Source organism: Pseudidiomarina tainanensis (genome assembly GCF_900115255.1).
GTDB classification, from domain to species: Bacteria; Pseudomonadota; Gammaproteobacteria; order Enterobacterales; family Alteromonadaceae; genus Pseudidiomarina; species Pseudidiomarina tainanensis.
Window position 1 is genome coordinate 230,687 of the sequence record NZ_FOYU01000002.1, and the last position, 57,671, is coordinate 288,357.

The following is a 57,671-nucleotide window of genomic DNA, read 5'->3' on the forward strand; positions in this document are numbered from 1 at the left end:
CGCGACAAGTTCGCGCGGGTTAAACGGTTTTGGCAAATAGTCATCGGCGCCAAGCTCAAGGCCCTGTACCCGATCATCATCGTCGCCACGCGCGGTGAGCATCAACACAGGTGTGCTGCGCAACTGCTGACGCAAACGTTGAAGTAACTGGAAGCCATCGATACCTGGCAACATCACATCCAGTAGAATCAAATCAAAAGAGCCGCTTAACGCGCGTTGCAAACCAATTTCGCCGTCTGGGGCGAGTGTTAATTGGTAACCCTCCTTGGTGAGGATTTGCTCTAACATACTGCTTAATTCTGCATCATCATCTACAAGTAATAACTTAGTCATGGGATGTCGTCCTGCGTATTTGTCTACAGCTTATAATCGGTGTTCTTAATTATGTAAAGATTCGGCGTCGCTTGATACCGTGTTTACAGAACTTTTACCGGTGCTGTTATTTGATTTCGTTGAGTTTGCGCGCAACTGTATTGCGGCCCCAACCCAACAATTCGGCGGCTCGTTGCTTGTGCCCTTCCGTGTGTTCTAAGGCAACATCAAGCGCTAACCGTTCAATACTAGGTAGCAGGTCATCTAAGATATGAGTTTCACCTGCTGCACACCGAGTTTCTAACTCGCTACGCAACAGTGTATACCATTGGGCGGAATTTTCCTGTGACATTTTGCCGCTTTCAGGAAATAAATCTTCAGGTAAATCAGTTACATCGATAGTTTGCCCCGGTGCCATCACCGTCAGCCAGCGGCAGGTATTTTCTAGTTGTCGGACGTTTCCGGGCCACGGCGCTTTTTGCAGAACTTGCTCAGCAGCGAGCGTTAAACGCTTGGGTGTGCCGCCGAGTTCTTTGGCGGCATTTTGCAAGAAGTGTTGGGCTAATTGCGGGATATCTTCGCGGCGCTCAGCAAGGCTTGGTAGTTGCAAGCGAATCACATTCAAGCGATGAAACAAATCTTCGCGAAACGCCCCTTCACTCACGCGTTGTTCAAGGTGTTGGTGGGTTGCAGCAATAATCCGAACATCCACTTTCACCGGTTGGTAACTGCCGACCGGATAAAACTGTCCTTCTGCCAATACGCGGAGTAAGCGCGTTTGCACCGCCAGTGGCATGTCGCCGATTTCATCGAGAAACAAGGTGCCGCCGTGCGCTTGTTCAAAACGGCCTTGGCGTTTTTGCGTGGCGCCGGTAAAAGCGCCTTTTTCGTGTCCGAACAATTCCGACTCGATAAGATCAGCCGGAATCGCGGCCATATTTAAGGCAATAAATGGTTTGTTCGCGCGCGGGCTATGTTGGTGCAACGCGCGGGCGACGAGCTCTTTCCCGCTGCCGGAAGCACCGGTTATGAGCACGGTCACACTCGAATGGGACAAACGACCAATCGCACGGAATACATCCTGCATAGCGGGTGCGTTACCAATGATTTCGCGCACTTCGGTAGTGGTATCAACGTCATCTGCGGGCGTTTGTTCGGACGTTTCTCGGGTTAATGCGCGGCTGACGGTATGTACCACTTCGTCTAGATCAAACGGTTTAGCCAAATACTCAAAGGCACCGCCTTGAAAGGCGCTAACCGCTGAATCAAGGTCTGAGTGGGCTGTCATCACAATCACCGCCACTTGCGGAAACTCGGTGGATACTTTGCGCAATACTTGCAGGCCATCAGCGCCTGGCATGCGGATATCGGTCAGCAATACTTTCGGCACGTCCTGCTGTAACGCGTCGTACAAACTTTGGGCATCGGCGAAACTTTGCGTCGCTAAACCAGCGCGCGCCAGAGCACGTTCCAGTACCCAGCGAATCGAGCTATCGTCATCTAATATCCATATCTCACTCACGGCCGCTACCTTTTTGACTGGTTGGGTTGTGTTTGTCGGCTACCGGCGCCTCAACGCGGGTTTCGATATACGGTAAATACACGCTAAATTCGGTGTGCCCCGGCTCCGAACTGACTTCAATTTTGCCGGCGTGTTGGTGCACGAGATTTTGCGCAATCGACAGACCAAGCCCTGTGCCGCCAGCACGCCCGCTTACCATGGGGTAAAACAGAGTATCGCGCAGTGCGGGTGAAATGCCCGGGCCGTTGTCTTGTACCACCACCACAGCGCATTGCCGATAACGGGTACCGTGTATGGTTTGTTGATGCACAATGCGGGTGCGCAAACTAATTGTCGGCGCTGGGGTCTGGCTTTCCTGCAACGCATCACAAGCATTCATAACTAGATTAAGGAACACTTGCTCGAGTTGTTCCGCGGCCATAGTTAAATCGGGTAGGCTGGGGTCATAGTCTTTCACCCACCGAATACTTTGGCCAACGCCGAGCCGCGCAATTTGCACCACGTGCTCTAACAATTCGTGAATATTGGCCGGCTCGCGCGACTGAATTTGATTTGAGCCCAGCATGCGGTCCACTAACGTGGTTAAACGATCGGCCTGACGAATAATTAAATCGGTGTATTCACGTAACTCAGGATCATCAAGCTCGCCGGCAAGCAATTGCGCTGCACCACGTAAGCCGCCCAGCGGGTTTTTAATTTCATGCGCAAGGCCGCGCACCATACTTTGCGCAGCTTGCAGCTGTTGTTGCTGACGCGTTTCTTGATTGATGCGGCGTATTTGATCAATTTGCCGCAACTCAAGCAAAATCGTCAGGCGACCGTCGGGTTGCCGTAACGGCTGGGCGATAAACTCAATGGTGATGCGCTGACCGTCATGGAGCACTAGCGACACGTCGCTGTCGGAAACAGACTGTTCATCTTGTAACGCCTGTTGCACCACAGCAGGCTCAAGACTGCTGAAATGAAATAAGCTGAAAAAGGGCTGTTGCTGAAAGCGCCGCAAACTGCCATCTAAAATAGCTTCGGCAGCAGCATTCATATATTCAATATGAAGGTGCTCATCCAGTAAGATAACCGCTGTGAGCAATTGATTTAACTGCGGTTGCACCACCGTGGTGCAATCGCTAACAGGCGTGCTGTCACGCTCAAGCTCCGCCGCCACTTTGACCTGCACCGGATATCGCCACGCGCAACACATACACCACCAAGGTGTCTGAGCGAGCGACTGCCTGACCATTTGCGTCAACAATTTGCAGATGAATACGACGCTCACCGCGCGCGACATCCATGAGTGTTGCCTGATTACTATCGGCACCTGTCCACGACTTCACGCCATCAACGAATAGCTCATACTGATAGCCTTCTGGCAGACGTTCTGGCTCCGATTGCCAAAGCACGTCGAACTGCCCGTTGTTCGCACGAATCGGTGCCTGATATTCAGGCGAGGTAATGGTAACTGAGAATTCAGTTGGCACGGCATCGGCTGATGCTTGTGCTGGTTGCGATTGCGAAGCTTGTGGCTGCTCGGTTGGAGCAGCCACTGTTGGTTTCGCGAACTCGGTCACTGGCGCCGCTTCCACCTCAACTTTCTCAGCACCTTGAACGGGCTGGTCGGTATAGGTCACGGTACCATCTGCATTACGTTTTTTGTAAACCTGCGCCGTTGTTGGATCAACGTGCAGCGCCAAGCCAATCAAAAACGTTAACAGAATGGCTGCAAGTGCCAGTGGTTTCATCGTTCACGCGCTCCTTAACGCTATTTCGTTACACGCTGTAGTAAAGGTCAAACTCGATTGGGTGCGTGGTCATTTTCAGTTTCATCACTTCGTGGTGACGTAACTTAATGTACGCATCAATCATGTCGTCAGTGAATACGCCGCCGGCAGTTAAGAATTCGCGATCTTTATCCAACGCTTCCAACGCCATTTCTAATGAATGACATACGGTTGGAATTTCTTTCGCTTCTTCTGCTGGCAAGTCGTACAAGTCTTTATCCATCGCATCGCCAGGGTGGATCTTGTTTTTGATACCGTCAAGACCAGCCATCAACAATGCTGCAAAGCACAAGTAAGGGTTTGCCGCTGGGTCAGGGAAACGTACTTCGATACGACGTGCTTTTGCGCTCGCTACAACCGGAATACGAATTGACGCAGAACGGTTACGTGCTGAGTAAGCCAACATTACTGGTGCTTCGAAACCTGGGACCAAACGCTTGTACGAGTTGGTGGTTGGGTTACAGAAAGCGTTCAAGGCACGTGCGTGCTTGATAATACCGCCAATGTAATACAACGCCATTTCGCTCAAACCGCCGTACTGGTCGCCCGCGAACAAGTTCTTGCCATCTTTGCTGATTGACATGTGAACGTGCATACCAGAACCGTTATCGCCAACTAATGGCTTCGGCATAAAGGTTGCCGTCATACCATATGAGTGTGCCACGTTGTGCACCACATACTTGTAGATTTGAATTTCGTCAGCTTTTTTCACCAAGGTGTTGAAGCGAGTTGCCACTTCGTTCTGACCAGCAGTTGCCACTTCATGGTGGTGCGCTTCAACCACTAAGCCCATGTCTTCCATCACGGTGCTCATAGTGCTACGAATGTCGTGCGCTGAATCAACTGGTGGTACTGGGAAGTAACCGCCTTTCACACCCGGACGGTGCGCCAAGTTACCGTCTTTGTATTCTTTACCTGAGTTCCACTTCGCTTCTTCTGCTTCAATTTTGTAGAAGCTACCGCTCATATCGGTGTGGAAACGCACGTCGTTGAACAAGAAGAATTCTGGCTCTGGACCAAACAATGCGGTGTCACCAATGCCCATGCTTTGCAGATATTCTTCCGCACGACGCGCAATTGAACGTGGGTCACGGTCATAACCTTGCATGGTGTCTGGTTCTAAGATGTCACACACCACGTTCATGGTCACTTCGTCAGTGAACGGGTCTAGTACAATTGAGTTGCAATCAGGCATTAACACCATGTCCGATTCGTTGATGCCTTTCCAGCCACCAATTGACGAACCGTCAAACATTTTGCCTTCTTCAAAGAACTCTTCGTTAATTTGCGAAACCGGGATGGTCACATGCTGTTCTTTACCTTTGGTATCGGTAAAGCGTAAATCCACGAATTTGACATCGTGTTCTTCAATGTAAGCCATAACGTCTTGTGGTGTTGTCATGTGATCCTCCGCGATCGTGCATGTACTAGTTTCAAAATGAGTATAGCAAGCTTTGTTGTTCTTGCTTGCGCCTTTGCACCAAATTAAAGCAAAAACGATGCCAAGATTGGATTTGACTCATTTTTCAATAGGTTACGGTTGTTTATGTACGGTTGTGGTGCTGGCTAATGGCTAATTATGCACCATTGTAGTGCAAATTAATGCACCACGGAAGTGCAAAAGATTAAAAGCGTTGTTCGTTATTGGTTATTCGTTATTCGTTATTCAGAAAGACCAAAGACAAAGCATAGAAAGTGCAAAGCAAAGAGAATGAGAAAGAGATAGTGTCGATAGTAGACACATTATCAGATACTTTTGACTCGACACAATTCCATAGCCTACCTCGTATTCGAAGTACTATTGATATAGGTGTATCCCTTTTTATTTTTTGTGTTCAGTTGCAGCTTTTCTGCTTCAAAAACACCCCTCTTATTTGTAACAGTAAAGCTGCAACTGAACGCTATTTTTTATAAGAGATTACATCCATCCAATATCGAGCCCAATTCCATAGGCTCTCGGCAATGTTTTGTTTGGGGTTTGGGGTTTGGGGTTTGGGGTTTGGGGTTTGGGGTTTGGGGTTTGGGGTTTGGGGTTTGGGGTTTGGGGTTTGGGGTTTGGGGTTAGCGAACAGGGCGAAGCCCGGACGAACAGCGTAGCGTACGAAGCACGAACTACGCTGTTCGTAACGAGTAACGATTAACGCTCTTTAGCCATTCGGCGGCGGAGGAGCGATGCGTACAACAGCGGGATAACCACCAACGTCAACGCCGTTGACACTGCGATGCCGAAGATCAAACTCACCGCAAGACCGTTGAAGATGGGGTCATCGAGGATGAAGAACGCGCCCATCATGGCAGCGATTGCGGTCAGTGTGATTGGTTTGGCGCGCACCACGGCGGCTTCAATCACGGCGGTGTTGAGATCTTTGCCAGCGGCGACTTCCTCGCGGATGAAATCAACTAGCAAGATTGAGTTCCGCACAATGATACCGGCCAAGGCAATCATGCCAATCATGGAGGTGGCGGTAAATTGCGCACCCAACAGAGCATGGCCTGGCATAATGCCAATCAACGTCAGTGGGATTGGCGCCATGATTACCAACGGCGTCATGTAGCTACCAAAGTGGCCGACAACAAGAACGTAAATCAGCAACAAACCAACCGCGTAGGCTAAGCCCATGTCGCGGAATGTTTCGTAGGTGATTTGCCATTCGCCATCCCATTTCAGAGCGGTTTCGTTCCAAATGTCCGGCTGTGCAATAAAGGTTTGCGGTAAGTCGATATCGCCAGCAGCGTCGAATAAGCCATACAGCGGGCTATCTAAATCGCCTGCCATATCTGCCGTCACGTACACGACAGGACGCAAATCTTTGTGGTATGCCGGCTGGGCGTAAGGACGTTGCTCGCGCTCGATTAATTCCGCGATGGGAATGGCATGGCCGCTGGTTTGACTGGTCACGGTTAAGCTTTCAAGTTGAACGAGCTGGCCTTGCCAATCAGCTGGCAAGCGCAATTTCACCGGGACTGGCTGGGTTTGCCCGTCGATCGCCAAATAGGTGACGTTCATGCCGCCCAATGCCGTTTGTAATACTTGCACCACTTGCCCAGCGCTGACGCCAAGCTGGGCGGCGCGTTCACGGTTCACTTCCCAAACTTCTTCGGTGGCTTCGCCCACTAAGGTACTGTCGATATCCACCACGCCCTCAGTGGTGCGCAGTTGCGCCAACACGTCGCGGGCGCCGAGTTCACGCGCAGCCGCAGATGGGCCGTATATTTCAGCCACAATAGGCGCCAACACCGGAGGGCCTGGCGGCACTTCAACAATCTTCAGCGAGGCACCAACGGCTTCCGCAATTGGTGTCAGCATGGGGCGAATGGCGAGGGCGATTTCATGACTGGCGCGGTCGCGCTCGCCATGCTCAGCCAACGTGACTTGAATATCGCCCATATTGGCTGCTTCGCGTAGATAATATTGCCGCACGAGGCCATTGAAGCCAATAGGCGATGCGGTGCCGGCATATATTTGCGTGGCGACAACTTCTTCTACATCATCGAGCTTCTGGGCAAGTTGCATCAATACCGCGTTGGTGTCTTCTAAGCTACTGCCCTCTGGCATATCGAGCACCAGTTTGATTTCGCTCTTGTTATCAAACGGCAACATTTTCATCACCACTGCTTGCACCACAGCAAGGCCCATCATCAGCACAATCAACGCAATCAAGCCAAACCCCATAAAATAGCGACGTTTCCGATGCGTGAGCAACGGTTGCATGATGCGTTCGAAGAATGAATGCAACTTACTGCTGTGCGCTTCATCGTCATGATGTTCGTCTTTAAGCAGGTGGCGCGCCAACCAAGGCGTAACCGTTAGCGCAATAATCAATGATAACAACATGCCCAACGAAGCATTAATCGGGATAGGGCTCATGTACGGGCCCATGAGTCCGCTAACAAACGCCATCGGTAGAAGAGCTGCGATGACCGTGAAGGTCGCTAAAATAGTCGGCCCGCCAACCTCATCAACAGCCGACGGAATCGCGGTTTTTAGTGATTTGCCAAGGCCTAAGTGGCGATGAATGTTTTCCACTACCACAATCGCATCATCCACCAAAATACCAATCGAGAAAATCAATGCGAATAAGGACACACGGTTTAAGGTAAAGCCCCAAGCCCATGACGCAAACAAGGTCATGGCAAGGGTTAATACCACAGCACTACCAACCACCACGGCTTCGCGTTTACCGAGCGTCAACAAGACTAATGCGACAACTGAAATGGTCGCAAAAATCAGTTTCTGAATCAGCTTTGAGGCTTTCGCATCGGCCGTTTGTCCATAGTTACGCGTCACATCAATCGTCAACTCTGGCGGCAACCATTGCTGCTTTAAAGTGTCGAGGCGTGCAAGTACTTCCTGCGCCACCACCACGGCATTCTCGCCAGCCTTTTTGGTCACCGTTAAGGTCACCGCTGGTTGCGCATCACCACCTGATGGGCGTGACCACACGTAGCGCGATGGCACCACAGCAGCGCTGTTGATCTCGGCGACTTGCTCAAATCGCACCGGCTTACCGTCAACGTTGGCAACAATCAGATGCCGCAACGTATGCACGCTATCAATGAAGCTGCTCGCCTGCACTGGAATTTGTTGCCCTTGTGCCAGTCGGTAACCGGCTTGAGCACTTTGGTTCTGTCCGGCCAACGCTTGGCTCACTGCATTGAAATCCAGACCAATGCGGCTCAACGCCGTGTTATCGAGGGTGACATTAATTTGTTCTGGTTCGGCGCCAATGACATTCACTTCACGTACGCCACTCACGTTTTGTAGTGGCTCAACTAATGTGTCGGCGACCGACTTTAAATCCAATCCATCAGCAGTAATCGTTAAGCCAAGAATCGGTACGTCATCGATACCACGGGCTTTTACCAATGGTTGCGAGAAATTCGGATGACGCACTTGCCAGCTGGCTAAGCTATCGAACAGCTCCACCAATGCTTTGTCGCGGGGCACGCCCACTTCAAATTGCACCGTCACCAAGGCTTGGCCGGGCTGTGACACCGAATAAATGTGTTCAATGCCCTGCATGCGCGCAAAATGTTGTTCCAGTGGCGTTGCCAGTTGGTCTTCGACCTGACTGACTGCTGCACCCGGAAAAGCGACCATGACATCAGCCATGGTCACGTCAATTTGCGGTTCTTCTTCACGTGGCGTAATTAGCGCCGCCATGATGCCTAAAACCAAGCCAAAAATTGCTAACAGTGGTGTGAGCTGTGAGCGTTCACCCCATGCCGCAAATTTACCTGCGATACCAAGGGGTTTATTACTCATAGCTAATTACCTCGCCAGCTTTTAAGCCGCTGACCACCTCAACTTGGCCGTTTTGACTTAAACCTAAACGCACAGCGCGCCAGCTTTTGTCTTGCATGCGCACCATGGTGAGTTCGCCTTGGTGATAAATCGCTGCAGTTGGAACTTGTACACCTTGGTGCTCACCAACTTTCACTACCACCGGTTGCCACTGGCCTGGCATTAAACCACTTTCTTGCGGCAACACAAGACGCATCCGCACGGTGCTTGATAGGCTATGAACGGTTGGAAATACTTGTTGAGAAGTTGGCTCTAAGCCATTCACACGGGCCCACTGGTAGGTGTTTGCCGCCTGGGCATAACGGGCTGGTAGATCCACATGCAAGCGCAATTCGCTGGGGTCAAAGCCGGAGAGCAATGGGGTACCCGGTTGCACCAATTCACCTGGCTCGACGAGACGTTCACTGACAATGCCACCATACGGCGCTTTCACTTCGGTATAACTCAACTGTTCTTGTGCGCGTTCAACAGCGGCTCGCGCTGAGCGTAGTTGCGCTTTGGCGTTATCTAAACGCGCTTTGGCACGGTCGCGCTCCGCAACAGGCACCAAATCGCGTTCCACTAAACTGGTGATGCGGTCAAATTCCTGCTGCTCGGCAACCAATGTCGCCTGTGCCGCCGCGACTTGCGCTTGGGCTTGGGTGAGCATTTGGTATTGTTCAACCGAGGTGATCGTTAAAATCGTTGCGCCAGCTGGAACGTTGTCGCCCACATCAACCAAAACTTTTTCAACCCGGCCAGATACTTGAGCCGATACCGTTGCACTGTTGGTTGATTCGACAAGCCCTTGCAAACGCAGGTACTCAGCAATAGTGGTTGGCTGAATTTGGTACTCAGCCGCACTAGCTGAGGTCGCCGCACTGGCGGTACTGACAACAAACAGGGCGGCTGCCCACGCACGCAATGACATAATCATCTCCTTGCCGAATTTTGCTCAGTTGAATTTCGTAATTCACTAAAGTATAGAGCAAAAATCGGCAAGTGTGGATGATTTATTTCGCATTCTTCTAAAATACGAAATTAAATACCGAAATCATCATAACGCACCTGCTCAGGTGGCACTCCAATTTCGGTAAGCATCACGCGGGTTGCCGCCAACATGGCTGGTGGTCCGCACACATAAACATCTAAATATTGCGTGTCTTGCGTTTGCAGCCATGTTTTCGCAATGTCATGAACATAGCCACTCAACCCACGCCAATTGGCATCGTGCTCTGAAATAACGGGGTGATATTGCAAACGCTGCTGTTCTTGTAGTGCCGTGAACTCATCGACGTAGCATAGCTCCGATTGATTTCGAGCTCCGTAAAAGAACTGAATTGGCGCCTGTATTTCGGCCTTTTCTAATGCTTCTTGAATGAGCGCACGTAATGGCGCAATACCTGCTCCGCCGCCAATAAACACTTGTTGACGTTCACCTCGAGCGGCGGTATTGAGCAGAAAGTCACCCATTGGACCTACCGCATTTATGGTTTCACCAATTTGCATTCCACACAGATACGTTGAACCGACGCCCGGCTGGCATGACGTATCTGGAGCAGGCATTTTACGAACGGTAAAGGTGAGTTCAGGTTGCCCTGGCGCCGTTGCGAACGAATAGTTGCGATGCAAAATAACGGTACCTCGGCTGGCTTCACACGGAATTAGGAACTGCATAAACTGACCCGCATGATAGTTAAATGTCGAGGCATTTTCCGGCAGAAACGTTAATTCATGAATGCTCGGGGTCAATACTCGGTTATGTACCAGTTTGAGTGTCAGTGTACGCGTATCTGTTTGTAAAAGATCGGCGTTGTTGTCTTTGCATACTCTGTGCTGGCAACTTAAACGTAACCCCTCACGAAGTTCAGATTCAGATAACATCACTCTGTCACTTTCGGTCGCAGATGGTGCTGTTCCCTTAAAGCGCACTTTGCAAAGTCCGCATGTTCCGCCGCCACCGCAGGCACTCGCTATCGGCTTCTGCTGTGCTTGAAAGAACTCTAGGTAGGTCTGTTTGCGGCGAGGGTTCATGTCACCGCGTACCACATTACGCCCGAGCAAAATGAGTCCTGATAAGGTAAACCATAGTGTCAGCACACCCGCACTGACAATCAGTAAATGGTTAAAGTTACGCTCACCGCTATAGTCCATGAAGTGCAGTTTGAACGCCCAATCAGCCCATAACCACGGTGTGTTTCGATGCTCAACCACAGCACCGGATGCGGCATCGATGTAAATTCGGGTATTCAAATCATCGCGAATGTCGACACGATAGCCAGGCTTAAGCCAGCCGTTTACTTCATTGCTACCGGCTGTTAGCCATGTGATTTCGGCAATGTCACCGGGGCCTGAATAACTTGCCAGAGCCAAGTTCGCTGCCATCGTTTCAGTTGTTGACCAAGGCTTTCCGGTCGATGCATCAAGATAACTGACACCTTCAGCATGCTCGACAACGTATTGTGGCGTGCCAGCCACTGTTCGTAACTGAACATCGCGAATACCAGCAAATTGATTTGATAACTGCGGCCAGTCAAGCGCCTGCGATGATTGCATTGGCGTATGATTGTGAGTCATTTTGTAATAATGGTGGCCCGACATTGCATGATGGCCTGCTATCGAGAAGTAAAAGCCACTGATTATCCACAAGAGAACTTGAATGATGATAATTAAACTGGTCCAGCGGTGTAGCCACTGCAAAAAGCGCATCATAGCGACCCCCCGGTATTAATTTTTGGATCTGGTTTCGTTTTACGAAGGGTATAGACCAACAGCACTGCGCCAGTAATTAGGAAAATGAAATTGGCAATAATAAAGCCTCGTAGCAACCAACTTTCAATATCAACGCGCTCTTCATAATCCATAATGTGCAACATCCACATAATGTCGAAGCCACGCCAGAATGTATGCCGTTTCGTGACGAGTTCGCCCGTTATTGGTGAAAAGTAAAGGCTGGTGCTTCCAAAATCATCAAAATCCACTCGCCATACGGGCAAGTGCGCGGGGTTTAATTCTGTTGGCGGGTTGTCAGCTAACCAATCAATACGACTTGCCGGCTGCTCACCTAAAGCATATTTCTTTTCTGCAATGGCCTTTATTGCAGCTTGATCAAGACGAATCGATTCTAGGCTTTTGGCATCAATGAGCTCAACATTGCCATGATGACTGACGTGATAAACTGGGTGCCATTGATTATTGAGCCACAACGAGGTTAATTTGATGTCGGATGCCTCAGGATATTTTCCCAATACGTGACTAAACGAGGCGACAGATTGCGTATCCTGAATAACGGCATCATGTTGTTTAACCAAATGATCACCGTGAATAAATGGCAATTTGAAAAATACCATGTAGGCACCACTGATACTCCAAACCACCATTTGCAAACCAACGATTAGTGCCAGCCATCGGTGCCACACGCGCCAACGACTACTGGCAATTGTTACCGCCATAAAACTCTCCAAAAAGTTTTAAAGAAGCGAGAGGATCTTTCGACCCCCTCGCAATTCAACGTCCAGGGTTAGAACGTGTAACGCATTTTAATAAATAACTGACGCCCTAGAAGGTTATACGTCATGGTATCGGTGTTGGCATCCGTCCAGCTTTGAATAAATGGCGGTTGTTTATCAAACACGTTGTTAATACCACCAACTAAGCTCATGTTTGAGTTCACATAATAGGTGCCCTGCACATTATGGTAGAACACGCTTGGCGCATGATCTCCAATGTCACCTGGCGCCGCATTGATATCGTCAGCACCACCAATGTATTGAACGCTCCAGTGCGCCTGCCAGTCATCGCGATCAACTGTAACCGATGCATTTGAACGCCAGTTCGTGTAGCTACCGCTGCCTCCAGTGATTTTTCCGGCATAGGCGATTGGTGTACCACCGGCGAACGGCGTCACAGTATATTCATCGAGGTAACTGACTGTCCAATTCATCGTGGTTGCAAAACCAGATAAGTCAGTTTTATAGAATACAGCTGCATCGACACCCGACACTTCTTCTGTTGCCGCATTAGTTGGCTGTGCCGACAGGAAGTTGATCTCTCCCGTTAAACTATCTCGGGTAAACTGGCTGTCATTACAGAACGGATGCGACAGGTTTTCAGAGTTGTAACAAACCGATAATTTCGTTGATCCAGGAATACGCTGAATCGCGTTTTCGATGTCAATTTTGTAGTAATCAACCGTAAATTGAAGATTATCTGCAAATGGTGCATCCCAGACCACACCAGCTGTAAATGTTTTCGCATCTTCTGGCTCAAGATTAGGGTTACCGCCAACAGTCGTCAGAATTGTTGAACCAAGTTGCGTATAACCTGCCGGTACACCATCCGCTTGGCAGTTTGCCGCGACTGTTGGATTTTTGCCTGGCTGATCCCAACCATCACAAGGATCGGTTGTGGTTAAATTTCCTTCGGCTACGCCACCAAATAATTCAGGAATATTCGGTACACGGAACGCCGTTGAATTGGTTGCTCGAAGTTTGAGAGCATCATTAACCTGCCAATGTAAACTGGCTTTATAGTTGCCGTCGCTGCCAAACGTATCATAGTCGCTGTAACGATAGGCGAGTTCTAAATTTACGCTTTGTGCAAACGGAACATCGTTCAGTAGTGGCAAGGCTGTTTCTACGTATACTTCATCAACACTATAGCTACCGCTAATAGGGTCTGCTTGGTTGGTATTCATCACACCAGCTACAACTGCCGAATCTGGATTCCGCCAGCCTTTTTCTTCGCGATGCTCAACCCCGAACGCAACCGGAACATAACCTGAAGGCAGTTCAAATAAATCGCCGGTTATATTTGCTGTGATTGAACGCTGCTCGTTACCGCCTTCGGAGTCAATCCGGAACATAATGTAGTCAATCGCATCTTGACTGAAGCCACCGAAACCAAGCAAATCCACGCATGGCACACCAGATTGTCCACATTGTTCTGGGTCAATTGCTCGACCTAAACGTTCCATATTGGCAATATTGGTCGCGCCATCAATACCTGATGTACGCCCGAAGTTGTAAGCGACTTCCCAGTTCCAGTTGGCATCAATCATACCGTTCAAGCCACCAACGAAACGCCAGGTATTGACGTCTTGGAAGAAATCTCGAGTTCCGGCTTCAAGCAAACGTCGGCTATCAAGGCGAATCGTCTCTCCTGTCGGGTTATCTGGATGATCAACGGCATATTCAATACCGCCCACAGTTCCCGAAGTGGCAATTTGATCTGACCGACGATTGTTATAAAGAACTTCAACGAATGCATAAGTGTCACCAACCAATCGATAGTCTGCAAACGTTGAGAAATTCCAATTAGTAATTGGGTTAACTGAGTTTAGCTGTGAGAAGAAATCAAAGTTATGCTTGGCCGGATCATATGGTTCGTAGAAATCGCTATCACCGCCGGGTTCTTGATTAAAGTTAATTCGACTACCCGCATCTGCTCCTGTAAGGATTGTTGCACGACCACCGATGGTACTTGAGCTGCCGAAGCATCCTAGCTCGCCCGGTGCTACCTCAGCTAATGCACAACCTGCTTGATCTTGCATATTATAAGCGTCGTTTGATCGATATCCGACGGTACCAACAATTCGAGCTCGGTCATTACTTGCGCCAAATACCGTGTTGATAGCACGTTCTTGAGCGTCGCCACTATCCGTTGCACCAAAGCGTGCTTCGATAGAAAAACCTTCATAACTCTTGCGGGTAATAATATTCACAACACCGGCAACAGCGTCAGCGCCGTAAATTGCTGATGCACCATCTTTAAGCACTTCGATGCGTTCAATCATCTCAACCGGAATCATATTCAGGTCAACGCTGCTATTGGCACCAGTACCGCCGTTAACCACGCGGCGGCCATTGAGAAGCACGAGTGTACGGTTAATACCTAAACCACGCAGGTTAACTTGCGCTGTGCCCCAGCCATTGCTGGTCCAGTAGGCATTGCTTTGTCCACCAGCAGCGCCGGCGGAAGCCGACATCCGTTGTAAAATAACTTCTAACGAATTCACACCGGAATTTTCAAGATCTTCTGCGGTAAAAACTTGGATAGGTGCGGCACTCTCGGCTTCAGTACGCTGCAACCGTGAACCAGTGACGGTAACACGTTCAACTTTTTCCTCGTCAATTTGAGCCTGTTTTTGCGTATCTTGAGCCATTGTTTGTGCGGGTAATAACAACGCCGTCAGTGCGGTCGCTACGCCCGATAAAGCGAATTTAGTCATGACATCCCCCTGAATATTTTTTCATTTTTATATATCTTGCTGGTTATTTGGCAACTCGACCGCCCAACTGAGTTGTCTATACATCTACAACATAGCGAGTTTTAAAGCTCTGTAAAGTTAAAAGTTAAACAAGTTGTCCAATTTTAAGGCTTATACGTCGGTTGTATAGTCAACTTAACTTGCTCTTCATTACAGTTTAACTTCTTATTTTTTGCGAAAATACCGCAGAAATGAAAGGGTATGAAAAAAAAGTTGTCGACCCCCCTTTCAGGGGTTTGTGAATATAAAATCATATATATGAATAGTTATTCACGTTAACGTTAGCGTTAATGTGTATTTCACCAACCGAAAATCGTAACGTTGTTATTGTTATGTCAACCACTCTTTGCGAAAATCCAGCATCGTACTCAACATTGTGAGCCTCATGTTCTTATTAATTCTGTTTGCGTTTGTTGCAATTGGTGTCTCATTTATATGCTCAATTCTTGAAGCCGCCTTGCTATCGATTACTCCAAGCTACGTGGCTCAGTTAAAAGAAAAGCGCCCAAAACTACACGCTAAACTACAAAACTTAAAAACCAATATTGACCGTCCGCTGGCCGCTATTTTGACGCTCAACACAGTAGCGCACACGGCAGGTGCAGCTGGCGTTGGTGCACAAGTTGGCGTCGTATTTGGTGATGGTTACTTAGCGGTCGCTTCAGCGGTCATGACCGTTCTTATATTGGTACTTTCTGAGATTTTGCCGAAAACGATTGGTGCAAAATTCTGGCGCCAGTTGGCTCCCTTGCTGCCGGGTATTTTGAACTTTTTGATTATGATTTTGCGTCCGTTCATTTGGCTGTCCGACCAAATCACCAAACGCATTGGCGGCGAAGAGCACGTGGATGTTCGTTCTGAAATTAAAGCATTGGCCATATTAGGCTATGAGCAAAAACTGATTGATGCCGATGAACGACGCGTGATTGGCAATATGCTTGATTTGCATACTATTCGGGTTCGCGACGTGATGACACCGCGTACCGTATGTGAGTCAGTGCGCCCAGATGAAACAATCAGCGATTTTTTATACCGAGCAAAAACGATGCCTTATTCGCGTTTCCCAGTGATTGATGCCGATGAAGTGCCGCATGGCATTATTTTGCGCAACGAAGCGTTAGAAGCGGATACTGACAAAACGATTAATCAATTAGCGCGCGACGTTGATATTGTTGCGGAGTCGGTTAACGTTGAGCAGGTTATGCGCATGTTGTTAGACAAGCGCCAGCACATGGCGTTGGTATTTGATGAACATGGCACTTGGATGGGTGTGGTGACGCTTGAAGATATTATTGAAACCATTCTCGGCCAGCCAATTATGGATGAAACTGACACAATTCCGAGTCTGCGCCGTTATGCTCAGCAACGCTGGGACAAGCGTTTAAAGCAATCTGACGCCGACAATGGCGACGCTGCCAACGAAAAACACTAGCTTGTATAAGCACGCAAGCGTATAATACGCCGCTATTTTAACCAATGGCGGCTCATACCGTCTCCTCGTGTTTTTACAGGCTTTATCAATGACAATTCAAGCGACTGAACTTTCCAAGCTGCGTAATATTGCAATTATTGCGCACGTTGACCATGGCAAAACAACCTTGGTTGATAAACTTCTCCAGCAATCGGGCACTTTAGAGAGCCGCGGCGGTGCAGAAGAACGTGTCATGGACTCCAACGATCTTGAGAAAGAACGTGGCATCACCATTTTGGCGAAGAACACCGCGGTAAACTACAAAGACTACCGCATCAACATTCTCGACACGCCAGGACACGCCGATTTCGGTGGTGAAGTAGAGCGCGTATTGTCAATGGCCGACTCAGTATTGTTGGTTGTTGACGCCGTTGACGGCCCAATGCCACAAACCCGTTTCGTAACGCAAAAAGCGTTCGCGCACGGCTTGAAGCCGATTGTTGTTATCAACAAGATTGACCGCCCAGGCGCACGTCCTGATTGGGTTATGGACCAAGTATTCGACTTGTTCGATAACTTAGGCGCAACCGACGAACAGTTAGATTTTCCAGTGGTTTACGCTTCGGCATTGAACGGCTGGGCAACTTTGAATTACAACGAGCAAACCGACAACATGACGGCGTTGTTCGAAACAATTCTCGAGAAAGTATCGCCACCTGATGCTGACCGCGATGGCGCCTTGCAAATGCAAATTTCACAGCTTGATTACTCAAGCTACGTGGGCATTATCGGTATCGGCCGTATCAAGCGTGGTACCTTGAAACTGAACCAGCAGGTTACGATTGTTGGTGCTGACGGCACCAAGCGTAACGGCAAAGTGGGCCAAATTTTTGGTTACTTGGGCCTTGACCGTATCGAAACGGACCAAGCAAGCGCTGGCGATATCGTCGCGGTAACCGGTTTAGGCGAATTGAAGATTTCTGACACCGTGTGCGCGGCAGGTACCGTTGAAGCGTTGCCAGCACTGACTGTTGATGAGCCAACGGTAACGATGACCTTCCAAGTGAACACCTCACCGTTTGCCGGTAAAGAAGGTAAATTCGTTACTTCACGTCAAATTCTTGAGCGTTTACAGCAAGAATTGAAACACAACGTTGCATTGCGAGTTGAAGAAACCGACAACCCTGACCGCTTCCGCGTTTCTGGTCGTGGTGAATTGCACTTAGGCGTATTGATTGAAAACATGCGTCGTGAAGGTTTCGAACTTGCGGTATCACGCCCTGAAGTTATCATGCGTGAAGTGAACGGCGTGAAAGAAGAGCCGTTCGAAAACTTAACCGTAGACATTGAAGAGCAGCATCAAGGTTCAGTGATGGAAAAACTTGGCTTGCGTAAAGCTGAGATGACCAACATGACTCCAGATGGTAAAGGCCGTATCCGTATCGACTTTATCGTACCAAGCCGTGGCTTGATTGGTTTCCAAACTGAATTCATGACATTGTCATCTGGTACTGGCTTGATGTATCACAGCTTTGACCACTACGGCCCATTCAAAGGCGGTAACATTGGTCAACGCATCAACGGCGTATTGATTTCAAACGCCCAAGGTAAAGCTTTGGCCTACGCTTTGTTTAACTTGCAAGAGCGCGGCCGTTTGATGATTGGTCACGCTGAAGAAGTTTACGAAGGCATGGTGATTGGTATTCATAGCCGTTCAAACGACCTGACGGTCAACTGTTTGAAAGGTAAGCAGCTGACCAACATTCGTGCCGCCGGTACTGACGATGCGTTGTTGTTGACCCCGCCAATTCGTATGTCGCTTGAGCAAGCACTTGAGTTTATCGATGACGATGAATTGGTAGAAATCACACCAAAATCAATTCGTATTCGTAAGCGTATGCTCACTGAAAACGAACGTAAGCGCGCGAGCCGTAGCAAAGACGACTAAGCACTGTTTGGTTTTTACAGCAAAAAGGGCGCCTCAAGAGGCGCCCTTTTTATTAGTCGCCGCTTTTATTCTTCTTCTCACGACGTTTTTCTTTGAGTGTTTTTTGTGGCTTCTTTTTCGCCTTTTCTTTACTCATTGCTCGCTCCTTTACGATTGAGTGCCATTAATCGCCAGCGACTGTCGCTAGCCCCTGAAACAACCGAAAACTCTGCGCCTAACGGCAATGCAAGTAGTGCCAACCCTATCGGAGACAGGTATGAAACAAGGCCCTGATTCGGGTTGGCACGACTTGGCTCGACAAGCTGAACAGTGAATACCTCGCCAGCACACCCATGCTGGAAAAGTTGTCGAATCGTCACTTCTGATCCGATTTCGACACACGGGTGAATACGCGATTGTGGTTGTTGCAGCTGCTCAAGGCGATGCAACAAATCATTGAGCAATAACGGGTGCTGCAGTACACGATGCTGCTGGCACTGAAACAGGTGGTGATTAATACACGAGGTTGAGTTGCAATAACTCATAACACGCGCAAGCACGGCATTTTCTCCTACCGAACTGAAACACGAAAAATTAGGTTTTGGGAATAACTACGGGCGCCGACTGCGGTTGCGCAATCGGCTTAAATTGGAAAGGTAAGTGCGGTACTTTGAATTGAAAAATCGGCTTTAAACATGGTGTCCTCTCTAAGCGGAACAGACCATAGCCCTTTCCGCTGAGAAAGGCAAGCTTCTAAATCATTTCAGGGTGCGGCAGTACAAAATAGAACACTGAGAAAAAGTGCAATACGCTGCCAGCGAGCACAAATACATGCCAAATGGCATGGTGAAAACGCAACGATTTCCACACGTAGAAAATTACACCGAAGGTATAGGCAAGGCCGCCGGCTAGTAATAGCCACAAGCCGCCGGCTTCAACGGTTTCAAGCATTGGTTTGATAACAACCAATGCCATCCAACCAAGGCCTAGGTACAGGCTTAAAGACAGCCATTTCTTGCGTTCTTTCATAGCCACTTCCATGATGACGCCGATAAACGCAATGCTCCATACCACGGCTAACAATGTCCAGCCCCACGCTCCGCGCAGGTTTACCAGTGCGAATGGCGTGTAGGTGCCGGCAATTAATACGTAAATAGCCGCGTGGTCCATCTGCTGAAAGAGAGCTTTTAAGCGCGGCCAAGGAAACGCATGATAAAGCGTCGAGGCAAGATAAAGTAGAATTAAACTGGCGCCATATATACTCGCGCTGACGACGTGGAAGGTGTCACCGTATGACACCGCCCAAACGAGCATGAACACCAGCCCAACGATGGCTGCAATTGCGCCCACGCCATGCGTTAAGGCATGGGCTATTTCTTCAGCCACACTATAGGCTTTATGTTTACTCACTGTCAGCGCCTCTAAATTTATTCACCACGTTCTGGTGTATAGTGGCCTTTGCTGATGTTTTCAATGGCCTTCATAAAATTTTCAAATTGGCGCTCGTGTTCATAATCCAAGTGATATTTATTATGAAACTCTAAACGCATATTCACGCCTTGGCCCTCAAGGAACACGGTATAGCCATCAAAATCGGTATACGCGGTAATACCCTCGAGAGTTTTACGGCCTTCGTCATCCGGTTTGCCATATTCAATAATGGTCTCAAACGCGTCGAGTACGAGGCGTTGGTCAATATCATTTTTCATGGTCAACCTCCAACAAATTTAAGTGTCATGAACAGCATAGCATCGTTTTATTAGCAGTTTCGTGATCTTTTTACATACATACATGCATGTTTATTTAATATCGATTATAATGTCACCAGGTTTACGCAAAGAGGTGCAATGTGGTTCGACGTACAAAAGAAGATGCTTTAACGACACGCTCAGCGCTGTTAGACGCTGCCGAGCGTTTATTTAGCGAGCGCGGCGTCTCAAATACATCGATGAACCAAGTAGCAGAAGCTGCCGGGGTAACCCGTGGTGCTATCTACCATCACTTTCAAAATAAGCTCGACTTGATTGATGCTCTGATGGAGCGCGTGCGTCTTCCAGTAGACGAAATGCGTGATGAACTGGCGCAAACCTACCAAGGCGACCCAGTCTCGCATCTGCGAGCGCGTTGCTTGCATATTGTCGGACAAGTCCATGACGATCCGCATACCCAAGCGCTGGTTAATATTCTTCTGCATAAGTGTGAATATGTGGACGATGCGTTACCGATTCACTTACGCCATTTAGGCGGTCGTAATGCGTGTATTGCCGAGTGTGTACTTCTGGCGGATAAAGGCAAAGAGCAAGGCTTAATCGATGAGAAATATGATTCCAAATCGGTCGTGCTCGGATTGTTTAGTCTGGTTGATGGGATTATGTATAACTGGCTACTTGATCAATCTTATTTCGATTTGATGCAAGCAGCCAATCAGGCCATTGATACGTATTTGGCTGGCTTAAAACCACGCGGCGCTTAATACGCCGACCGTTAATCGCCCTGTTTCAAAAAGCCTTTGATTTGCTCTGCATCGAAGCTCGCAATCGTGTCGTCGCTTGCCTGCGCACAGCTTAAAAACATGGGGGCAACATAGCTTTTAATCGCCGCCATAATCACCATTAAATGCGTCATAGCACGCATTGCACCGATGCGTCCAGGTGAGGCACCTGCCAATAGGACGTTCTTGCCGACCCACGGGTTCTGTTCCAATCGGGTTGTCCAGTCGATCGCATTTTTTAATAACGGTGGAACGGAGCTATTGTACTCGGGTGTGACGATGACAATTTTTGTTGCTTCAGAAATGGCTGTGGCTAACTTTTGTATATTCGACGGCACGCCATTTTCATCTTCGTAGTCGCCATTATAAATTGGTGCATCAAGCTCTGCTGCTGGATACACGTAGCAGGCACGTCCATCACGTTCGGCAACTTCGGCAATCCGTTTTTGTAATTTGCCGTTCAGTGACGCCTGACGACTGCTACCCGCTAAAATCAATAAGCTCATTACGATCCCTCCTTCATGGCTTCAATAAATGCGTTCGATTCTTGTATCGCGGTTTCCATTTCGCGAATCAGTACATCAACATCGCTGCGTAAGCTTCGATATTCCCCACGAATCGCATCCACCGCTTTGGCGTTGAGGTTATGCTTCAAATACAGCACGTTATCTTGCAGTTTCTCGAGCACCGGTTCCATGGTATCGGCTGCGCGTTCCATACTTTGCAGTAAACTGGTGTAACGTCGCTCAGTTTCACGAAGTGACCGCTCACTCTCACGACGCATAGCGTCATTACTATACATACCCAGTTCTTCTTGCCACTCATCAAAAAGCGCTTGCGCGACATCATCAATCGCTTCAATACGATCATAAACCCGCTCGGCGGCAGCTTTACTGCTTTCGTAATCGTCGTTTAGCGCGTTGTAGCGTGCTTCGAGTTCGCCACCATCAAACTTTAGTAATTCATCGAGGCGTTGTAGCGCAGATTTGAATTCTTCTTGGGCATCGGTTTGCGCATCACGTGCGTCATCCACTCGGTCGACTAAAATATCACGTTTGTGAATCCCGACTTTTTCCATGGCCCCGTAGTAGGCACTTTGGCAACCGGCCAAAACCACAACGGCGACGACAATTCCTATCCAATTCATCAAGTAACGCATAACCACTCCTTAGCTGGCTGTTGTGCGGTCAGTATAGCTTAATACGGTAACGGCGAACCATCCCAATGCCAAAAACCGCCTGAATCTTCAGCAGTTAATTGGTTTATAACCGCCGCAATACGCTCTGCTGATTGTGCTGGGGTATACAACTTATCGGCCGGCAACCGTTGTTGAAACGGCGCCGACAGTGCTGTGTCAGTAGTGCCTGGGTGAATCGCTGCAAGGCACAATTGTTTGTGCGTTCGCTTCAATTCAACCGACGCGGTTTTCAGCAACATATTTAACGCCGCTTTACTGCTTCGGTAGCTATACCAACCGCCTAAATAGTTATCGGTAATACTACCGACCTTGGCACTGAGTTGTGCCCACACGCAAGCCTGTTTTTTCGGCAAAATCGGCAATAGTTGTTGTAACAATAAGATCGGTAGCGCGGCATTGACATAAAACGTTTGCTGCAGTTGTTGCCAGTTCACATCAGCAAGACGTTTTTCCGGCATAAAATCATCAGTATGCAAAATGCCTAACGTGCTGATCACAATATCGGGCTGCTTCAGTTGTGGCAAAATGCGTTGCAAACTGGTTTCGGTGTAATCGGTCACTTGAATCCAATGCCCCGGTAAATGAGGCGGTTGCTGGCGGCTCAACGCTTGCACGGTTGCGCCTTGATCATGGTAATACTGCACCAGTGCGCGACCCACACCACCACCTGCACCGATAATTAATACCTGCATAAACATACTCCTCATCGAACCATGCAATCACCTGCCTGATTGGCGATTGGCCAAGAACAAGGTATGTTATTTACGTGATCCGCACGGTTTGGGATTATAGTGATGCCAAAAGTTGCAGAAAAAGAGAGTCGAATGAGCGAGACAACACCTGAGCAAACCGCATTAGAACAGTGGCAAGAACGCGGCCGCAAGGCATGGCGGTTCTTGAAATATTTTAGTAAGCGCTGTCTGGATGATCGCGTGACCATTGTTGCGGGACATTTAACCTTTGTCAGCATGCTGGCACTGGTGCCGTTATTAGTGGTGATGTTCTCGGTGTTCTCTGCATTTCCAATGTTCGAACAACTTAAAGAAGAATTGGAAAAATTATTATTTGCCAATTTATTGCCGACATCCGGCGAAGTGATCAGCGAATATTTAAATCAGTTTGTCAGCAACGTGTCGAAAATGACCACGGTTGGCGTCATCTTTGTGATTGTGGTGGCGGTGAACTTGATCAGTACCATTGACGCCACGATGAACCGCATTTGGCGTAATCATAAACGTCGACGCATGGTCGTCGCACTCGCTGTGTACTGGATGATTTTAACCCTCGGCCCCATTCTAATGGGCTCGGGTATGGCCGTCACATCCTATGTAATTTCGTTGACCGCCGCCGCTGAGGTTTACGTGTCGGGTGTGCGCACCACCTTATTAAGCTTGGTACCCATTGTGACATCGTTAGTCGCTTTCATGCTGTTGTACATCATGATGCCAAACCGTATAGTGCGCGCCCGACATGCATTTTGGGGCGCCTTGTTGGCAGCAATTTTGTTTGAGCTCAGTAAGAGCGGATTCGCTGCCTATATCACGGCATTTCCGAGTTATCAGGCGATTTATGGCGCGCTGGCCGCGATACCTATCTTACTACTGTGGATATTTGTGTCGTGGAATATCGTGCTGGTGGGGGCGGAACTCACCGCCAGTATTGAAGAGTTCTTTCAACCACCAAAAACCGATTCTGAAAATGAACCCGAAGGAAGTGAATGAAAGCATTAATTCAACGCGTCAGTGAGGCTTCGGTCACCGTCGCTGGTGAGCGTATTGGCGCCATTGAAAAAGGCCTGTTAGTGTTGCTTGGCATTGATAAAGACGACACCCATGATGATGTCGCCAAACTCGCGAGCAAAGTTGCCGGTTATCGCGTATTTGCCGATGCCGACGACAAAATGAATTTGAGTGTGCAAGATATTAACGGCGGCGTGTTGGTCGTCTCTCAATTTACCTTAGCCGCCGATACGCAATCGGGACGGCGTCCAAGCTTTTCGTCGGCAGCACCACCCAATCAGGCCGAACCGCTTTATTTGGCCTTTGTCGATGCGCTCAACCGAGCTGGCGTGGCAACGGCGACGGGTGAATTTGGCGCCGACATGAAGGTGGCTCTAGTGAACGACGGCCCCGTAACTTTCATGCTGCACTCTAACAACAAGGGTTAATTATGTACCATGTGATTGCACCGGAAACACCGGAACAATTTGATTCATACTATGACTTGCGTTGGCGAGTGCTGCGCGAACCGTTTCAACGGCCACGTGGCTCAGAACAAGATGAATACGATCAGGTTGGCTATCATCGCATGGTGGTTAATAGCGCGGGGCAAGCGGTTGCGGTCGGGCGCCTTCATTTTAATAGCCCAGACGAAGGACAAATTCGCTTTATGGCGTCAGCGCCGGAACACCGTGGCGAAGGTCATGGTGTTGCGATTGTTTATGAGCTCGAGAAAGTGGCACGCGCTGAAGGCGCCAAGCATATTGTGATTAACTCACGAGATAACACGTTAGGTTTTTACATTAAATGTGGATACGAAGTGGTTGAAGAAGGCGATACGGTGAAGAACCCGCAAGCGGAGCATCAGCTGCGGAAAACCTTAACCGAGTTCAACCGCATTATTTATCGCCCCGATTGGTGCCAAGAACTCGAAACCACGTGGCATAGCGAAATTCCGATTTCCGAAACCATGGGAATTCGGATAACTCAATACACTGGGCGCGAATTTGAAACAACGGCGACCTTGTCGCGCAATATAAACGTGCATGGCACTATGTTTGCCGGCAGTATTTATTCGCTCGCAACCTTGACGTGCTGGGGGTTATTGCATTTACAATTGCGCGAACGACAGCTGCATGGTGCAGTGGTGTTAGCGGATGGCCAAATTCACTACCACAAACCAGTCAGCCGAGAGCCTCGCGCCATTGCCCGCTTATCGGCTATGACCGGTGATTTATCAGCGCTAACGTTAGGTAAAAACGCCCGGGCTACGCTAAAGTCACAAGTATTTGATGGCGATAAACCCGTCGCTGAGTTTACTGGTCAGTTTGTCGTGCTAGCCAATAACGAAAAATAAGAAGGACGTTAACATGAGTGATAATTTATCCGCCCAGCAGTTGTTACGTATTCGGAGTAAGCTTGAAACGGTTGTGAATGAGCAGCCAGGAACCCGTCAGGCGCAAAGCGCTGATGCTGCTTTACAGCGTATGCGCAGTGGCGAATACGGTTACTGTGTTGAATGTGGCGAAGAGATTTCTGCGGCGCGTTTGGCCGCTAAGCCTGACGTCGCATTATGTGTCGACTGCCAGGCTTTAAAAGACGAAGAAGAGGACGCTTAAGCGTCCTCAAGTACAGCCCCTTCTTGCACTAAATTGTGCAACTTCCCGTTTTCTATCAATGTCGCAATAGCGGCAATATCCGGCGCAAAGTAACGGTCTTGGTCGTAAAAACCAACTTGCGCACGTACCCGTGCATGCGCTTCTTCAATTGCCGGTGCTGCTTTTAACGGACGTCGGAAATCTAAACCTTGAGCCGCTTCTAACAATTCAATGGCAACGATGTCGCGAATATTACGCGCGATATCGGTTAACCGACGTGCCGCAAAGGTTGCCATGGATACGTGATCTTCTTGGTTTGCTGATGTTGGCAAGCTATCTACTGATGCTGGATGCGCGAGCGTCTTGTTTTCTGACGCTAATGCCGCAGCGGTTACCTGCGCCAGCATAAAACCTGAGTTCACGCCGCCGTCGTTGACCAAAAATGGTGGTAAGTTACTCAAGTGATGGTCGATTAACAGAGCGCTACGGCGCTCAGACAACGCACCAATTTCGCTCGCCGCAATCGCCAGAATATCGGCTGCCATCGCTACCGGCTCAGCATGGAAGTTGCCGCCAGAAATAATGTCACCGTTATCGCTAAATACCAGCGGGTTATCAGTCACACCATTGGCTTCACGCACTAAGATTTGACTCGCATGTTGCAACTGATCAAACACGGCGCCCATCACTTGCGGCTGACAACGCAACGAGTACGGATCTTGTACCTTTTCACAGTCCACATGCGCTGCAGCAACTTCAGAGCTATCACCCAATAACTGACGGAAACTTTGCGCCACCGCAATTTGCCCCGGCTGACCGCGTACTGCGTGAATACGCGCATCAAAAGGTGAGCGAGAGCCCATTGCCGCTTCCACGGCCATAGCACCAGTGACCAACGCAGCGTTGAACACTCGTTCAATTTGGAATAAACCATGCAGCGCCAGCGCGGTTGATGCCTGGGTGCCGTTGAGTAACGCCAAACCTTCTTTTGGTGCGAGGGCGCTCAGTGGCTTCAAACCAGCTTTCGCCATTCCCTCAACCGCAGGGTAAATTTTGCCGTCCACGCGCACTTGGCCTTCACCGAGTAACGGTAATACGAGGTGCGCTAATGGCGCTAAGTCACCTGATGCGCCCACTGAGCCTTTGCTAGGAACACATGGGTACACTTCATTATTGAGTAACTCAATCAACGCATCAATGACCTCTTGGCGAACGCCCGAGAAGCCGCGGCTGAGAGAGTTAATTTTCAGCAACAACATCAAACGCACCACGGTGTCATCCATGAGTTCCTGAGTGCCGGCGGCGTGTGATAGCACAATGCGGCGCTGCAAGTCTTCCAGTTTTTCTGGTGGAATACGAGTGTTGGCCAGCAAACCAAAACCGGTATTGATGCCGTAAACAACCTTACCCTTGGCTAGCACATCAGCAACGGTTTGATGCGAACGTGCAATCACTGCTGAGGCATCAGCATGCAACGCCAGTTGCTGTGGCTCCTGCCACCATTGACGCAACTGCGAAAGACTTAACGTGCCAGGTTGCAACTCAAATACATCACTCATTTATTTGCCCTCCAGCATTGGTAAATCTAACCCTTGTTCGCGTGCACAGTCTTTTGCAATGTCGTAGCCAGCGTCGGCATGGCGCATCACGCCCGTACCCGGATCATTCCACAGCACGCGACTTAAACGTTGGTCCGCAGCGTCAGTACCGTCAGCAACAATGACCACGCCTGAGTGTTGTGAGTAACCCATGCCAACACCACCACCGTGATGCAGGCTGACCCAGGTAGCCCCGCCAGCGGTGTTTAATAGAGCGTTTAGTAATGGCCAATCGGAAACCGCATCAGAACCATCAAGCATGCTTTCGGTTTCGCGGTTCGGGCTCGCGACTGAACCTGAATCAAGGTGGTCACGACCGATGACAATCGGCGCTTTTAGTTCGCCGTTTTTCACCATCTCGTTGAAAGCACGGGCAATACGCGCGCGGTCTTTCAAACCAATCCAGCAAATACGTGCTGGTAAGCCTTGGAAGCTAATACGCTCGCGCGCCATGTCCAACCAATTATGCAGATGCGGGTCATCTGGAATTAGCTCTTTCACTTTGGCATCGGTTTTGTAGATATCTTCTGGATCACCTGATAGCGCGACCCAACGGAATGGGCCAATGCCTTGGCAGAATAACGGCCGAATATACGCAGGGACGAAACCAGGGAAATCAAATGCGTGATCAACACCGACGTCTTTGGCCATTTGACGAATGTTGTTGCCGTAATCTAGGGTGGCTGCGCCACGTTTTTGTAGCGTCAACATGGCGCGTACTTGCACTGCCATCGACTGCTTCGCCGCGGCAACCGTACCAGTCGGATCGCTTTCTTGGCGTTCTAAGTACTGCTCGAGCGTCCATCCTTGCGGCAAATAGCCATGCAACGGATCATGCGCTGAGGTTTGGTCAGTCACCACATCTGGGGTGATATTACGCTCAACTAACTCCGCGTAAACATCGGCTGCGTTGCCCAGCAAGCCAACCGAAATCGCACGACCTTCTGCGCGTGCTGTATCAATCAGTTTCAGAGCTTCGTCTAATGAGGTGGCTTTATGGTCGACATAACGAGTGCGTAAGCGAAAATCGATGCGCGTTTCATCCACGTCAACAGCCAACATGCTATAGCCCGCCATGGTTGCTGCCAACGGCTGCGCACCACCCATGCCACCAAGGCCACCCGTCAGTATCCAACGGCCTTTGGTGTTGCCATCAAAATGCTGACGCGCTACTGAAACGAATGTTTCGTAGGTACCTTGCACAATGCCTTGCGAGCCGATGTAAATCCACGAACCGGCCGTCATTTGGCCGTACATCATTAAGCCCTTTTTATCGAGCTCGTTGAAGTGTTCCCAGTTAGCCCACTCAGGTACTAAGTTTGAGTTGGCAATCAACACCCGTGGCGCATCTTCATGCGTTGGGAATACGCCCACAGGTTTGCCGGATTGTACCAATAAGGTTTCGGTTGGTTTTAAGCGCTCGAGAACTTCCACAATTTTGTCGAATGCCTCCCAGCTACGTGCAGCACGGCCAATACCGCCATACACCACTAATGCTTGCGGGTGTTCAGCAACCTCATCGTCGAGGTTATTCATGAGCATCCGTTTGGCAGCTTCAATCTGCCAGTTTGCCGTGGTGAGCTCAGCACCACGATCAGCGCGAATCTTGCGGCTTTTATCTAAGCGGGTAAAACTCATCTGTTGATCCTTTCTTTGAACTGCGTTTAAGCTTTAAACGTTAAATGGCCACCCAGCACAAAGCGAGAGCCTGGGTGCGTCAATACTGCATAAGTCACCACACCGGCATCGCTCCATGTGCGACGAACAATACGTAAACATGGCTCTGGTTTGGCTAACTCAAGCCATTCGCAAACATGTGTGCTCGGGGTCACCGCTTCAATTTGGTGACTTGCTTCGGTCAGTGGTGCCACGGCACTTAAATATTCATGCGGTGTAATTTGGCGAAAATCTTGCTTTAAATAATCGGTCGCAACGGCAGGGTTCACATAGCGTTCTTCAACTTGTACTGGCAAACCGTTTTCTAAATGGGTAATCACCGAATAGAACACCGGTGTTTCCGGTTCAACCTGAAGTTGCTCAGCTACCTGCAAACTCGCTGGTACTTGCCTGAGAACGTGCACATGTGCCTCATAATCATGCTGGCGAGCACGAATTTCATCGGCAATGTTGCGAATGGCCATAAACGAGGTTTGCGATTTTAGCGGCGCAACATAGGTGCCCGAGCCTTTCGAGCGAATCACCAATCCTTCGTCCGCCAATTCCTGCAAAGCGCGGCGTGCGGTCATCCGACTGACTTTAAATTGAATCGCCAGCGCATTTTCAGAACTCACTGGGTGGTTTTCCGGCCACTCGCCCGACGCTATTTTGCTGTAAATATGCTGTTTGATTTTGGAAAATTTCACGAGCGTTCTACCTATGTGATTATCGCATTGGCTACCATGGGCAGCGGCTGTGATGAAATCATTCAGACTCATGCTAGAGTGTGATAGAGTGTAGCCATCTTTAATTGTATATACAAGTTGTCAGCGGGAGAATTTTTATGACAGCAACCATGCAGCGCCTCGAAAATGTCCGCCTTGCCACCATGACTGGTGAGGGCTACGGACTTATAGATGACGGCGTGATTGTGTTCGATCACGAGCAGATTCATTTCGCTGGCAAGCGCAACGAAGCGCCTGACGTGACCGCTGAAATTATTGATGGCCAGGGTGGCTTAGTCACGCCCGGGTTGATTGACTGTCATACCCATTTAGTCTGGGCCGGTTCGCGCGCTGATGAGTTTGCCAAGCGCCTGCACGGTGTCAGCTATGCCGAGATTGCCGGCCAAGGTGGAGGCATCGCAGCGACGGTTCGAGCAACACGCGCCGCTTCAGAACACGATCTGGTTAAGGTGACGACACCTCGCTTACAAGCGCTATTGCGCGAAGGCGTGACGACGATTGAAATCAAGTCAGGCTATGGCTTGAGCCTTGAAGATGAGCGCAAGCAACTGCGGGCAGCGCGTCAACTTGCTGAATTAATGCCGGTATCCGTACAAACCACATTGCTGGCGGCCCATGCGGTGCCGCCGGAATACAAAGACCAAGCTGATGCGTACATTGATACGGTAGTTGAATCTATTATCCCAACTTTGGCAGCCGAAGGCTTAGCCGATGCAGTCGACGCATTTTGTGAATCCGTTGGTTTTACTCCGGCGCAAACCGAACGCGTCTTTCAAGCGGCGCAAGCGGCTGGCATTCCGGTGAAGCTACATGCTGAACAGCTGAGTAATCAACACGGCAGTGCGCTGGCGGCGCGCTATCAAGCACTCTCCTGTGACCATCTGGAATATTTAGATGAAGCTGGTGTACAAGCAATGGCTCAAGCTGGCACCGTTGCCGTATTGCTTCCAGGTGCATTCTATTTTCTACGAGAAACCAAACAACCGCCATTACAGTTACTACGCGACTACAACGTACCGATTGCCGTGTCGACCGACGCCAATCCAGGCACCTCGCCTATTCTGAGTCTTCAGCTGATGCTACAAATGGCGGCGACATTATTCCGCATGACACCAGAAGAATGTTTGCGTGGGGTGACCGTCAACGCAGCGCAAGCGCTCGGCTTACGTGATCGCGGGCAATTAGTTGCTGGTATGCGGGCTGATTTGTGTTTGTGGAACGTCGAGGATCCGGCGGCGCTAACGTATCAGTTTGGTACCAACCCATTAAGCGCCTGTTGGTATCAAGGTTCGCGGCGTTGAAAGCCGTGCAGGTAAGCCAGTACTAACTCACTCAAGAGTTGCGCACAGGCCATGTCGCCGGCTTCGCGTCCAGCGGGGTGCAAGCTCGGCGCCGCTTCGGCTAAATGCAGATAGCGCGTACGCGGTAAGCTGGCTAAGGTTTCCACCAAACTATATCCATGTGCGACACTCAAGCCGTTGAAGTTAATCGCGCTAGCGGGCACAACCTGTAGGGCGTCCACATCAATCTCGATGCCTAATGGCACATGCCAGGCTTCCGCTTGCGCGGCAATGGCGCTTAGCTCGTTCGACCAATCGTGCGTGTAGAGCTCATGCACACTGCGATAGGTAAATTCTGCATCGGCGAGTTGTTTCAAGCTCTCCGCGTTGTTCTTACCTTCATGCAGGCCAACCACATGATAATGTTTCAGTGCGCCTTCCATATAGGCATAGCTAAAACCATTGCCGCTGTGGCGCCCTTCACGCGCTCGGAAATCGGCATGCGGGTCAAGGTTGACGGCACCAACACTCTCACCCGAAGCCTGCTGCAACGAGGTCAACAATGGGTAGGCATTATTGTGACCGCCACCAACAAGTATGACATCAAAACCCGCTTCAAATAGTGGCACTAGCACTTGTTGAACGCGCTGATCGAGGCGCTCACAGAGTTCACGTAACTGCGCTAATTCGCCGGCATCCGTGTTGCGTAACGCATCCGCTTGTTGCTGTAAGTCGTCACATTGCACTTGCCCAACAAGCAACAACTCGTGGTCGGCGATCATCGGGTTGGATTGTAACGCTAACAAGCCTTTTAGCGCCGCTACGTAGGCATGTTCTGCGCCACCGCGGCCGAGATTCGCGCGCGGACCTATTGACTCAGGCACGCCAACAATGGCAATACGTTGCCCGCGCTCCCACGCTTGCTGCAAGGCATCATGATAAGCATCAATCGTATCGATTTCGGGTAAACAATGTAGGGTTTGACCGAGACGAATCTCGCCGCTACGTGGGGTAAACCACGCAGCGGGGTCAATAGAAGTTAAGAACATAATAACTTATTCAATGTCGAGTGGTTCTGGTGCAATAATGATGCCGGTGCTATCGGCGTATAAATGGTCTTCTGGTAAGAAAGTCACGCCACCGAAATTCACTGCAACGTCAACTTCGCCGATGCCATCGTTCGCAGCACCAACCGGAATAGAAGCCACCGCCATAATGCCCATATCAAGCTCATCTAGGGCATCCACGTCGCGAACAGCACCATAACAAATGATGCCTTCCCAATCGTTCTCAAACGCTAAGTCTGCCACAGCGATGTCGACTAGCGCACGACGCGTTGAGCCACCACCATCAATCAGCAATACTTTGCCGGTTCCAGGTTGCTGAACTACGTCTTCGATAATGCCTTTGTCTTCGAAGCACTTCACGGTGACCAACTGGCCGCCAAACGAAACCCGACCGCCGTAATGAATGAACATGGGTTCAACCACATCGACAAGATCTGGGTATAAATCGCAAAGTTCTGACGTGTTGTATTCCATTGCCGTACCCCGTTCACTGTGACTTAACGTCTTGAATGTTAAAGCACAGTATAGCCGCTTCTGCCCAAGTGCAAAAGCGGCGCGGGTCAAGCAATTATAAAATAAAGCGGCTGAGGTCTTCGTCCTGTGCCAGCTCACCAAGATAACGGTCAACATAGGCCGCATTGATTTCAATGCGTTGACCATGTAAGTCACTGGCTTTAAACGAGATTTCTTCCATTAAACGTTCTAAAACGGTGTGTAAACGGCGCGCACCAATGTTTTCGGTGGTTTCGTTCACTTGGAATGCCGTTTCAGCAATGCGCTGAATACCGTCTTTGGTAAACTCAACTTCAACACCTTCGGTAGCCATCAGCGCTTTATACTGCGTGGTCAACGATGCATTTGGCTCCGTCAAAATACGGACAAAGTCAGAGCTCGTTAACGCCTGTAGTTCAACGCGAATTGGTAAGCGACCTTGTAATTCTGGAATCAAATCTGATGGTTTCGACATTTGAAACGCACCGGAGGCGATAAATAGAATATGGTCGGTTTTCACCATGCCATGCTTGGTCGACACCGTGGTACCCTCGACTAATGGCAACAAGTCACGTTGCACACCTTCACGCGAAACATCAGGGCCAGATACATCACCGCGCTTACAAATCTTGTCAATTTCATCTAAGAAAACAATGCCGTTTTGCTCAACGGAGTGTAACGCTTGTTCTTTAATATCTTCCGGATTCAGCATTTTCGCGGCTTCTTCTTCAATAAGCTGCTTAAACGCATCCTTAATTTTCATTTTCTTCGGTTTTGCTTTGCCACTGCCAATGTTCTGGAACATGCTTTGCAACTGCGAAGTCATTTCTTCCATGCCTGGCGGCGCCATAATCTCAACGCCCATTTGCGGTGCGCTGATCTCAATTTCAATTTCTTTATCGTCCAACTGACCTTCGCGCAATTTTTTACGGAAAGTTTGACGCGTACTCGACTGCTCGCGCGGTTCCTCTTCTTCGTCAGCCCAGCCGGTTTTCTTAGCCGGAGGCAATAACGCGTCGAGAATCCGCTCTTCGGCGGCGTCTTCAGCACGATGACGCACTTTTTGCATCATTTGCTCACGCGTTTGCTTCACTGCTGTATCGGTGAGATCGCGAATAATCGACTCGATTTCTTTACCAACATAACCAACTTCGGTGAACTTCGTTGCTTCCACCTTGATAAATGGAGCATTCGCCAGCTTTGCTAAGCGGCGCGCAATTTCAGTTTTACCCACACCCGTTGGACCAATCATTAAAATGTTTTTCGGCGTGACTTCTTGACGTAATTCGTCGTCCAATTGCATCCGTCGCCAGCGGTTACGCAAGGCGACTGCGACTGCTTTTTTCGCATCGTCTTGGCCGACAATGTGACGGTTCAATTCATCAACAATCTCGCGTGGGGTCATCTCAGACATTGCTTACCGACTCCTGTTCTTCAATGGTTTGGAAACTGTTGGTGTAGACACAAATGTCGCCTGCAATCGTCAGAGCTTTCTCAACAATCTCACGTGCGCTTAATTCGGTATTTTCCAGTAATGCGGTTGCTGCAGCTTGTGCGTAGGGGCCACCTGAACCAATCGCGATCAGGTCGTTTTCCGGCTGCACTACGTCACCGTTACCGGTAATAATTAAAGAAGTGTGCTTATCCGCTACCGCCAATAAGGCTTCAAGGCGACGTAAGGCGCGGTCCGTACGCCAATCTTTGGCGAGCTCCACGGCCGCACGCATCAAGTTGCCTTGATGGGCTTCAAGTTTCTTTTCGAAGCGTTCAAATAAGGTGAAGGCATCGGCAGTACCGCCGGCAAAGCCTGCCAGCACTTGGTTATTGTACAAACGGCGCACTTTGCGTGCGTTGCCTTTCATTACGGTGTTGCCAAGCGATACTTGGCCATCGCCACCAATGACAACTTTGTCACCGCGACGGACAGATACGATAGTAGTCACAAATACGTCCTCTTAGTTGCTATGAACCAGTTATGAGGTCGTATTTGTGATTTTCAATAGGTGGGGATTAATTCCAGTTCCAAATTTGGCAACCGCGGATATTTGCGCGTTGCAATTTGTGGCGATCGGTCTCGGCAGCACGACGGCCTTCGTAAGGGCCAAGAATCACGCGGTGCCATACGCCATTGCTACCGTCGGTGGTGCGAATTTGTGCTTCTAAGCCAATCATTGCAATCATCGCACGCATTTCTTCGGCGTCGCTGATATTACGGAACGAGCCACATTGCATGAGTTTCGGTGGCCCCACTTCACGCTCAGGCACATCGACAATCACTTCTTGGTTTTCCAACTCTTCGATATATTGCCAACGCTCTTCCGGCTTTTCTGGCAACGGTTCGGCAACCGGTTGTGGTTGTGCTTGCGGCACTTCTACCGGGGTTGTTTGCGCAGGTGCCTGCTCTGATTTACCGGCAATGCTTACCAATAGCCACACAAAAGCAGCCACCAAGGCGACCGCGAGCAATACCACCCACCATGAGACCGCAGGCTTTCTCGCGGCCTTTTTATTGGGCTTTTTTGGCGGGGTGCGTTTGGCCGGACGCTTACGGTTTGCGTAATCCATAATTACATCTTCTCAAGCGTCGGAATGCCGAGCAATTCTAAGCCTTGGCGCAGTGTTTTAGCGGTCAATGCAGCCAGCTTTAAGCGGCTTTGACGTACGCTGTCATCTTCGGTTTGCAGAATTGGACAGGCTTCATAGAAACTTGAGAATGCGCCAGCCACATCGTAGAGGTAACCACATAAAAAGTGCGGCATCGCTTTATCGGCAACGCTATGAACTACTTCATTAAAGCGAACGAGTGTATTCGCAAGATTCATTTCACGTTCGTCTTCAAGAACAAACGGCGCATCAATCTGGTCAGGGTTCACACCGGCTTTACTAAACACGCTGTTCACGCGTGTGTAGGCATACAACAAATACGGTGCGGTGTTGCCCTCAAAGCTCAACATGGTGTCCCAATCGAAGATGTAGTCGCTGGTACGGTTTTTCGATAAATCAGCGTATTTGACTGAGCTGATTCCCACGACTTTTGCCACATGTGCCTGCTCTTCTTCGGTGAGTGCGCCATTTTTCTGTTGAACTAACTCAAGTGCACGCTTTTCAGCTTCATCGAGCAAATCAGCCAGCTTGGTAACACCACCATCGCGACTCTTATATGGGCGTCCGTCTTTGCCCATTACCGTACCAAAGCCGTAGTGGTCCATCTGCAAATCTTCACGAGCAAAACCAGCTTTACGAGCTAAGGTGAAAATTTGTTGGAAGTGCAAACCTTGGCGTTGGTCAACGAAATACATCAAATGATCGCCTTTGAGCACATTTTGACGATAGCGCACGGCAGCTAAATCGGTGGTGGCATATAAGTAACCACCGCCAGATTTTTGTACAATAACTGGCAGCGACTCACCATCTTTGTTTTTGAATTCATCAAGGAATACGCACTGTGCGCCTTGGTCTTCAACCAACAACCCTTGTTCGCGTAAATCTGCGACTACCTGCGCCAAGTCATCGTTATAGGCACTTTCTGCCATCACATCGGCGCGCGTGAGTTTCACGCCCAAGCGGTCGTAAACTTCCTGACAATGGCTCAGTGACACATCAATAAACTGTTGCCACAACTGACGACACTTCGGCTCACCCGACTGCAACGCAACGACTAATTCACGCGCACGCTTGGCGAATTCTTCACTTTCGTCAAAGCGCTTTTTCGCTGCTTTGTAGAAGGTTTCTAGATTGCTTAGCTCCATACCGAGCTCTTCGTTATCGAGCTCTTCCATGTGCGCCAGCAACATACCAAACTGCGTGCCCCAGTCACCCACATGGTTTTGACGAATTACTTTATGGCCAAGCAACTCTTCAACGCGGGCAACTGCATCACCAATAATGGCAGAGCGTAAGTGGCCCACGTGCATTTCTTTAGCGAGGTTTGGTGACGAATAGTCAATCACCACGGTTTGCGCTTTTGCCGCCGGCTCAATACCCACTTGGCTATCGCGATAAGCGCGCTCAAGCTGATCCAATAACTGTTGCTGGCTAATCGTGAAGTTAATAAAACCTGGGCCAGCAATGTCGCTCTTGGCGAGCAGCTGATTCTCTGGAATCGCAGTAATAATCGCTTCTGCTAACGCACGCGGGTTCATCTGAGCTGGCTTCGCCAACATCATCGCTAGATTGGTTGCGAAATCCCCATGACTTTTGTCGCGCGGACGGTCCAACTGAATACGTGGCTGTACGTCGGCCGGCAAAGTGCCTTGTTGTTGTAGGGTCGCCACGGCGGCGCCAAGGAGGGATTCCAACTGTTCTTTCATGAATAAAAAACCTTAATGCGTAAAAGCGTGATTCGTTTTTCGTCCGCTCTGCTGTTCGTCCGCTGCGCTGTTCGAATAACGAACAGTGGGCGTAGCGAACGGACCAACAGCGCAGCGGACGAACAGCAGAGCGATCGAACTTCTTATTTTATCTGCTTTTGCGTGCTAACTGAAGTCTTGTGGATCGATGTCGAGCGACCAACGCACTTTTCGTAACTGCGGCAATTTTTCTAATTGCGGTAAAACATAGCGTAATAGCTGTGCTCGCATGCCGCGCTGCTGCGTTTGAATCAATAATTGATAGCGATAGCGGCCGGCGCGACGCTCCATCACGGCTGGGATTGGGCCCAGTACAATCACGTCGTCGCGCTGTGGAAACAATGCGGCAATAGCTTCAAGCGCGGCTATGACCGCCTCGGCATTGTTGGCTTCAGCGCGGAACAATGCGTGCTGACTAAAAGGCGGTAAATACGTCAGTTGGCGTTCGCGTAACGCTGTTTGGGCAAAATGCCCATAACCGTTATTAATTAAATCTTGGATTAACTCGTGTTCAGGGTGATGCGTTTGCAGAACCACCGTGCCGGGTTTGCTCGCGCGCCCGGCACGCCCTGCTACCTGAGTAAACATCTGGCCAAGACGTTCAGCGGCACGAAAATCTGCGCTGTATAATGCGCCATCAACATCCAATAAAGCAGCCAGAGTAACGTCTGGGAAGTGGTGTCCTTTGGCAAGCATTTGCGTGCCGACTAAGATGGGGTACTTGTTGTCATGCGCGTCTTGCAAATGCTGTTGCAAGCTACCTTTTTTACGCGTGCTGTCGCGATCGATACGCAACACCGGATAATCCGGAAATTGCTCTTGTAGCAACTGTTCGAGTTGCTCGGTTCCCACGCCTCGGCCAATCAGCTGCGTTGAACCACAGTCATGACACTGTTTAGGTATGGGTTGCTGCGCGCCACAATGGTGACACTGCAACTGTCGACTACCTTGATGTACCGTGTAATAAGCATCACAGCGACGGCATTGCGCCAGCCAGCCACACTCGTGACAAAGTAGCGCGGGCGCAAACCCGCGACGGTTCAAAAATAATAAGACTTGCTGGCCAGCTTCGAGATGTTCCCGCATTAAACTCAGTAGTGGCTGCGACAAGCCGGCCTTCAATGGCAAGTTTTTGATATCCATCACCACATGCCGTGCCGGTTTGGCTTGGCCAGCTCGCCTACTTAACTGCAGGTGCGCATAACGCTTATTCAAAGCATTATTGAGCGTTTCAAACGATGGTGTCGCCGAACCAAGAATCACCGGCACCTGCTCTTCATGGCCGCGCATGACCGCGATATCACGGGCATGATAACGAAAACCATCTTGCTGCTTTAATGAGCCATCGTGCTCCTCATCAACGATAATCATGCCGAGTGCTTTGCACGGCGTGAAAATCGCTGAGCGCGTACCAATAATAATTGCGGCACTGCCGGCGCGAGCGTCGAGCCAAGCGTCAAGGCGCTCTCTGTCGGTCAACGCTGAATGCAGCATGACAATCGGCACATCAAAGCGCTGTTGGAAACGCTTCAGGGTTTGTGGCGTCAAGCCGATTTCGGGTACCAACATCAGTACTTGCTGACCGCGACGTAAGACATCCGCCATTGCCTGCAAATACACTTCAGTTTTACCGCTGCCAGTGACCCCTTCGAGCAAATAAGTCTGTTGTTTTTTGGCCGCACCAATTGCCGCTACCGCAAGCGCTTGTTCGGGGTTCAATTGTAGCGGCTCTGCGGCTATTTTCAGTGACCACGACTGTACTGGCGCTGGTATATGCTCAACAGCTTCAACCCAACCTTTTTCTTGCAACGCTTTAAGCGCAGAAGGCGAAAATTCTTGCATGCGAATATCGCGGCTGAGTAGCGGCTTTTGCTGCAGTGCAGCCAGTAAACGTTGCTGCTGTAATGCACGTTTCAAGTCATTCGGTGATTGTTGCGCACCTTGCTCGGTCACTTGATAGCGCGTCGTTGCCTGGTAACTCGCCCGCTCTCCCTGACGCAACAATACTGGCATCGCATTTTGAATGACATCACCAAGCGGGTGATGATAATAATCCGCCGCCCACTCCAACAAACGCCACACTGGTTGCGGCCACAGTGGCTCGTCATCAATAACCTCAAGCACCGCTTTGCGCTGAAAACTATCATCTGGCGCTAATGCCTGTCCCAGACATACGCCAACCAACTCGCGGTTACCAAAGGGCACGCGCACACGCACGCCGACAGCGGGCAGTTGCTCGCAGTCGTAATCGAATAGGCGTGGTAGGGGTACCGGTAGCGCGGTTTGGATTATTGTCGTCATACCGCAAAGTGTAACTTGAAAAGCGCAGAGCGTTAATCGTTTTTCGTGCGCTTCGCTGTTCGTCCGTTCGGCTACGCCTCACTATTCGTAATGTTTTTCCGAACAGCGCGAAGCGCGCACGAACAGCGAAGCGTACGAACAGCGAAGCGCACGAATAACGGGTTTATTCAGTCATGTAATTCTTTGGGAGCTCGATGCGGGCGGCTCCGGACGCCACTGCAGCTTCAGCCACCGCTTTCGATACTCGGGTGCGCAAACGCGGATCCAGTGGTTTCGGAATAATGTAATCGACGCCAAACTCGAGTTTATCGATGCCGGCGGCTTTTAATACCGACTCTGGTACCGGCTCTTTGGCAAGCTGGCGGATGGCTTCAACAGCGGCGAGTTTCATCTCATCGTTGATGGCCTTGGCGCGTACATCAAGAGCACCCCGGAAAATAAACGGGAAGCACAGCACGTTATTGACTTGGTTCGGATAATCAGAGCGTCCCGTCGCCATAATGAGGTCATCGCGCACAGCCAAAGCAAGCTCCGGCTTAATTTCAGGGTCTGGGTTAGAACACGCAAACACAATTGGCTTTTCAGCCATCAATTTTAGTGCATCTGGTGACAATAGATTCGGCCCTGATACGCCAACGAACACATCCGCTTCGGTAATAACTTCTTCAAGCGTGCGTTTGTCCGTGTTATTCGCAAACAGTGCCTTGTATTCATTCAAGTCTTCACGGCGCGTATGAATCACGCCTTTGGAATCGAGCATATAGATGTGCTCACGTTGAGCACCGCACTTAATGAGCAATTCCATGCAGGCGATTGCTGCTGCGCCAGCACCTAAACAAACGATTTGCGCTTTGCGTAAGTCTTTTCCTTGAATTTCTAAAGCATTGAGTAAGCCGGCTGCTGTTACGATAGCTGTGCCGTGCTGATCATCATGGAAAATAGGCACTTCGCAGCGTTCAATCAACGCTTGCTCTATTTCGAAACATTCTGGTGCTTTGATATCTTCTAAGTTTACGCCACCAAAACTGTCGGCGATATTGGCTACCGTGTTGATAAAATCTTGCGTGGTACGATGCGTCACTTCGATATCAATAGAATCGAGGCCGGCAAAACGTTTGAACAACAATGCCTTGCCTTCCATCACTGGCTTCGATGCCATGGGGCCTAAATTTCCGAGGCCTAAGATAGCGGTACCGTTAGAAATCACTGCGACCATGTTGCCTTTAGCCGTGTACTTGTATACATCATCTGGATTTTCCGCAATTGCGCGCACCGGTTCAGCGACCCCCGGACTATACGCCAACGCTAAATCCTTGCTGGTTTCGGCTGGCTTGGTCAGCTCAATGCTGATTTTCCCTGGCGTTGGGTAGGCATGATAATCCAAAGCTTGTTTGCGGAAATCGCTCATAAGTACGTGTACCTGATTCGAAATAAAGAAAATAACGACTGTGAATAGTGCCATTGTAGAGTGAATCAATGCAACAACACATCTTACCTGATGCTCAATTTACTATAAGCAAATGGTAACCTTCACAGACGAAGAAGAATTTAGAGTTGTTTAAATTGACACCATCGTTTTTTTCAATGGTAGCGCGGCATTGCGCCGAAGCGGAAAATAAAAAAGGCGCCTTCTGGCGCCTTTTCTAAAATATCGTGCAGAAATGTCCAAAACTGGATTACTTCTTGCCACCCAACATGTTGAAACGCTTGTTGAATTTCTCGATACGACCGCCAGTGTCCATAATACGCTGCTTACCAGTGTAGAACGGGTGACACTCTGAACATACGTCCAAGTGTAGCTCGCCGCCTTTCGTTGAGTGAGTCACAAAAGAGTGACCGCAAGAGCATGATACTTTCAGCTCTGAATATTCTGGGTGAATACCTTGTTTCATGGGGTTACCTCGTTAGGCTGCATCGCCACCCGACCCGAAGTCGAGCACCACGCAAATTACTGTTTCAAAAAAGCGCTGATTTATTAATCAACGCGACAAATTAGGGCGCGAATTATAAGCGCCAAGCCCCACAAGATCAAGAGCGTTACTCGTTATTCGTACGCTTCGCTGTTCGTCCGTTCGGCTACGCCTCACTATTCGTAATGTTTTTCCGAACAGCGCGAAGCGCGCACGAACAGCGAAGTGTACGAATAACGAATAACGGTTTTTGTATTTTTATTCTTGTTTTGTGCATTTTTATGCATTATTATTTATTCATCTTTTGGGTCTTATTAGAGCAAGTGAGTTTGTTTGGTGGAGCACGTTAAATCAATCCCATGCGCGGTTTTTGGAGCGAGCGGCTATAGCGGCGTTGAGCTCGTGTCGCTGTTGCATAACCATCCACATTTCTCGCTTGAATATGCTTTTTCTTCCAGCGCACGTGAAGATGCAGAGCCAATTGCTAGTTTGTATCCCCAATTAGCGGGACAGCTCGATGTTATTCTGCAACCTTGGCACTCGGATTTGCTGAGTCAGCTGGCGCAGCAAGTTCGAGTGGTTTTTTTAGCGCTACCGCATGAGGCCAGTGCGGCAATTGCACCAGCGTTGATCAACGCTGGGTTAGTGGTATTTGATTTGTCAGGTGCATTTCGGCTTCGTGACTCATCAGCACACTTTCAGGCTTATGGTTTCGCACGGCCCGATGACTTACCCACTGAGATCCCTTATGGCTTAGCCGAGTGGACGACGCTGATTGGCACCGAGCAACTCATTGCGGTGCCAGGCTGTTATCCAACTGTTTCCAGCTTGGCGTTAAAACCAGTGATGTCACTTATTGATGGCGTGCCAATGGTTAACGCTGTGAGTGGTGTTTCTGGAGCTGGCCGCAAAGCTGCAGGCCATACGAGTTTTTGTGAAGTGAGCTTAGCCGCGTATGGCGTTGCAACACATCGCCACCAGCCAGAAATTGCCCAAGCGATCGGTCGGGACGTTATTTTTGTGCCGCATTTGGGCAATTTCAAACGCGGGATATTAGCGACAATTTATGCCCCCCTTAAGTCAGGTGTTTCGCAAGCAACTGTCGATAAGGCCTATCAGCAGGCCTATGCCGCAGAACCGCTCGTTCGGCTATGCCAGCAACCACCGGCAATTAAAAATGTTGTCGGCACAGCTTTTTGCGACATTCACGCCGTCGTGCATCAGAATCATCTGATTATCTGTGCCGCTATCGATAATTTGTTGAAAGGCGCAGCTGCCCAAGCGGTGCAGTTGGCCAATCAGTATTTTGATTTTGCGCCAGCACTCGGACTACAACAACGCGGAGGCGTCGTATGACATCGCCTCTCGTTATAAAGCTCGGCGGGCGGGTATTACAAAGCGCCAGCAATTTAGAACGGTTACTGAAGACGGTTCAGCAACTAGCGTTGTTGCGCCCTTTAATTTTAGTGCATGGCGGTGGCGATCAAGTTGAAGCGTTGCTGTTGCAACTTGGCCACACCAGTTTAAAAGTGGATGGCCAGCGGATTACTCCAGCAGTACAGATGCCCATTGTGGCTGGTGTTTTGGCCGGTGACGTGAACACCCAACTGGTCGCGCTTGCCCAACAACATCAATTGAATGCGGTTGGTTTAACTCTGGCTGCAGGTCACAGTATTGCTTGTGACATTGACGCCAATCGCGGCGCTGTTGGCATTCCAAAACCGAACGATGCCAAGCTCTTGCAAGTGTTACTCGATCAAAACTTTTTACCGATTTTGAGCTCAATTGGCGCCAGTGACAGCGGTGAGCGTTTAAATGTGAATGCTGACTTAGCCGCTGCTGCCGTTGCTCAATTGATGCATGCAGATTTAATTCTACTCACCGACGTGCCCGGCATTTTGGACAAGAACGGTGATCTCATCGAAACCATCCTCGCTGACGAAGCGGATGCCCTCATTGCTGACGACACCGTGCGCGACGGCATGTTGGTCAAACTCAACGCAGCCGTGCAAGCGGCACGTGCCTCGCGACGAAGTATCGCGGTGGCCGGCTGGCAAGACGCCAAAGCGCTCACCCGATTGGCAAGGGGTGAAGCAGCCGGAACCCGCATCCGTCTTTAATTGCCACGCAATTTTTGATTTTTAGTTGTAGGTAACAACATCCATGAATGATTTATTAGAAATGCCGGCATTAAGCCCGCAGCAAACCACTGATTTATTACAGTTGGCGCAAACCATCAAACAGCGCCCAACGGCTTGGTCAACTTATTTGCAGGGCAAAAGTATTGCACTGTTGTTCGAGAAGCCATCGTTGCGTACGCGCGCTAGCTTTGCCGCAGGTATTCACCGTTTAGGTGGCCATAGTATTTATCTCGATGCGCAGAATTTAATTGGCGAGCGTGAACCAGCCACGGATGTCGGTGCCAACTTGGCGCTTTGGCATGATGCTATTGTGGCGCGGGTTTACTCGCAAAATACACTAAATGATCTGGCGACGGCGTCCGATAAACCGGTTGTGAATGCACTGAGTGATACCTGTCATCCATGCCAAGCGCTCGCCGACTTGCTGACTTTGCAGGAACAACTGGGTGACTTAAGCCATGTGCACCTCACCTACATTGGCGATGGCAACAATGTTTGCCAAGCGCTGATGGCCGGTGCTGCGCGCACGGGTATGCATATGCAGGTGGTGACGCCAGAAGGCTATGCGCCCGATGCTGAGTTAACTGCGGTAGCCCAGCAACAAGCAGCACAAACCGGTGGTTCCATTACCGTGCTGCACGATTTAACACAACTGCAACCAACCGATGCTATTTATACCGACACTTGGTTCTCGATGGGGCAAAACCGCGATAACAATGCGGTGATGCATGACTTCGCACCATACCAAGTGAACAGCGATTTGATGAAGCGCCTTGGCGCGAAGTATTTTATGCATTGCCTACCAGCGTATCGCGGCCGCGAAGTCACTGCGGAAGTGATTGATAGCCCGCAAAGCTTGGTACTCAAGCAAGCTGAAAACCGTTTACACGCGCAAAACGCCATTTTAGTTAAATTATTTGAAGGAGCTCACGCATGAGTAAGTCAGTCAATAAAGTCGTTCTCGCTTACTCGGGTGGCTTGGACACATCCGCCATTGTGCCGTGGTTGAAGGAAAATTATGACTGTGAAGTAGTCGCCTTTGTGGCAGACGTCGGTCAGGGTGACGAAGAACTCGAAGGCGTTGAGGCGAAAGCCATCGCTTCGGGCGCCAGCAGTTGTTACATCGTCGATTTGAAAGACAAATTTGCCGAGCAAGTGATTTATCCGACCTTAAAAACCGGTGCAATCTATGAAGGCCAATACTTACTGGGTACTGCATTAGCACGGCCTATTATTGCCGAGGCGCAGGTGGAAGTTGCTCGTAAAGTCGGTGCAGATGCTGTCGCCCACGGTTGTACCGGTAAGGGCAACGACCAAGTTCGCTTTGAATCCGCCTTTGCAGCATTAGCGCCGGAGTTGAAGGTGATTGCCCCATGGCGCGAGTGGACCATGCGTTCACGTCCACAATTATTGGCTTATCTGGCAGAGCGCAATATTCCATGTAGTGCATCGGCCACTAAAATTTATAGCCGCGACGCCAACCTTTGGCATATTTCAACCGAAGGTGGCGAGCTGGAAGACCCGTGGAACGAGCCATCTGAACAAGTTTGGACTTGGACGGTTGCGCCTGAACAAGCACCGGATAAACCTCAGTATTTGCAGTTGTCATTCCACCAGGGCGAACTGACGCATATTGACGGGCAAGCGTATACCCCGGTGGATGCGATTTTACATTTGAATCAAATTGCTGGTGCTCACGGTGTCGGCCGGTTGGATATGGTTGAAAACCGGTTGGTTGGGATGAAGTCACGTGGCTGTTACGAAACGCCAGCAGGCGAAGTGTTGTATGCCGCGCTACAAGGTTTAGAAAGTCTCGTGTTGGATCGCACCACGCAAGATTATCGCATTCGCTTAGGGAATGAGTTTGCCCAACTGATGTATGACGGCCGTTGGTTCACACCGCTTAAAGATGTGATGTTGGCTGCCGCGACGAAGATCGCTGAGCCATTGAGCGGTGATATTGTGGTGAAACTCTATAAGGGCCAAGTCACGGTGACCCAGAAGCGTTCGCCAAATAGCCTGTATTCGAATGCGTTTGCGACCTTTGATGAAGATGAAGTCTATAATCAAAAGCATGCTGAAGGTTTTATTCGTTTATATAGCCTGGCGAGCCGTATTCGCGCTTTACATCAGCACGCGGGCGATGACACGACTGCGGCCAGCAAGGAGTAAACCATGAGTTTATGGGGTGGACGGTTCAGCGAGCCCAGCGCCGCTGAATTCAAACAATTTAACGACTCATTGCGGTTTGATTACGTGTTGGCGCCGTTTGATCTGCAAGCATCAAAAGCTTGGGCAAATGCGCTGAAACAGGCCAAGCTCATTTCCGGTGACGAAAATCAGCAGCTGCAACAGGCGCTCGATAGTCTAGCGAAGCAAATCGCAAAGCAACCCGAGCTGCCGTTACAAACGGATGCCGAAGATATTCACAGCTGGGTTGAAGCCCAGCTGATTGAACAAATTGGTGCGACCGCAAAAAAGCTCCACACCGGTCGTAGCCGCAATGACTTGGTTGCCACCGATCTGCGCTTGTTCTGTAAGCAATTTGCGCAACATTTGGTGACAGCCAACTTAGCGGCGATTGAAAACTTATTGCGCTTTGCCGAAACCTATCACGATGCCATGTTACCGGGTTATACCCACCTGCAACGGGCTCAACCGATTGTGGCTGGGCATTGGGCAATGGCATATGTGAGTATGCTGCAGCGTGATGTCAGCCGGTTACGCGAAACTATCCGTCGACTGGATGTGAGCCCTCTGGGCAGTGGTGCCTTAGCGGGTACAACTGCCGCGATTGATCGCGAGGCCCTCGCGCATGAATTAGGGTTCCGCTATGCCTGTGAAAACAGCCTCGATGGTGTGTCCGATCGTGACTTCGTTCTGGATTTATTGAACGCCGCCAGCACCGGCATGATTCACTTATCGCGGTTAGCCGAAGACGTTATTTTTTACTGTTCGGGTGAGTCGGGTTGCTTCAGCATGAGCGATAAAATCAGTAGTGGTTCGTCGCTGATGCCACAGAAGAAAAACCCAGATTTATTTGAGCTGTTGCGGGGTAAAACTGGGCGGGTCATGGGTCATCAACATGCCATGCAAATTACCCTAAAAGGTCTGCCACTGGCGTACAACAAAGACATGCAGGAAGATAAAGAAGGCTTATTTGATGCCCTTCACAGTTACTTGCAATGTCTGCAGATGTTGGCCTTTGCGATTCCCGAGTTAACAGTGAATAAAGAACATGCAGCGCTGCAAGCTGCCCTGGGATACAGCAATGCAACCGAGCTTGCCGATTATTTGGTCAGCAAAGGTGTGCCGTTTCGAGATGCGCACCACCTTACTGGTGAATTAGTCGTGCTAGCACAACAACAGGGCGTTGCGCTTGAGCAGCTCGCTTTGGCTGATTTCCAGCAGGTGTGTGAGCTGGTCGAAGATGACGTGTATGCCATTTTAGATCTCGCATACGGATTGCAACAGCGCAAAGCAATGGGCGGCACCGCACCAAGCGCCGTGAAGGTAGCCATTAAGCATGCGCAAGATTGGTTACACGCAGCCGAAGCGGCGAGTAAGCACGTACGCCAAGCGCGTTTGAGTGATGTCGATAAAATTTGCGAGCTGATTGCCTACTGGGCTGATCAAGGCGAGAACTTACCGCGCGATAAAGCCGATGTTCTGCAAGCGATTCAGAGTTTTGCAGTGGCAGAAATTGACGATGAAGTGGTTGGCTGTGCCGCGCTGTATGTTTACAGCACCGGTTTAGCTGAAATTCGCAGTCTTGGATTATTCCCAAGCGCACAAGGCAAAGGACTTGGCGCAGAGCTGGTCGCCTTTTCATTATGGAAAGCGCGTGAACTTGGCATTACTCGTACAATTGTGCTGACTCGCGTTCCAGAGTTTTTCGGCAAATTGAATTTCCGTCTAACACTGAAAGAAAAGCTACCGGAGAAAGTGATGAAAGACTGTGAGCTGTGTCCGCGTAAACATAATTGCGATGAAACGGCGCTGGAATACTTACTGTAATTTTTTGGTGTCAAAGAAGAAGCTGCAGACCAAATTAGCTGCAGCTTTTTTATTTGCTGAATCTTATTCGACGTTGTCGCTGATATCTTCGGGAATAGGCAGTCCGCGGCGTTGTAATTCTTCGCGCACCGCTTGTGGAATTTTGTTCGGGTTGTCTTTGCGCAAGTCATCATCAGTTGGTAGTGGTTGGCCGGTAAACGCATGTAAAAACGCTTCGCACAATAACTCGCTGTTCGTTGCGTGACGTAAGTTTTTAACCTGACGACGGGTGCGTTCGTCGGTGAGCACTTTTAAGACGCGTGTAGGAATTGACACGGTGATTTTTTTCACGTGTTCGCTTTTTTTCCCGTGCTCAACATACGGGTAAATATAATCGCCGTCCCATTCCATACTGCACCTCGTGTTCAATGTGTGACTAAAAGACCCTGCACAATGTGTTGAATTGTACTGGCGAAATTGGCACAGTCAACTTTATACGCATAGCTGTCTATACGTCTTTTTGTGCTAACCTTGCGTAATGACGCTTTATTGGTGCACCACAGCACCGTATAATCGAATTTTTATTTTCTTTTCTCACAGGCTTTCTTACAGGAGAACGCACACGCATCATGACGGTTGAGGTTCAGGTTACCCCAGAGCAAATACAAGCTGTAGCCGATACGGTTCAGGTTCATAAGTTTGGTGGCAGCAGCTTAGCTGATGCTTATTGTTACCGTCGTGTGGCGCGCATTGTCACCGAATATGCAGGCGCCAGCGATTTGGTCGTGGTGTCGGCTGCCGGTGATACAACCAACCGCATTCTCGCCATTATTGATGCCAAGGCAGATGACTTAGGCGTTGCCGAAGTGCTACTCAAGCAGCTCGAAAAATACCAGCAGGGCCTGATCACTGAGTTACTCAACGGTGATATTCAATCGCGCGTGTTGGAGCAATCGCAGCATGACTTTAAACGCTGGTGGGCTTGGCTGAACGGTGAAGAAGAAATTAACCGCCGCCCAGAGCTACTCTCTTACGGCGAACTCTGGAGCGCGCGCTTATTGTCTGCGTTGTTACAGCAACAAGGCGTGACGTCTGATTATATTGATGCGCGTACATTTTTGGTGGCCGATGATGCTCCTGAGCCGCATATTCGCGTGCCCGTCTCGCGCGCCGGATTATTAAATCGTATTGCCCCACACCCGGGTACGCGTTTTATTGTCACCGGCTTTATCTGTGCCGACCCTGAAGGCAATTCGTTAATTCTTGGCCGAAACGGCAGTGACTATTCTGCCACGCTGGTCGGTAGCCTGATTGATTCCAAACAGGTCACTATTTGGAAGGATGTCGCTGGGGTTTACTCAGCTGACCCACGCAAAGTAGAGCGGGTAGTCAGCTTGCCGATTCTTGATTGGCAGGAGGCTGAAGAGCTCGCCCGTTTGGGTAGCCCGGTGTTGCACCCACGGACTTTCCAACCAGTGAATCGCGAGCGTATGGTGATCGCGGTACGCTCGAGTTTGAAAGTTGAAAATCAACAAACACGTATTGGCCAGTACGAAGACACGGAGCCGAAAGGCAAAGTATTAACGTCGCTCACCGATGTGGTGCTGTTCCGTGTGGATTTAAGCGATGCGAAGTTAGTACAGCAATTTGAAGATCTTGATCTTACGCCATTGATTAGCTGGAACGAAATTGCACAACACCATGCTTACTATGCCTATCACCAAAACCATTTAGAGTTTTTAGAGCGTTGGTTAGAGCAAGTTGATAAGTCGGATCATGTGGTGCAAATGCAAGGTTATTCGATGATTGCACTCGTGGGTAATCGCATTCAAGAAACCGACCAATACAGCACCTTTAAAGCCGAATTAAGTGCTCAGAACTTGCGTCGCATGGTATTCTCGCCAGACAGCAATGCAGTGATTGCGATTCTTGAACAGAAGCTGGATAACCGTCTGCTTAATCGCTTGCACAGTCAGCTATTTAACTATCGTCGTAGCCTCGGCGTGTTGGTGGTTGGTCGCGGCAACATCGGTAGCGCTTGGTTATCGTTATATCGTCGCTTGCGCGAGCGTATTAACGAGCAAATGGACGTACGTATTTTGGGTATTTTGAACTCGACCCGCATGTGGCTTGATTACAATGGTTTAGAGCTGGACGACTGGCAAGCGAGTTTCGATAAATTTGCGCGCCCTTATGAGCTCAGCCAATTGATTCCTGAGCTACCGAATGCGCCATGTGATGAGCTAGTGATGCTGGATTTGACTGATTCAGTTGAAGTTGCACAGTTATATCCGAGCTTCTTTGCCAACGGATTGCACATTATTAGTGCTAATAAGCGCGCTGGTGCCTCAGGCGAATCGCAATACAATGAAATTCGTACCATTCAGCGCGAGTACGAGCGCGAATGGTATTACAACACGACTGTGGGTGCAGGGCTGCCACTGAATTATGCGCTGAATGACCTGCGCAATTCAGGCGATACCATTCGCAGTATTTCAGGTATTTTCTCGGGTACTATGAGTTGGCTCTTCGAAAACTTTAATGCCGAAGTGAAGTTCAGTGATTTGGTCCGCGAAGCCAAAGCACGCGGCTTAAGCGAGCCCGATCCGCGCGAGGATTTAACCTGTCAGGATATCGTGCGTAAATTGCTTATTTTGGCGCGTGAAATTGGTCTTAAACTCGACTGGAAAGACATCGACGTTGAGAGCTTGCTGCCAGAGCAACTCGAAGAGATTTCGCTGGAAGAGTTTATGCAACGGTTGCCGGAGCTCGATGATGCCATGCATCACCTGTATACCGACGCGCAACAAACACAAAAAGTGCCGCGCTTGTTAGCCAGTTTCGCGGTGCAAGATGATGACAGTGTGCGCGCCCGCGTTGGGATTGAATATATCCCAGAAGGCGACATGCTAGCGAACTTGATACCGGGTGAGAATATTTTCGTGATTTATACCGACTGGTATCACGAAATGCCGTTAGTGATTAGTGGTCCTGGTGCAGGTAAAGAAGTGACTGCAGGTGGCGTTCAATCTGACTTGAACCAGTTGCTGAGTCGTCTCAGCAACCGGCATCAAGGTTAATTCCCTACCTTAGCAATTAGAAAATCGAGTCGTCGTCACTAAAGATATCTTTTGACGACGACTTCGAGTCTGCATACTCGGTTGGCGCTGTGCCTGGCAAAAAGTACTCAAACCGCGTGGTGTAATCGTTCTTACGGCTGAGTTTACCGGTGGCCAGATCAATCCGTGCCATCACCAACCCAGGTGGTACTTGGAATGGTTCAATGGTCGCATCTTCAAGCGCGGTTTCCATGTAATCAATCCACATTGGCAAAGCCGTTTTCGCGCCCGCCTCAGTTCCGGAAATCGGTTGCTCGCTACTATCTAAGTTTTCATTCATCGTGGTGCTGCCAAGCGCACGTTCTAGGTTATCAAAACCCACCCATGCGGTCGTAACTAAGCCACTCACGAAACCTGAGAACCAGGTATCTTTAACATCGTTGGTGGTACCGGTTTTACCGACAATATTGCGGCCAGCTAAATCAACAATCGGTTTTGAACGCTGAATACGCCATGCGGTACCATTCCAACCGGTACGATGTTGCCAACTACCGCCACCCCATACTGCGGAGTTCATCGCTTCGGTGATTAAATAAGCATTTTGCTCAGAGATCACTTGCGGTGCTTGCACCACGTCGCGTTCTTCCTCGCACAACACACACGCCACCGCAGGACGCGCGCTGTAAACTACTTCGTCGTTATTGTCGACAATGCGCTCGATAAAGTACGGATTGACTAAGTAGCCACCGTTTGCAAATACCGCATAACCGCGTGCAACTTCTAACGGCGTCATTGACGCCGAACCCAGTGATAATGACTCGTTGCGCGGCAATTCATCAATAGCAAAGCCAAACCGAGTGAGGTATTCAACGGTGGTATCAATCCCCATAGCGCGCATTAAACGCACTGAAACCACGTTCTTCGATTTTGCTAAACCTTGGCGCACCCGAATTGGTCCTTCATAGACATCGGGCGAGTTACGCGGACGCCAGGCAATGCCACTACCGGGATTCCACTGGTTAATTGGCGCATCGTTGACCAAGGTTGCCAGCGTAAAGCCATTTTCTAAGGCGGCGGAATAAATGAACGGCTTAATATTTGAACCGGCCTGACGCTTTGCTTGAATGGCGCGGTTATATTGGCTCACCGCAAAACTGTAACCACCCACTGCTGCGGCAATACTGCCGTCTTGCGGACGCAATGAAATAATTGCACCGCTTGGCTCTGGCACTTGCGCTAAACGCAGCCCCTGCTCAGTCGCACGAATGCGAACTAGTTGTCCTGGGGCTAATATGTCGGTTGCCGCTTGCGGTGCCGGACCCTGCCGATCAGCATGCATATACGCACGAGCCCACGCCAACCCAGACCATGGCAATTCGCGCGGTTCACCGCTCGCTGTTAATACCTGCGCAGATTTCTCGGCAACACTCAGCACCACAGCCGGTACGGTTAATCCAATTGCTTCTTGACTGCGCAAAAACTCACGAATGGCATCAAATTCCCAAGCTTCTTCATCAGGTTGCCACAGTATTTGCTCAGCACCACGATAACCGTGACGCTCATCGTAGCCATGTAAATTCAGCTGCACAGCGCGTTGTGCAGCGCGTTGCTGTTTCGCATTCACGGTGGTGTAGACTTTAAAACCAGAGTTGTAAGCGGCATCTTCACCATAACGCGCCACCATGTCGGCGCGCACCATCTCAGCTAAGTAGGGCGCACTCATGGTTACTTCGGCACCATGTAACCGAGTTTCAATGGGTTCTGCTAAGGCATCGCGATATTGGTTTTCGCTGATAAAGTTTTCGGCCAGCATGCGCCCTAACACCGTGGCACGACGCTCACGTGCTCGCTCTGGATTAGAGATGGGATTCATTGTTGATGGTGCTTTCGGTAAACCCGCAATCATGGCCATTTGTGCCAATGTTAAATCCTGCACATCTTTACCATAATAAACCTGCGCTGCAGCACCAACACCGTGCGCGCGATGACCAAAAGTAATTTTATTGAGGTAGAGCTCTAATATTTCGTCTTTGGTGAGCTCTTTTTCCATGCGCAGTGAAATAAAAGCTTCTTTTATTTTCCGCGTCCAGGTTTGTTCAAAACTCAAATAGAAGTTACGCGCCAGCTGCTGAGTGATAGTACTACCACCACCTTGAATTTCCCCGGTACTGATTAACAAGGCAAACGCACGAGCAACACCAATTGGGTCGATACCGAAATGATCGTAAAAACGTTGGTCTTCCGTGGCAAGAAAAGCATTGATAAGTGGCTGGGGAATTTCTTCAAGTTGCAGAGGAATTCGCCGTATTTCACCAAACTGGGCAATCATTTCACCGTCTGAGGAATACACCTGCATTGGGGTTTGCAAGCGCACTTCTTTTAACTCGGCCACGCTCGGCAAGTCGTCTTCCCAATAGAAGTACAAACCAACAACGGCAATCGAGCCCAGAATTGCTAGCGTCACTCCGACGCCAAGCACCCACTTAAAAATCTTCAATGACAGCCCCTTTTTTTCCTTTCGACTATACTGTTTTACAGGTTGCGCAATTAACGTTCATATTATAGAAAGATAAGGACAGAAACGTAATGTTTATTTAGATTGTGCAAAGAACTTTGCACAATGCTTACCTTTCTGCTTAATATGAGGTTCGGCATAGAACAATTTTAATAATATAATGCCATTAAAACCGGTCCAATTCAGGGGAGCATTATGGGGCTATTTGGTCTGGGAAAAAAGCCAGGTCTGGGAATTGATATTGCTTCGGATGCAGTTAAGGCAATTGAGCTTGTGCCTAGCGGTGATACTTACGACATAACGAACGTTGCTGAAGTGTCGCTACCGAAGAATTTAATTACCGACGATGAAATTTCCGACATCGAGAAACTTGCCAAGATGATTACGCAGGTGCGTAAGCGTATGGGCAGCACTCGCGTTGCCGTCGCGGCGGTATCAGGTACCCAAGCAATTTCTAAGCAAGTGCCAATGAGTCTTGATTTAGACGATGAAGCGATTGCAGAAAAAATTGAAAGTGAAGCTGAAGCACTTATCCCCTTCCCAATCAATGAAGTGCGCTACGACTTTGAAAGTCTCGGTGAGCATCAAACACTGCCGGGACAACAACGCGTTTTAGTGACCGCAACACGAACCATCAGTGTCGATAGTCGCGTACAGGCACTCGAGGGTGCTGGTTATAAGGTTGCCATCATGGATGTCGACAACCAAGCCATTGCTCGAGCTTGCGGCCACTTGCTGCCACATATGCACCCAGAGGTACTGGAAAGTAAACTGCCTTATTTGATTCTCGATATCAGCACGAGCTCGATTCAGATTATCGTCGTGCATCAAGGCGAAGTGGCGTTCCACCGGCCACAATCAGGGGGCTTAACCCCTTTACTTAGCGCACTGGATGAAGACGGCAGCATCGACCACGGTGAAATTATGGCGAAGTTACGCTCAGGCGACATCGATGATTTCCCAACCTTAATTATTCAAGATTTCTTAAGTAATTTGTGGAACCAAGTGAGTCGTAGCGTGCAAATGTATCAAAGCAATGCTGCAGACAAAGGCTTCGCGGCTATCTTGCTAATTAATACCGGCGCTATGTTGCCAATGATTACCGAGGCCTTAAGTGAACAAGTGGAATATCCGGTGCATGCGTTAAACCCGTTTGAGCACTTTATTTTGCCGAGCAAGTTTTCGCATCTACAAAATCACGGCCCGCGTTTCGTTGAATCGATTGGTCTTGCGCTACGGAGTTTTGCAACATGGCACATGTAAACCTACTCCCATGGCGCGAAACTGCACGGCAGCGCGCAAAAACTCGCTTTGGTATGCATGCGGGGATTGCTGTCGGTATCGCAGCCATTATTTTCGGAGCTGCCTACATGGTGATTGGTGACTACAAGAGTTATCAACAACGGCGCAACGGCTTTTTGCAATCACAAATTCAAATTCTTGACGCCCAAATAGCCGAAATCAATAGCATCAATAAAAAGAAACAAGAGATTTTAAATCGTATCAAGCTGATTCAATCGCTTCATGAAGATCGCAATACCGCCATCACTATCTTTAACGAGTTAACCGAACGAACGCCAGATGGTGTTTATCTTCATTCGCTTGAAAAACGTGACTTGCAGCTTGTGATTAGCGGTCGCAGTATTTCCAATAATCGAGTTTCGGAATTTTTACGTGATTTAAAAGCATCACCGGTATTTGCTGACCCTGAACTACGTAACGTGGTTTCGGCGAACTCAAACGCTCGTGGTCGCGCACGCGGTGTCGATGCGAATTCTGATTACGATGCATTTTCATTGGTGGTCACGATTGTGCCGCCAACTACCACGGAGGCGAAAAAATAACATGAGTATGGATAGCCTACGTGAATTAGATATTAACGAGTTGCCATTTTGGCCGCGACCATTCCGCATGGCGGTGCTGGTCATCATTGCTATTGCTGTCTTAGGTTTAAGCTACCACTTTATATTGGCCGACGAATGGGCAAGTTATAAACGCGAAGTGGCGAAAGAAGCGCAACTTAAAGAAGACTATCGTAGTAAATATCAAACGGCTGTGAATTTGCCGCTCTATCGGGAGCAACTTGAGCAACTCAATAGCGACCTAGAAACACTGCTTGCGATGCTGCCAAACGACGACGAAACACCGAAGCTTTTGGATGATATTAGCTTAATTGGCACCAAGAGTGGCTTGCGCTTTGACCGCATCGAATGGCTCATGCCGCAGCCACGCGAGTTTTATACTGCGCTGCCAATGCGCATTGAATTGAAAGGTGCATACCATCAAATCGGTGACTTTGTCGGTCAGATGTCGAGCCTTGATCGCATTATTAGTGTGAAAGATTTCAAGATGCAGTTACAAGATGACGAAGGCACACTCAGCTTGTCAGTGAATGCTGAAACCTATCGTCAGCAAACTTTGAGGACACAACCATGATGAAAAAAATGATTGTGTCGTTAGCTGCATTTGGCTTCTTAGCAGGCTGTGCACCAACGGGTCACCAAGATCTCGAGCAGTTCACAAGTGAGGTTCAGCAAACTGCGAAACCTGGTATTAGTCCACCGCCTGAGCTTCCTGTGCTTGAACGTATTGTCTACACCGGCGCCGATATTCGTAATCCGTTTCAGCCGACACCGTTGCGTGATTCTGCTGCGCAAGTATCAGGCCAAAATTGTCCGCAACCAACACTCGGTGCACCTAAGGGTGGTTTAGAGGGTGTCGCCCTGGATCAGTTGGCTTTGAGCGGCACCATGCGTTCAGGAAATGGTCAGCTCATCGGGCTACTGGTTTCCAACGAAGGTAAATTATTCCGCGTACAACGTGGTGATTTCATCGGTCTCGACAACGGCCGCATCATCGCCATTACTCCACAACAAATTTCGATTCGTGAATGGTTAGCAACCGGTGACGGCTGCTGGCAGCAACGCGACGTATCGTTAACCTTGCTGAACTCGCAAAGGAGCTCGAACTAATGAAGCACTTAATCCGTACCTTATGTCTACTGCTGTTGATGCCACTTGCGGTATCAGCCAATGAGCTCTTACGGGTTGAGCAGATTGCGTTAAATAAAGATCGCTTTAATCTTGAAGCGCACTTTTCGAAACGTGTCGAGTCTCCCGTTGTCACTCGCAGCAGCAATCGAAATCTCCATGAGTTTTTGTTGCTTGGCACCAGCGCCAACATGCCAGATGGCCGCTTAAATCTGCCAGATCATCCGTTACTGGATTACGTTGAAATTGAGCAGCAACGCGAAGATTTAATGTTGCGTGTGTATACCAAACAACCGCTTGAAAACTTAATGAGCCGCTTTGGTGAAGTAATGGTTTTGGTTTTCGTGGCACCGAAAGATGGTAACAAACCTGCTGCAACAAGCGCTAAACCGTCGCCTCAGCCAGCAACGCCGAAGCCGACCCCAAGCAAGCCAGCTGAACCGAAACCAGCACCAGAAAAAGCGGAGCAGCGCCCGGTCACTGATACCAAGCCAGTTCCAGCTAAACCAGAAGCGGCAACTCAAACTCCGGCAAAACCTGCAGAGCCACAACGCGCAGAAGTCCGTACTGAAAGTAAGCAACAACCGAAGAAAACAGCGGTAACCAATATCAATTTCTTCCGTCTGTCGAATGATGTCGGTCAAGTCAGTATCGCTTTGAACAAAGACAATGTTGAGCACGAAGCGCGCATGCGTGGTAATGATCTCGAACTCATCTTGTATGACACTGAGTTACCCGAAGATCTTCTTTATGTTTTAGATGTTAGCCAGTTCGCAACCCCGGTCGCATACGTGGAAACGTTCCGCGACGGTCGTAACAGCCGCATTAAAATTGCCGGTAAGCGCAAATTTAAACATCAACTTGAACAAATTGATGGTTACTTGCGCCTGAACCTTGCTGAAGCACCGCAAGTGGACGCGCAAGAAGCTCAAGCAAAATCGAGTCAGAAGCCGATTTCGTTGAATTTCCAAGATGTTCCTGTGCGTCAACTCCTTCAGATTTTGGCCGACGAGAACAACCTCAACTTGGTTGCCAGTGAGTCCGTAACGGGTAATATCACCTTGCGTCTTGAAAATGTTCCTTGGGAGCGCGCGCTTGAGACTATCTTACGCGTGAAAGGACTCGATAAACGCTACGATGAGAACATTCTGATTGTTGCGCCAGCATCTGAACTCGCCCAACGTGAAGCGGAACAGCTTGAAAGTCAGCAGCGCATGCAAGAGCTTGCGCCGCTTGAAAGCTCATATATTCAAATCAATTACGCCAAAGCCGATGAGATTGCGCAGATTTTGCGTACCGACAGCTCAGACTTATTATCGAGTCGCGGTGCAGTAACTGTGGATGAGCGCACTAACACGCTACTCGTGCGTGATACGCCGGAACAAATCGATACCGTTAAAGCGATGGTAAAAGTACTCGACGTGCCGGTAAAACAAGTAATCATCGAAGCACGGATGGTGACGGTACGTGACAATATTAGTGATGAACTCGGTATTCGCTGGGGTATCACCGAACCAGCACTGGACACCTCAGTGCCGCCACCATGGGGTACTGGTACCAATGTGACCGGTGACTTCAACGTGAACCTGCCAATTGCATCACCGGCAGCCACCATTGGTTTCCAAGTTGCCAAACTAGCTGATGGGCGTTTGTTAGACCTCGAATTGTCGGCACTGGAGCGTGAAAACAAGGGCGAAATCATTGCCAGCCCGCGTATCACTACTGCAAACCAAAAAGAAGCCTATATTGAGCAAGGTACCGAAATTCCATACGTGGAAAGCGCCTCATCGGGTGCCACCTCAGTCCAGTTCAAAAAGGCTGTTTTAGGGTTAACGGTAACGCCACAAATTACGCCAGATAATCGCGTTATTCTCGACTTAGTGATCACGCAAAATACCCGTGGCGAAACCGTGAGCACGCCAACTGGCCCTGCAGTATCGATTGATACTCAGGAGATCAGCACGCAGGTATTAGTTGAGAACGGTGAAACCATCGTGTTAGGTGGTATTTACCAACAGCAAATCTTAAACGACATTTCAAAAGTGCCGTTGCTGGGTGATATTCCAT

Annotated in this window: 49 protein-coding genes (2 of these 49 running past the window's edge); 19 read left to right on the forward strand and 30 right to left on the reverse strand. The window is 49.5% G+C overall.

Annotated elements, in window-relative coordinates:
• The 10 genes from BM292_RS07945 to BM292_RS07995 all read right to left on the reverse strand — a co-directional run.
• On the reverse strand, nt 1–333 hold the beginning of the coding sequence (locus tag BM292_RS07945; protein ID WP_092857356.1) for a response regulator transcription factor. The gene continues 345 nt to the left of window position 1, outside the view; the window shows 333 of its 678 coding nt (coding positions 1–333); the start codon lies at nt 331–333; its stop codon lies off the left edge, out of view.
• 106 nt (nt 334–439) lie between these two features.
• Nucleotides 440–1,834 (reverse strand): nitrogen regulation protein NR(I), encoded by a 1,395-nt coding sequence (gene glnG, locus BM292_RS07950; protein ID WP_092857358.1) that lies wholly within the window; start codon nt 1,832–1,834, stop codon nt 440–442.
• Nucleotides 1,827–3,008, reverse strand: coding sequence for a nitrogen regulation protein NR(II) (gene glnL, locus BM292_RS07955; RefSeq protein WP_245751885.1), 1,182 nt, complete (start codon nt 3,006–3,008; stop codon nt 1,827–1,829). Before glnL ends, glnG begins: the two co-directional genes overlap by 8 nt.
• On the reverse strand, nt 2,980–3,570 hold the full coding sequence (locus BM292_RS07960; RefSeq protein WP_092857362.1) for a DUF4124 domain-containing protein: 591 nt from the start codon (nt 3,568–3,570) through the stop codon (nt 2,980–2,982). Before BM292_RS07960 ends, glnL begins: the two co-directional genes overlap by 29 nt.
• A gap of 28 nt (nt 3,571–3,598) precedes the next feature.
• Nucleotides 3,599–5,011, reverse strand: coding sequence for a glutamate--ammonia ligase (glnA, locus tag BM292_RS07965; protein ID WP_218151677.1), 1,413 nt, complete (start codon nt 5,009–5,011; stop codon nt 3,599–3,601).
• Between the two features lie 735 nt (nt 5,012–5,746).
• Nucleotides 5,747–8,875, reverse strand: coding sequence for an efflux RND transporter permease subunit (locus BM292_RS07975; protein WP_092857366.1), 3,129 nt, complete (start codon nt 8,873–8,875; stop codon nt 5,747–5,749).
• Nucleotides 8,868–9,824 (reverse strand): efflux RND transporter periplasmic adaptor subunit, encoded by a 957-nt coding sequence (locus BM292_RS07980; RefSeq protein WP_177203819.1) that lies wholly within the window; start codon nt 9,822–9,824, stop codon nt 8,868–8,870. The genes BM292_RS07975 and BM292_RS07980 overlap by 8 nt, the downstream gene beginning before the upstream one ends.
• Before the next feature lie 110 nt (nt 9,825–9,934).
• Nucleotides 9,935–11,605: a 2Fe-2S iron-sulfur cluster-binding protein gene (locus BM292_RS07985; RefSeq protein ID WP_092857370.1), complete on the reverse strand. Its 1,671-nt coding sequence runs from the start codon at nt 11,603–11,605 to the stop codon at nt 9,935–9,937.
• Nucleotides 11,602–12,345 carry a PepSY-associated transmembrane domain-containing protein gene (locus BM292_RS07990; protein ID WP_092857372.1) on the reverse strand — a complete coding sequence of 248 codons (744 nt, stop codon included), beginning with the start codon at nt 12,343–12,345 and terminating at the stop codon, nt 11,602–11,604. The genes BM292_RS07985 and BM292_RS07990 overlap by 4 nt, the downstream gene beginning before the upstream one ends.
• A gap of 68 nt (nt 12,346–12,413) precedes the next feature.
• Nucleotides 12,414–15,122, reverse strand: coding sequence for a TonB-dependent receptor (locus BM292_RS07995; RefSeq protein WP_092857374.1), 2,709 nt, complete (start codon nt 15,120–15,122; stop codon nt 12,414–12,416).
• A gap of 424 nt (nt 15,123–15,546) precedes the next feature.
• Between BM292_RS07995 and BM292_RS08000 the strand changes: the two genes are divergently transcribed.
• Together BM292_RS08000 and typA are read left to right on the forward strand one after the other, a co-directional pair.
• Entirely contained in the window at nt 15,547–16,593 is a 1,047-nt protein-coding gene (locus BM292_RS08000; RefSeq protein WP_092857376.1) for a CNNM domain-containing protein, read from the forward strand.
• Between the two features lie 88 nt (nt 16,594–16,681).
• Nucleotides 16,682–18,520 carry a translational GTPase TypA gene (gene typA / locus BM292_RS08005; protein WP_092857378.1) on the forward strand — a complete coding sequence of 613 codons (1,839 nt, stop codon included), beginning with the start codon at nt 16,682–16,684 and terminating at the stop codon, nt 18,518–18,520.
• Nucleotides 18,521–18,648: 128 nt separating this feature from the next.
• Here typA and BM292_RS08010 read toward each other — a convergent pair whose 3' ends face one another.
• The 3 genes from BM292_RS08010 to BM292_RS08020 all read right to left on the reverse strand — a co-directional run bounded on the left by BM292_RS08010 (nt 18,649) and on the right by BM292_RS08020 (nt 20,208).
• Entirely contained in the window at nt 18,649–19,059 is a 411-nt protein-coding gene (locus BM292_RS08010) for a GreA/GreB family elongation factor (protein ID WP_092857380.1), read from the reverse strand.
• Between the two features lie 193 nt (nt 19,060–19,252).
• Nucleotides 19,253–19,909: a PAQR family membrane homeostasis protein TrhA gene (trhA, locus tag BM292_RS08015; protein WP_092857382.1), complete on the reverse strand. Its 657-nt coding sequence runs from the start codon at nt 19,907–19,909 to the stop codon at nt 19,253–19,255.
• 17 nt (nt 19,910–19,926) lie between these two features.
• Nucleotides 19,927–20,208 carry a DUF3081 family protein gene (locus tag BM292_RS08020; RefSeq protein WP_092857384.1) on the reverse strand — a complete coding sequence of 94 codons (282 nt, stop codon included), beginning with the start codon at nt 20,206–20,208 and terminating at the stop codon, nt 19,927–19,929.
• A gap of 140 nt (nt 20,209–20,348) precedes the next feature.
• Here BM292_RS08020 and BM292_RS08025 point away from each other — a divergent pair, with 140 nt between their 5' ends.
• Nucleotides 20,349–20,972, forward strand: a complete 624-nt coding sequence (locus tag BM292_RS08025; RefSeq protein ID WP_092857386.1) for a TetR family transcriptional regulator — start codon at nt 20,349–20,351, stop codon at nt 20,970–20,972.
• Between the two features lie 11 nt (nt 20,973–20,983).
• On the opposite strand, the gene BM292_RS08030 is transcribed toward BM292_RS08025, so the two are convergent.
• From BM292_RS08030 to BM292_RS08040, 3 genes are read right to left on the reverse strand one after another with little or no spacing between them, the layout of a single operon-like run.
• On the reverse strand, nt 20,984–21,496 hold the full coding sequence (locus tag BM292_RS08030; RefSeq protein ID WP_092857388.1) for an NADPH-dependent FMN reductase: 513 nt from the start codon (nt 21,494–21,496) through the stop codon (nt 20,984–20,986).
• The gene (locus tag BM292_RS08035; RefSeq protein ID WP_092857390.1) at nt 21,496–22,149 is read right to left on the reverse strand and encodes a DUF2959 domain-containing protein; all 654 of its coding nucleotides are present in this window, start codon (nt 22,147–22,149) and stop codon (nt 21,496–21,498) included. The genes BM292_RS08030 and BM292_RS08035 overlap by 1 nt, the downstream gene beginning before the upstream one ends.
• Nucleotides 22,150–22,187: 38 nt before the next feature.
• Complete coding sequence (locus BM292_RS08040; protein WP_092857392.1) at nt 22,188–22,880, reverse strand: SDR family NAD(P)-dependent oxidoreductase; 693 nt, start codon at nt 22,878–22,880, stop codon at nt 22,188–22,190.
• A 132-nt stretch (nt 22,881–23,012) separates the two neighbouring features.
• Here BM292_RS08040 and BM292_RS08045 point away from each other — a divergent pair, with 132 nt between their 5' ends.
• The 4 genes from BM292_RS08045 to BM292_RS08060 are packed head-to-tail and all read left to right on the forward strand — an operon-like array spanning nt 23,013 to nt 25,525.
• A complete protein-coding gene (locus BM292_RS08045; protein ID WP_092857394.1) occupies nt 23,013–23,909 on the forward strand; it encodes a virulence factor BrkB family protein in 897 nt (298 codons plus the stop codon).
• Nucleotides 23,906–24,355: a D-aminoacyl-tRNA deacylase gene (dtd, locus tag BM292_RS08050; protein WP_092857396.1), complete on the forward strand. Its 450-nt coding sequence runs from the start codon at nt 23,906–23,908 to the stop codon at nt 24,353–24,355. Before BM292_RS08045 ends, dtd begins: the two co-directional genes overlap by 4 nt.
• A 2-nt stretch (nt 24,356–24,357) precedes the next feature.
• Nucleotides 24,358–25,263 carry a bifunctional GNAT family N-acetyltransferase/hotdog fold thioesterase gene (locus BM292_RS08055; RefSeq protein ID WP_092857398.1) on the forward strand — a complete coding sequence of 302 codons (906 nt, stop codon included), beginning with the start codon at nt 24,358–24,360 and terminating at the stop codon, nt 25,261–25,263.
• Between the two features lie 13 nt (nt 25,264–25,276).
• The gene (locus tag BM292_RS08060; RefSeq protein WP_092857400.1) at nt 25,277–25,525 is read left to right on the forward strand and encodes a TraR/DksA family transcriptional regulator; all 249 of its coding nucleotides are present in this window, start codon (nt 25,277–25,279) and stop codon (nt 25,523–25,525) included.
• Here BM292_RS08060 and hutH read toward each other — a convergent pair.
• Genes hutH through hutC form a run of 3 tightly spaced genes read right to left on the reverse strand, consistent with a single transcriptional unit; the run spans nt 25,522 to nt 29,465 of the window.
• The gene (hutH, locus tag BM292_RS08065; RefSeq protein WP_092857402.1) at nt 25,522–27,063 is read right to left on the reverse strand and encodes a histidine ammonia-lyase; all 1,542 of its coding nucleotides are present in this window, start codon (nt 27,061–27,063) and stop codon (nt 25,522–25,524) included. The two genes, BM292_RS08060 and hutH, sit on opposite strands and share 4 nt — an antisense overlap.
• The gene (gene hutU / locus BM292_RS08070; RefSeq protein WP_092857404.1) at nt 27,064–28,740 is read right to left on the reverse strand and encodes a urocanate hydratase; all 1,677 of its coding nucleotides are present in this window, start codon (nt 28,738–28,740) and stop codon (nt 27,064–27,066) included.
• A gap of 26 nt (nt 28,741–28,766) precedes the next feature.
• On the reverse strand, nt 28,767–29,465 hold the full coding sequence (gene hutC, locus BM292_RS08075) for a histidine utilization transcriptional repressor HutC (RefSeq protein WP_233340243.1): 699 nt from the start codon (nt 29,463–29,465) through the stop codon (nt 28,767–28,769).
• Between the two features lie 149 nt (nt 29,466–29,614).
• Here hutC and hutI point away from each other — a divergent pair, with 149 nt between their 5' ends.
• The gene (gene hutI / locus BM292_RS08080) at nt 29,615–30,805 is read left to right on the forward strand and encodes an imidazolonepropionase (protein ID WP_092857595.1); all 1,191 of its coding nucleotides are present in this window, start codon (nt 29,615–29,617) and stop codon (nt 30,803–30,805) included.
• Here hutI and BM292_RS08085 read toward each other — a convergent pair.
• The 9 genes from BM292_RS08085 to rpmE form a co-directional block, all read right to left on the reverse strand.
• Nucleotides 30,787–31,833 (reverse strand): formimidoylglutamase, encoded by a 1,047-nt coding sequence (locus BM292_RS08085; RefSeq protein ID WP_092857408.1) that lies wholly within the window; start codon nt 31,831–31,833, stop codon nt 30,787–30,789. The genes hutI and BM292_RS08085 overlap by 19 nt on opposite strands.
• Before the next feature lie 6 nt (nt 31,834–31,839).
• Nucleotides 31,840–32,325 carry a ribonuclease E activity regulator RraA gene (rraA, locus tag BM292_RS08090; RefSeq protein WP_092857410.1) on the reverse strand — a complete coding sequence of 162 codons (486 nt, stop codon included), beginning with the start codon at nt 32,323–32,325 and terminating at the stop codon, nt 31,840–31,842.
• 94 nt (nt 32,326–32,419) lie between these two features.
• Nucleotides 32,420–33,757 carry an ATP-dependent protease ATPase subunit HslU gene (gene hslU, locus BM292_RS08095; RefSeq protein WP_092857412.1) on the reverse strand — a complete coding sequence of 446 codons (1,338 nt, stop codon included), beginning with the start codon at nt 33,755–33,757 and terminating at the stop codon, nt 32,420–32,422.
• A complete protein-coding gene (gene hslV, locus BM292_RS08100; protein ID WP_055439050.1) occupies nt 33,750–34,286 on the reverse strand; it encodes an ATP-dependent protease subunit HslV in 537 nt (178 codons plus the stop codon). The genes hslU and hslV overlap by 8 nt, the downstream gene beginning before the upstream one ends.
• Before the next feature lie 67 nt (nt 34,287–34,353).
• The gene (locus BM292_RS08105; protein WP_092857414.1) at nt 34,354–34,908 is read right to left on the reverse strand and encodes an SPOR domain-containing protein; all 555 of its coding nucleotides are present in this window, start codon (nt 34,906–34,908) and stop codon (nt 34,354–34,356) included.
• A gap of 2 nt (nt 34,909–34,910) precedes the next feature.
• Nucleotides 34,911–36,653, reverse strand: a complete 1,743-nt coding sequence (gene argS / locus BM292_RS08110) for an arginine--tRNA ligase (protein WP_092857416.1) — start codon at nt 36,651–36,653, stop codon at nt 34,911–34,913.
• Between the two features lie 165 nt (nt 36,654–36,818).
• On the reverse strand, nt 36,819–38,993 hold the full coding sequence (gene priA / locus BM292_RS08115) for a primosomal protein N' (RefSeq protein ID WP_092857418.1): 2,175 nt from the start codon (nt 38,991–38,993) through the stop codon (nt 36,819–36,821).
• Between the two features lie 163 nt (nt 38,994–39,156).
• A complete protein-coding gene (locus tag BM292_RS08120; protein ID WP_092857420.1) occupies nt 39,157–40,401 on the reverse strand; it encodes a malic enzyme-like NAD(P)-binding protein in 1,245 nt (414 codons plus the stop codon).
• Nucleotides 40,402–40,669: 268 nt separating this feature from the next.
• A complete protein-coding gene (rpmE, locus tag BM292_RS08125; RefSeq protein ID WP_092857422.1) occupies nt 40,670–40,885 on the reverse strand; it encodes a 50S ribosomal protein L31 in 216 nt (71 codons plus the stop codon).
• 354 nt (nt 40,886–41,239) lie between these two features.
• Between rpmE and argC the strand changes: the two genes are divergently transcribed.
• The 5 genes from argC to argH are packed head-to-tail and all read left to right on the forward strand — an operon-like array spanning nt 41,240 to nt 47,061.
• On the forward strand, nt 41,240–42,259 hold the full coding sequence (gene argC / locus BM292_RS08130; protein ID WP_342742009.1) for an N-acetyl-gamma-glutamyl-phosphate reductase: 1,020 nt from the start codon (nt 41,240–41,242) through the stop codon (nt 42,257–42,259).
• Nucleotides 42,256–43,023, forward strand: a complete 768-nt coding sequence (gene argB, locus BM292_RS08135) for an acetylglutamate kinase (protein ID WP_092857424.1) — start codon at nt 42,256–42,258, stop codon at nt 43,021–43,023. The genes argC and argB overlap by 4 nt, the downstream gene beginning before the upstream one ends.
• Nucleotides 43,024–43,066: 43 nt before the next feature.
• A complete protein-coding gene (gene argF, locus BM292_RS08140; protein ID WP_092857426.1) occupies nt 43,067–43,981 on the forward strand; it encodes an ornithine carbamoyltransferase in 915 nt (304 codons plus the stop codon).
• Nucleotides 43,978–45,216, forward strand: a complete 1,239-nt coding sequence (locus tag BM292_RS08145) for an argininosuccinate synthase (RefSeq protein WP_092857428.1) — start codon at nt 43,978–43,980, stop codon at nt 45,214–45,216. The genes argF and BM292_RS08145 overlap by 4 nt, the downstream gene beginning before the upstream one ends.
• Before the next feature lie 3 nt (nt 45,217–45,219).
• The gene (gene argH / locus BM292_RS08150) at nt 45,220–47,061 is read left to right on the forward strand and encodes an argininosuccinate lyase (RefSeq protein ID WP_092857430.1); all 1,842 of its coding nucleotides are present in this window, start codon (nt 45,220–45,222) and stop codon (nt 47,059–47,061) included.
• Nucleotides 47,062–47,124: 63 nt separating this feature from the next.
• Here argH and metJ read toward each other — a convergent pair whose 3' ends face one another.
• Nucleotides 47,125–47,451, reverse strand: coding sequence for a met regulon transcriptional regulator MetJ (gene metJ, locus BM292_RS08155; RefSeq protein ID WP_092857432.1), 327 nt, complete (start codon nt 47,449–47,451; stop codon nt 47,125–47,127).
• A 218-nt stretch (nt 47,452–47,669) separates the two neighbouring features.
• Between metJ and metL the strand changes: the two genes are divergently transcribed.
• Nucleotides 47,670–50,120 (forward strand): bifunctional aspartate kinase/homoserine dehydrogenase II, encoded by a 2,451-nt coding sequence (gene metL / locus BM292_RS08160; RefSeq protein WP_092857434.1) that lies wholly within the window; start codon nt 47,670–47,672, stop codon nt 50,118–50,120.
• Nucleotides 50,121–50,136: 16 nt separating this feature from the next.
• On the opposite strand, the gene BM292_RS08165 is transcribed toward metL, so the two are convergent.
• Entirely contained in the window at nt 50,137–52,596 is a 2,460-nt protein-coding gene (locus tag BM292_RS08165; RefSeq protein ID WP_092857436.1) for a penicillin-binding protein 1A, read from the reverse strand.
• A gap of 213 nt (nt 52,597–52,809) precedes the next feature.
• On the opposite strand from BM292_RS08165, the gene pilM reads away from it, so the two are divergent.
• The 5 genes in view from pilM to BM292_RS08190 are tightly spaced (at most 1 nt apart) and all read left to right on the forward strand, a layout consistent with a single transcriptional unit that may run on beyond the window.
• Nucleotides 52,810–53,877: a type IV pilus biogenesis protein PilM gene (gene pilM, locus BM292_RS08170; RefSeq protein WP_092857438.1), complete on the forward strand. Its 1,068-nt coding sequence runs from the start codon at nt 52,810–52,812 to the stop codon at nt 53,875–53,877.
• On the forward strand, nt 53,865–54,458 hold the full coding sequence (locus tag BM292_RS08175) for a PilN domain-containing protein (protein ID WP_092857440.1): 594 nt from the start codon (nt 53,865–53,867) through the stop codon (nt 54,456–54,458). Before pilM ends, BM292_RS08175 begins: the two co-directional genes overlap by 13 nt.
• 1 nt (nt 54,459) lies before the next feature.
• Nucleotides 54,460–55,050: a type IV pilus inner membrane component PilO gene (locus BM292_RS08180; RefSeq protein ID WP_177203820.1), complete on the forward strand. Its 591-nt coding sequence runs from the start codon at nt 54,460–54,462 to the stop codon at nt 55,048–55,050.
• On the forward strand, nt 55,047–55,586 hold the full coding sequence (locus BM292_RS08185) for a pilus assembly protein PilP (protein WP_092857444.1): 540 nt from the start codon (nt 55,047–55,049) through the stop codon (nt 55,584–55,586). Before BM292_RS08180 ends, BM292_RS08185 begins: the two co-directional genes overlap by 4 nt.
• Nucleotides 55,586–57,671: the 5' portion of a type IV pilus secretin PilQ gene (locus tag BM292_RS08190; RefSeq protein WP_245751889.1), read on the forward strand. The gene runs 95 nt beyond the window's last position; only the first 2,086 of its 2,181 coding nucleotides appear in the window; it begins with the start codon at nt 55,586–55,588; its stop codon lies beyond the right edge, outside the window. The genes BM292_RS08185 and BM292_RS08190 overlap by 1 nt, the downstream gene beginning before the upstream one ends.

Excerpts from the sequence above, each read along its gene's own strand:
- BM292_RS07960 (WP_092857362.1), bottom strand. The coding sequence starts at position 3,570 with ATGAAACCACTGGCACTTGCAGCCATTCTGTTAACGTTTTTGATTGGC.
- glnA (WP_218151677.1), bottom strand. The coding sequence starts at position 5,011 with ATGACAACACCACAAGACGTTATGGCTTACATTGAAGAACACGATGTC.
- BM292_RS07975 (WP_092857366.1), bottom strand. The coding sequence starts at position 8,875 with ATGAGTAATAAACCCCTTGGTATCGCAGGTAAATTTGCGGCATGGGGT.
- BM292_RS07980 (WP_177203819.1), bottom strand. The coding sequence starts at position 9,824 with ATGTCATTGCGTGCGTGGGCAGCCGCCCTGTTTGTTGTCAGTACCGCC.
- BM292_RS07985 (WP_092857370.1), bottom strand. The coding sequence starts at position 11,605 with ATGATGCGCTTTTTGCAGTGGCTACACCGCTGGACCAGTTTAATTATC.
- BM292_RS07990 (WP_092857372.1), bottom strand. The coding sequence starts at position 12,345 with ATGGCGGTAACAATTGCCAGTAGTCGTTGGCGCGTGTGGCACCGATGG.
- BM292_RS07995 (WP_092857374.1), bottom strand. The coding sequence starts at position 15,122 with ATGACTAAATTCGCTTTATCGGGCGTAGCGACCGCACTGACGGCGTTG.
- BM292_RS08000 (WP_092857376.1), top strand. The coding sequence starts at position 15,547 with ATGTTCTTATTAATTCTGTTTGCGTTTGTTGCAATTGGTGTCTCATTT.
- typA (WP_092857378.1), top strand. The coding sequence starts at position 16,682 with ATGACAATTCAAGCGACTGAACTTTCCAAGCTGCGTAATATTGCAATT.
- BM292_RS08020 (WP_092857384.1), bottom strand. The coding sequence starts at position 20,208 with ATGAAAAATGATATTGACCAACGCCTCGTACTCGACGCGTTTGAGACC.
- BM292_RS08030 (WP_092857388.1), bottom strand. The coding sequence starts at position 21,496 with ATGAGCTTATTGATTTTAGCGGGTAGCAGTCGTCAGGCGTCACTGAAC.
- BM292_RS08035 (WP_092857390.1), bottom strand. The coding sequence starts at position 22,149 with ATGCGTTACTTGATGAATTGGATAGGAATTGTCGTCGCCGTTGTGGTT.
- BM292_RS08040 (WP_092857392.1), bottom strand. The coding sequence starts at position 22,880 with ATGCAGGTATTAATTATCGGTGCAGGTGGTGGTGTGGGTCGCGCACTG.
- BM292_RS08045 (WP_092857394.1), top strand. The coding sequence starts at position 23,013 with ATGAGCGAGACAACACCTGAGCAAACCGCATTAGAACAGTGGCAAGAA.
- dtd (WP_092857396.1), top strand. The coding sequence starts at position 23,906 with ATGAAAGCATTAATTCAACGCGTCAGTGAGGCTTCGGTCACCGTCGCT.
- BM292_RS08055 (WP_092857398.1), top strand. The coding sequence starts at position 24,358 with ATGTACCATGTGATTGCACCGGAAACACCGGAACAATTTGATTCATAC.
- BM292_RS08060 (WP_092857400.1), top strand. The coding sequence starts at position 25,277 with ATGAGTGATAATTTATCCGCCCAGCAGTTGTTACGTATTCGGAGTAAG.
- hutH (WP_092857402.1), bottom strand. The coding sequence starts at position 27,063 with ATGAGTGATGTATTTGAGTTGCAACCTGGCACGTTAAGTCTTTCGCAG.
- hutU (WP_092857404.1), bottom strand. The coding sequence starts at position 28,740 with ATGAGTTTTACCCGCTTAGATAAAAGCCGCAAGATTCGCGCTGATCGT.
- hutI (WP_092857595.1), top strand. The coding sequence starts at position 29,615 with ATGCAGCGCCTCGAAAATGTCCGCCTTGCCACCATGACTGGTGAGGGC.
- BM292_RS08085 (WP_092857408.1), bottom strand. The coding sequence starts at position 31,833 with ATGTTCTTAACTTCTATTGACCCCGCTGCGTGGTTTACCCCACGTAGC.
- rraA (WP_092857410.1), bottom strand. The coding sequence starts at position 32,325 with ATGGAATACAACACGTCAGAACTTTGCGATTTATACCCAGATCTTGTC.
- hslU (WP_092857412.1), bottom strand. The coding sequence starts at position 33,757 with ATGTCTGAGATGACCCCACGCGAGATTGTTGATGAATTGAACCGTCAC.
- BM292_RS08105 (WP_092857414.1), bottom strand. The coding sequence starts at position 34,908 with ATGGATTACGCAAACCGTAAGCGTCCGGCCAAACGCACCCCGCCAAAA.
- argS (WP_092857416.1), bottom strand. The coding sequence starts at position 36,653 with ATGAAAGAACAGTTGGAATCCCTCCTTGGCGCCGCCGTGGCGACCCTA.
- priA (WP_092857418.1), bottom strand. The coding sequence starts at position 38,993 with ATGACGACAATAATCCAAACCGCGCTACCGGTACCCCTACCACGCCTA.
- BM292_RS08120 (WP_092857420.1), bottom strand. The coding sequence starts at position 40,401 with ATGAGCGATTTCCGCAAACAAGCTTTGGATTATCATGCCTACCCAACG.
- rpmE (WP_092857422.1), bottom strand. The coding sequence starts at position 40,885 with ATGAAACAAGGTATTCACCCAGAATATTCAGAGCTGAAAGTATCATGC.
- argB (WP_092857424.1), top strand. The coding sequence starts at position 42,256 with ATGACATCGCCTCTCGTTATAAAGCTCGGCGGGCGGGTATTACAAAGC.
- argF (WP_092857426.1), top strand. The coding sequence starts at position 43,067 with ATGAATGATTTATTAGAAATGCCGGCATTAAGCCCGCAGCAAACCACT.
- BM292_RS08145 (WP_092857428.1), top strand. The coding sequence starts at position 43,978 with ATGAGTAAGTCAGTCAATAAAGTCGTTCTCGCTTACTCGGGTGGCTTG.
- argH (WP_092857430.1), top strand. The coding sequence starts at position 45,220 with ATGAGTTTATGGGGTGGACGGTTCAGCGAGCCCAGCGCCGCTGAATTC.
- metJ (WP_092857432.1), bottom strand. The coding sequence starts at position 47,451 with ATGGAATGGGACGGCGATTATATTTACCCGTATGTTGAGCACGGGAAA.
- metL (WP_092857434.1), top strand. The coding sequence starts at position 47,670 with ATGACGGTTGAGGTTCAGGTTACCCCAGAGCAAATACAAGCTGTAGCC.
- pilM (WP_092857438.1), top strand. The coding sequence starts at position 52,810 with ATGGGGCTATTTGGTCTGGGAAAAAAGCCAGGTCTGGGAATTGATATT.
- BM292_RS08175 (WP_092857440.1), top strand. The coding sequence starts at position 53,865 with ATGGCACATGTAAACCTACTCCCATGGCGCGAAACTGCACGGCAGCGC.
- BM292_RS08180 (WP_177203820.1), top strand. The coding sequence starts at position 54,460 with ATGAGTATGGATAGCCTACGTGAATTAGATATTAACGAGTTGCCATTT.
- BM292_RS08185 (WP_092857444.1), top strand. The coding sequence starts at position 55,047 with ATGATGAAAAAAATGATTGTGTCGTTAGCTGCATTTGGCTTCTTAGCA.